The organism is Hungatella hominis (assembly GCF_014288005.1).
GTDB lineage: Bacteria > Bacillota > Clostridia > Lachnospirales > Lachnospiraceae > Hungatella > Hungatella effluvii.
Genome location: NZ_JACOPB010000005.1, coordinates 115,343 through 173,013, shown reverse-complemented (window position 1 = coordinate 173,013; position 57,671 = coordinate 115,343). Strand labels below are relative to the sequence as shown.

General features: G+C 50.2%; 52 protein-coding genes (2 of these 52 running past the window's edge). 14 read left to right on the top strand and 38 right to left on the bottom strand.

Annotation, left to right across the window (positions count from 1 at the left end; genetic code table 11):
- The 3 genes in view from nadD to rsfS are tightly spaced (at most 3 nt apart) and all read left to right on the top strand, a layout consistent with a single transcriptional unit that may run on beyond the window.
- Positions 1–388, top strand: partial view of a nicotinate-nucleotide adenylyltransferase gene (gene nadD / locus H8S75_RS13305; protein WP_187022041.1) — the 3' portion only. The gene continues 251 nt to the left of window position 1, outside the view; 388 of the gene's 639 nt are visible here — the last part of the coding sequence; its start codon lies off the left edge, out of view; its stop codon occupies positions 386–388.
- Positions 364–954 carry a bis(5'-nucleosyl)-tetraphosphatase (symmetrical) YqeK gene (gene yqeK / locus H8S75_RS13300; protein WP_187022040.1) on the top strand — a complete coding sequence of 197 codons (591 nt, stop codon included), beginning with the start codon at positions 364–366 and terminating at the stop codon, positions 952–954. The genes nadD and yqeK overlap by 25 nt, the downstream gene beginning before the upstream one ends.
- A 3-nt stretch (positions 955–957) precedes the next feature.
- Complete coding sequence (rsfS, locus tag H8S75_RS13295) at positions 958–1,311, top strand: ribosome silencing factor (protein WP_002604072.1); 354 nt, start codon at positions 958–960, stop codon at positions 1,309–1,311.
- Positions 1,312–1,468: 157 nt separating this feature from the next.
- Here rsfS and lexA read toward each other — a convergent pair whose 3' ends face one another.
- The gene (gene lexA, locus H8S75_RS13290) at positions 1,469–2,089 is read right to left on the bottom strand and encodes a transcriptional repressor LexA (RefSeq protein ID WP_110323267.1); all 621 of its coding nucleotides are present in this window, start codon (positions 2,087–2,089) and stop codon (positions 1,469–1,471) included.
- Between the two features lie 191 nt (positions 2,090–2,280).
- Between lexA and yneA the strand changes: the two genes are divergently transcribed.
- The 7 genes from yneA to H8S75_RS13255 all read left to right on the top strand — a co-directional run bounded on the left by yneA (position 2,281) and on the right by H8S75_RS13255 (position 10,891).
- On the top strand, positions 2,281–2,598 hold the full coding sequence (yneA, locus tag H8S75_RS13285; RefSeq protein WP_187022039.1) for a cell division suppressor protein YneA: 318 nt from the start codon (positions 2,281–2,283) through the stop codon (positions 2,596–2,598).
- 344 nt (positions 2,599–2,942) lie between these two features.
- Positions 2,943–3,263: a PadR family transcriptional regulator gene (locus tag H8S75_RS13280; protein ID WP_055652769.1), complete on the top strand. Its 321-nt coding sequence runs from the start codon at positions 2,943–2,945 to the stop codon at positions 3,261–3,263.
- The gene (locus tag H8S75_RS13275) at positions 3,256–4,122 is read left to right on the top strand and encodes a DUF1700 domain-containing protein (protein ID WP_187022038.1); all 867 of its coding nucleotides are present in this window, start codon (positions 3,256–3,258) and stop codon (positions 4,120–4,122) included. The genes H8S75_RS13280 and H8S75_RS13275 overlap by 8 nt, the downstream gene beginning before the upstream one ends.
- The gene (locus H8S75_RS13270; protein ID WP_187022037.1) at positions 4,112–4,642 is read left to right on the top strand and encodes a hypothetical protein; all 531 of its coding nucleotides are present in this window, start codon (positions 4,112–4,114) and stop codon (positions 4,640–4,642) included. The genes H8S75_RS13275 and H8S75_RS13270 overlap by 11 nt, the downstream gene beginning before the upstream one ends.
- 131 nt (positions 4,643–4,773) lie before the next feature.
- Positions 4,774–5,736 (top strand): tRNA dihydrouridine synthase, encoded by a 963-nt coding sequence (locus H8S75_RS13265; protein ID WP_187022036.1) that lies wholly within the window; start codon positions 4,774–4,776, stop codon positions 5,734–5,736.
- Positions 5,733–9,821, top strand: a complete 4,089-nt coding sequence (locus H8S75_RS13260) for a leucine-rich repeat domain-containing protein (protein ID WP_187022035.1) — start codon at positions 5,733–5,735, stop codon at positions 9,819–9,821. The genes H8S75_RS13265 and H8S75_RS13260 overlap by 4 nt, the downstream gene beginning before the upstream one ends.
- Complete coding sequence (locus H8S75_RS13255; RefSeq protein ID WP_187022034.1) at positions 9,818–10,891, top strand: aldo/keto reductase; 1,074 nt, start codon at positions 9,818–9,820, stop codon at positions 10,889–10,891. Before H8S75_RS13260 ends, H8S75_RS13255 begins: the two co-directional genes overlap by 4 nt.
- A gap of 156 nt (positions 10,892–11,047) precedes the next feature.
- Here H8S75_RS13255 and H8S75_RS13250 read toward each other — a convergent pair whose 3' ends face one another.
- From H8S75_RS13250 to H8S75_RS13235, 4 genes are all read right to left on the bottom strand, one after another.
- A complete protein-coding gene (locus tag H8S75_RS13250; protein ID WP_187022033.1) occupies positions 11,048–12,172 on the bottom strand; it encodes a hypothetical protein in 1,125 nt (374 codons plus the stop codon).
- 101 nt (positions 12,173–12,273) lie between these two features.
- Positions 12,274–13,557 carry a GTPase HflX gene (gene hflX / locus H8S75_RS13245; protein WP_187022032.1) on the bottom strand — a complete coding sequence of 428 codons (1,284 nt, stop codon included), beginning with the start codon at positions 13,555–13,557 and terminating at the stop codon, positions 12,274–12,276.
- A 608-nt stretch (positions 13,558–14,165) separates the two neighbouring features.
- The gene (locus tag H8S75_RS13240; RefSeq protein WP_187022031.1) at positions 14,166–15,218 is read right to left on the bottom strand and encodes a tyrosine-type recombinase/integrase; all 1,053 of its coding nucleotides are present in this window, start codon (positions 15,216–15,218) and stop codon (positions 14,166–14,168) included.
- Positions 15,219–15,239: 21 nt separating this feature from the next.
- On the bottom strand, positions 15,240–15,995 hold the full coding sequence (locus tag H8S75_RS13235) for a tRNA lysidine(34) synthetase (protein ID WP_187022030.1): 756 nt from the start codon (positions 15,993–15,995) through the stop codon (positions 15,240–15,242).
- A 287-nt stretch (positions 15,996–16,282) separates the two neighbouring features.
- Here H8S75_RS13235 and H8S75_RS13230 point away from each other — a divergent pair, with 287 nt between their 5' ends.
- Positions 16,283–16,675 (top strand): alpha/beta fold hydrolase, encoded by a 393-nt coding sequence (locus H8S75_RS13230; RefSeq protein WP_187022029.1) that lies wholly within the window; start codon positions 16,283–16,285, stop codon positions 16,673–16,675.
- On the opposite strand, the gene H8S75_RS13225 is transcribed toward H8S75_RS13230, so the two are convergent.
- Both H8S75_RS13225 and H8S75_RS13220 read right to left on the bottom strand, forming a co-directional pair.
- A complete protein-coding gene (locus H8S75_RS13225) occupies positions 16,670–16,825 on the bottom strand; it encodes a hypothetical protein (protein WP_187022028.1) in 156 nt (51 codons plus the stop codon). The genes H8S75_RS13230 and H8S75_RS13225 overlap by 6 nt on opposite strands.
- 38 nt (positions 16,826–16,863) lie before the next feature.
- Positions 16,864–17,505 carry a TetR/AcrR family transcriptional regulator gene (locus H8S75_RS13220; RefSeq protein WP_187022027.1) on the bottom strand — a complete coding sequence of 214 codons (642 nt, stop codon included), beginning with the start codon at positions 17,503–17,505 and terminating at the stop codon, positions 16,864–16,866.
- 123 nt (positions 17,506–17,628) lie between these two features.
- Between H8S75_RS13220 and H8S75_RS13215 the strand changes: the two genes are divergently transcribed.
- Positions 17,629–18,792, top strand: a complete 1,164-nt coding sequence (locus H8S75_RS13215) for an alpha/beta hydrolase family protein (protein WP_243270260.1) — start codon at positions 17,629–17,631, stop codon at positions 18,790–18,792.
- Positions 18,793–19,310: 518 nt separating this feature from the next.
- On the opposite strand, the gene H8S75_RS13210 is transcribed toward H8S75_RS13215, so the two are convergent.
- The 11 genes from H8S75_RS13210 to H8S75_RS13160 all read right to left on the bottom strand — a co-directional run bounded on the left by H8S75_RS13210 (position 19,311) and on the right by H8S75_RS13160 (position 28,698).
- Positions 19,311–19,502 carry a hypothetical protein gene (locus H8S75_RS13210; protein WP_187022026.1) on the bottom strand — a complete coding sequence of 64 codons (192 nt, stop codon included), beginning with the start codon at positions 19,500–19,502 and terminating at the stop codon, positions 19,311–19,313.
- A gap of 88 nt (positions 19,503–19,590) precedes the next feature.
- Complete coding sequence (locus H8S75_RS13205) at positions 19,591–20,214, bottom strand: DUF4317 family protein (protein WP_187022025.1); 624 nt, start codon at positions 20,212–20,214, stop codon at positions 19,591–19,593.
- A 62-nt stretch (positions 20,215–20,276) separates the two neighbouring features.
- On the bottom strand, positions 20,277–21,083 hold the full coding sequence (locus H8S75_RS13200; protein WP_349768919.1) for a class I SAM-dependent methyltransferase: 807 nt from the start codon (positions 21,081–21,083) through the stop codon (positions 20,277–20,279).
- A 16-nt stretch (positions 21,084–21,099) separates the two neighbouring features.
- A complete protein-coding gene (locus H8S75_RS13195) occupies positions 21,100–22,599 on the bottom strand; it encodes an RtcB family protein (RefSeq protein WP_187022024.1) in 1,500 nt (499 codons plus the stop codon).
- A 95-nt stretch (positions 22,600–22,694) separates the two neighbouring features.
- Positions 22,695–23,054 (bottom strand): molecular chaperone Hsp90, encoded by a 360-nt coding sequence (locus tag H8S75_RS13190; protein WP_187022209.1) that lies wholly within the window; start codon positions 23,052–23,054, stop codon positions 22,695–22,697.
- A 66-nt stretch (positions 23,055–23,120) separates the two neighbouring features.
- Positions 23,121–24,338, bottom strand: coding sequence for a hypothetical protein (locus H8S75_RS13185; RefSeq protein WP_187022023.1), 1,218 nt, complete (start codon positions 24,336–24,338; stop codon positions 23,121–23,123).
- Between the two features lie 26 nt (positions 24,339–24,364).
- The gene (locus H8S75_RS13180; protein ID WP_187022022.1) at positions 24,365–25,687 is read right to left on the bottom strand and encodes a nucleotidyl cyclase domain-containing protein; all 1,323 of its coding nucleotides are present in this window, start codon (positions 25,685–25,687) and stop codon (positions 24,365–24,367) included.
- A 4-nt stretch (positions 25,688–25,691) separates the two neighbouring features.
- Positions 25,692–27,254, bottom strand: coding sequence for a sensor domain-containing diguanylate cyclase (locus H8S75_RS13175; RefSeq protein ID WP_187022021.1), 1,563 nt, complete (start codon positions 27,252–27,254; stop codon positions 25,692–25,694).
- Positions 27,255–27,371: 117 nt separating this feature from the next.
- Entirely contained in the window at positions 27,372–27,854 is a 483-nt protein-coding gene (locus H8S75_RS13170) for a metal-dependent transcriptional regulator (RefSeq protein ID WP_432764185.1), read from the bottom strand.
- The gene (locus H8S75_RS13165; RefSeq protein ID WP_187022020.1) at positions 27,808–28,281 is read right to left on the bottom strand and encodes a MarR family winged helix-turn-helix transcriptional regulator; all 474 of its coding nucleotides are present in this window, start codon (positions 28,279–28,281) and stop codon (positions 27,808–27,810) included. The genes H8S75_RS13170 and H8S75_RS13165 overlap by 47 nt, the downstream gene beginning before the upstream one ends.
- 33 nt (positions 28,282–28,314) lie before the next feature.
- Positions 28,315–28,698, bottom strand: a complete 384-nt coding sequence (locus H8S75_RS13160) for a heavy-metal-associated domain-containing protein (protein WP_187022019.1) — start codon at positions 28,696–28,698, stop codon at positions 28,315–28,317.
- A 267-nt stretch (positions 28,699–28,965) separates the two neighbouring features.
- Between H8S75_RS13160 and H8S75_RS13155 the strand changes: the two genes are divergently transcribed.
- Positions 28,966–29,808 carry a YitT family protein gene (locus tag H8S75_RS13155; RefSeq protein ID WP_187022018.1) on the top strand — a complete coding sequence of 281 codons (843 nt, stop codon included), beginning with the start codon at positions 28,966–28,968 and terminating at the stop codon, positions 29,806–29,808.
- 31 nt (positions 29,809–29,839) lie between these two features.
- On the opposite strand, the gene H8S75_RS13150 is transcribed toward H8S75_RS13155, so the two are convergent.
- The 14 genes from H8S75_RS13150 to H8S75_RS13085 all read right to left on the bottom strand — a co-directional run bounded on the left by H8S75_RS13150 (position 29,840) and on the right by H8S75_RS13085 (position 51,123).
- Positions 29,840–31,177 (bottom strand): MATE family efflux transporter, encoded by a 1,338-nt coding sequence (locus H8S75_RS13150; protein WP_207729135.1) that lies wholly within the window; start codon positions 31,175–31,177, stop codon positions 29,840–29,842.
- A gap of 4 nt (positions 31,178–31,181) precedes the next feature.
- Entirely contained in the window at positions 31,182–34,760 is a 3,579-nt protein-coding gene (locus H8S75_RS13145; protein ID WP_187022017.1) for an ATP-binding protein, read from the bottom strand.
- Between the two features lie 5 nt (positions 34,761–34,765).
- A complete protein-coding gene (locus tag H8S75_RS13140) occupies positions 34,766–38,350 on the bottom strand; it encodes a response regulator (protein ID WP_187022016.1) in 3,585 nt (1,194 codons plus the stop codon).
- 109 nt (positions 38,351–38,459) lie between these two features.
- On the bottom strand, positions 38,460–39,281 hold the full coding sequence (locus H8S75_RS13135; RefSeq protein ID WP_187022015.1) for a TIGR02452 family protein: 822 nt from the start codon (positions 39,279–39,281) through the stop codon (positions 38,460–38,462).
- Entirely contained in the window at positions 39,281–40,198 is a 918-nt protein-coding gene (locus H8S75_RS13130; protein ID WP_187022014.1) for an NUDIX hydrolase, read from the bottom strand. Before H8S75_RS13130 ends, H8S75_RS13135 begins: the two co-directional genes overlap by 1 nt.
- On the bottom strand, positions 40,195–40,773 hold the full coding sequence (gene ybiA / locus H8S75_RS13125; protein ID WP_187022013.1) for a riboflavin biosynthesis intermediates N-glycosidase: 579 nt from the start codon (positions 40,771–40,773) through the stop codon (positions 40,195–40,197). Before ybiA ends, H8S75_RS13130 begins: the two co-directional genes overlap by 4 nt.
- 382 nt (positions 40,774–41,155) lie before the next feature.
- Positions 41,156–42,034 (bottom strand): hypothetical protein, encoded by an 879-nt coding sequence (locus tag H8S75_RS13120; protein WP_187022012.1) that lies wholly within the window; start codon positions 42,032–42,034, stop codon positions 41,156–41,158.
- Positions 42,035–42,296: 262 nt separating this feature from the next.
- The gene (locus tag H8S75_RS13115; RefSeq protein ID WP_349768917.1) at positions 42,297–43,808 is read right to left on the bottom strand and encodes an LCP family glycopolymer transferase; all 1,512 of its coding nucleotides are present in this window, start codon (positions 43,806–43,808) and stop codon (positions 42,297–42,299) included.
- 124 nt (positions 43,809–43,932) lie between these two features.
- Positions 43,933–45,762, bottom strand: coding sequence for an NlpC/P60 family protein (locus H8S75_RS13110; protein WP_187022010.1), 1,830 nt, complete (start codon positions 45,760–45,762; stop codon positions 43,933–43,935).
- A gap of 94 nt (positions 45,763–45,856) precedes the next feature.
- Positions 45,857–46,594, bottom strand: a complete 738-nt coding sequence (locus H8S75_RS13105; protein WP_187022009.1) for a glycerophosphodiester phosphodiesterase — start codon at positions 46,592–46,594, stop codon at positions 45,857–45,859.
- A 19-nt stretch (positions 46,595–46,613) separates the two neighbouring features.
- A complete protein-coding gene (locus tag H8S75_RS13100; protein ID WP_187022008.1) occupies positions 46,614–48,008 on the bottom strand; it encodes an ABC transporter substrate-binding protein in 1,395 nt (464 codons plus the stop codon).
- A gap of 97 nt (positions 48,009–48,105) precedes the next feature.
- Positions 48,106–48,981, bottom strand: a complete 876-nt coding sequence (locus tag H8S75_RS13095; RefSeq protein WP_390472334.1) for a carbohydrate ABC transporter permease — start codon at positions 48,979–48,981, stop codon at positions 48,106–48,108.
- A 32-nt stretch (positions 48,982–49,013) separates the two neighbouring features.
- Complete coding sequence (locus H8S75_RS13090) at positions 49,014–49,880, bottom strand: carbohydrate ABC transporter permease (protein ID WP_002604030.1); 867 nt, start codon at positions 49,878–49,880, stop codon at positions 49,014–49,016.
- A gap of 121 nt (positions 49,881–50,001) precedes the next feature.
- The gene (locus H8S75_RS13085; RefSeq protein WP_187022006.1) at positions 50,002–51,123 is read right to left on the bottom strand and encodes an ABC transporter ATP-binding protein; all 1,122 of its coding nucleotides are present in this window, start codon (positions 51,121–51,123) and stop codon (positions 50,002–50,004) included.
- A gap of 491 nt (positions 51,124–51,614) precedes the next feature.
- Here H8S75_RS13085 and glmS point away from each other — a divergent pair, with 491 nt between their 5' ends.
- The gene (gene glmS / locus H8S75_RS13080; protein WP_187022005.1) at positions 51,615–53,432 is read left to right on the top strand and encodes a glutamine--fructose-6-phosphate transaminase (isomerizing); all 1,818 of its coding nucleotides are present in this window, start codon (positions 51,615–51,617) and stop codon (positions 53,430–53,432) included.
- A gap of 118 nt (positions 53,433–53,550) precedes the next feature.
- On the opposite strand, the gene H8S75_RS13075 is transcribed toward glmS, so the two are convergent.
- From H8S75_RS13075 to H8S75_RS13050, 6 genes are all read right to left on the bottom strand, one after another.
- The gene (locus H8S75_RS13075) at positions 53,551–54,192 is read right to left on the bottom strand and encodes a cytidylate kinase-like family protein (protein ID WP_187022004.1); all 642 of its coding nucleotides are present in this window, start codon (positions 54,190–54,192) and stop codon (positions 53,551–53,553) included.
- Between the two features lie 114 nt (positions 54,193–54,306).
- Entirely contained in the window at positions 54,307–55,221 is a 915-nt protein-coding gene (locus H8S75_RS13070) for an RluA family pseudouridine synthase (protein WP_187022206.1), read from the bottom strand.
- Positions 55,218–55,736, bottom strand: coding sequence for a signal peptidase II (lspA, locus tag H8S75_RS13065; RefSeq protein ID WP_187022003.1), 519 nt, complete (start codon positions 55,734–55,736; stop codon positions 55,218–55,220). Before lspA ends, H8S75_RS13070 begins: the two co-directional genes overlap by 4 nt.
- Positions 55,737–55,746: 10 nt before the next feature.
- Positions 55,747–56,835, bottom strand: a complete 1,089-nt coding sequence (gene aroB / locus H8S75_RS13060; protein WP_187022002.1) for a 3-dehydroquinate synthase — start codon at positions 56,833–56,835, stop codon at positions 55,747–55,749.
- A 151-nt stretch (positions 56,836–56,986) separates the two neighbouring features.
- A complete protein-coding gene (locus tag H8S75_RS13055) occupies positions 56,987–57,508 on the bottom strand; it encodes a cell division protein SepF (RefSeq protein WP_002604023.1) in 522 nt (173 codons plus the stop codon).
- Positions 57,505–57,671 carry the end of a YggS family pyridoxal phosphate-dependent enzyme gene (locus tag H8S75_RS13050; protein WP_055652803.1) on the bottom strand. It continues 538 nt past the right edge of the window, so only the last 167 of its 705 coding nucleotides appear in the window; its start codon lies beyond the right edge, outside the window — the gene reads right to left on this strand; its stop codon occupies positions 57,505–57,507. The genes H8S75_RS13055 and H8S75_RS13050 overlap by 4 nt, the downstream gene beginning before the upstream one ends.

The window sequence follows — 57,671 nt, the reverse complement described above, 5'->3', positions numbered from 1 at the left end:
TACGTCGCAGACACTGGAAATTCTTCATGAGAAATATCCCGGCCATACGTTTTATTTCATCATCGGCGCAGACTCCCTCTATGAGATCGAGCACTGGCATGAACCAGCAAAGGTACTGGCGCAGGCCGTAATCCTGGCGGCAGTGCGGGAATATGAGTCGGCAGGCCGTTCCATGGAAACACAGATTACCTATTTGAAAGAGAAATATCAGGCTGACGTCCGCATGCTGCACTGCGGGGAGATCGATATCTCCTCTGCTGAGCTGCGCCGGATGACCGCTCTTGGTAAGTCCATTGAACCATTCGTCCCGGAGCCGGTAGCCAGGTATATTAAAGAGCATCATCTATATCAGGAGGTGGCAGAATGCAGGAAATTATTGTACATCTGAGAAACGAATTGAGCGGAAAACTGACGCCTTCCAGATACGAGCACACCATAAGCGTGTCATTTACCGCAGCGGCACTGGCCATGCGCTATGGCTGTGATTTGGACAAGGCGGAACTGGCCGGTCTTCTGCATGACTGCGCAAAACACTACAGCAATGAGACTATCATCAAAAAATGCGAGAAGCAGAAGATCACCCTGACCGAAGATGAGAAGAAGGCCCCGGCTGTCCTTCATGCGAAATACGGCGCCTGGCTGGCCGAGACGAAATATCAGATATCGGATCCGGAGGTGCTTTCGGCAATCCGGTGGCACACCACCGGACGGCCCGATATGACACTGTTGGAGGAGATTATCTTCACGGCGGATTATATCGAACCACGCCGGTATGAGGCCCCGGATTTACCTCTGGTGCGTCCGCTGGCATTTACGGATCTGAAGGAATGCATCTATCAGATTTTAAAGGATACCCTGGATTATCTGAATGGGAAAGGCTGTTATGTGGATTCCATGACGAATCTGGCATATGATTATTACAAACAGCTTCACGAGGAAAAGAGAGGAAATTAAACAATGAATCATTCTAGCGAAATGGTAAAAGCAGCTTACGCGGCTTTATCCGACAAAAAGGGCGAAGATATCCGCATCATCGATATCCGCAACGTTTCCGTTATGGCGGATTACTTTATTATAGCAAGCGGTTCCAATTCCAACCAGGTTCAGGCCATGGTAGACAACGTGGAAGAGGAACTTGGAAAAATGGGCTGTACCTGCCGTCAGGTGGAAGGTTATCAGTCTGCCAACTGGATCCTTATGGATTACGGCGACATCATCGTACACGTCTTTGACCGTGACAACAGACTCTTCTATGATCTGGAGCGCATCTGGCGCGATGGGAAGACACTGGATGTCAGTGAACTGAAATAACAGAACGAAACAGACTGGATTCAGAAGCAGGTCGAAACAAATAGAAACTGGTTAGCAAAAGCAGGAAGAGGTTGACATAAAATAATTATGTCAACCTCTTCCTGCTTCACTTTCTATTTTCCAAAATTCCGTGTTTCCGGCCGTCAGCAATGCAGTACTAGTTGATTCCCAAACGGAACAGTCCGATCACCTTTCCAAGTATCTCCAGGTGATCCACAATAATCGGATCCATCTCATCATTTTCAGGCTGAAGTCTATAGTAGCCGTCTTCTTTGTAAAAACGCTTTACTGTAGCCGAATCATCAACCAGCGCCACGACGATCTCTCCGTCGTAAGCAGTGGAGCACCGTTCCACAATCAGCTGATCTCCATCGAAGATACCGGCATTAATCATACTGTTTCCCTTTACATTCAGCATAAAGGTCTCCGCATTCGGGAGAAGCTCCACGGGGATAGGATAGTAATTCTCAATATTCTCTTCAGCCAGAAGCGGAACACCTGCGGCCACGGTACCAACGAGCGGCACGTTCACGACCTCGCGTCTCGTCAAATTAAAGCAGTCGTCGATAATCTCAATCGTTCTCGGCTTGGTGGGATCCCTTCTTATGTATCCCTTTTCCTCCAGTGTCTCTAAATGGGAGTGGACGGAAGAGGTTGACTTTAAATGTACCGCTTCACAGATCTCCCGGACAGCCGGCGGATACCCCTTTTTTAAGATTGTTTCTTTGATATATTCTAAAATTTCCTGCTGTTTCGCTGTTATCTTCTCCTGAGCCATATAACACAGCCTCCTCAATCCTTTTTCTTTCTTTTATAGTAACATATGTTCGATAAAAATGCAAACCTTTGTTCGAAAAAAGTGGCTTTCTTTCTTGACAAACATTTGTTCGAGTGGTATGATATACCCATGCAGAACAAACGTTCTTTTTGTTGCAAAAGAGTTAAAAGAGTTACAGGGGGTAAATACAGATGAAAAAATTAATGATTACGATGGCACTTGTTGTTTTGATTCTGTCGAACGTCTGCGGTCATTCTCTGATGAATGCACTGGCCGATGAAACAGAACTTCCGAAGTCTCAAAAGTATTATACCAGCATCGAGATTCAAAAAGGCGATACACTATGGGGAATCGCCGATGAATATGCCAAGAGCTGCCGCATGTCCACCACCGAATACGTCGCTGAGTTAAAAAGTATGAATGGGCTGAGGGAGGATGTGATCCATAGCGGCCAGCATCTGACCATCATGTACTGTGTGCCTGTTACTGAGGTTCTGGCAGAGAAATAGAGACAGAGTAGTAGAGACAAAGAATCAGGGGAAGAGAATCAGAGGCAGTGAACCAAGGACAGAGAATCAGAGACAGAGAATCAGGGACAGAAAATCAGAAGTAGAAGAGGGCAGATGACCGAGAGCCGTATCTTTCTGGCCCTATCCTCCATTCCTCTATCAATATAGGCAGCACCGGCTTTCATGATCTGCAATCGGGTCATGCGAGGCCGGTGTTTTTTTTGATACATTATTCCATATTTTATTTTAGATTCAGCATTTTGAGTACTTTCAGTATTTTATTTTAATTAGTACTTGACATTACATAGTAGTATGTATAATATAGTATTAAAGGAGGACTTAAAATGAATGCACAGTTTAAAAAAGGAGTCCTTGAACTGGTGGTGCTGGAGTCCGTGAGGAAGAAGGATATGTATGGGTACGAGCTGGTGGAAGAGGTATCCAAGGTCATTGATGTGAATGAGGGAACCATTTATCCGCTGCTGAAGCGTCTGACCAATGAGCACTATTTTGAGACGTATCTGCGGGAATCCACAGAGGGGCCGCCGCGGAAGTATTACCACTTGACTGCTGCCGGAGTTCTCTACCGGGAGACACTGGAGCAGGAATGGAACGAATTTCAACAGCGGGTATGTATATTTTTGAAGGAGCAGAAGGATGAATAAGAATGAATTTTTAGAAGAGTTAAACCGGCACCTCCTCATCCTTGAAGATGAGGAACAGCGGGATATTCTGGAGGAGTACTCCCAGCATATTGATATGAAGGTGGAAAGCGGATTAAGTGAGGACGAGGCCATCCGCGATTTTGGAAGTGTTAAGGAGCTGGCCGCCCAGATTCTGGAGGCCTACCACGTCAAAGCGGAATTTTCCGGTAATGCGGCAAAGGAAGTCCGGAAACTCCCTGTAAAGCCGATTGCGATTCACGGAGCCGACCTGCGTGATAAGTTCGCCCGCTTTTTCAAGAAGCTGTCTGCCGCAGCGCGGCACGGCGCCGTCTGCTGCTATGAAGCAGGAAAGGCCATAGGAAGAAAGGCTGCTTATCTGATCCTATTTCCCATACAAAAGATTCGCTCGCTGCTGCACAGAGAGGAGAAGACCGTGACCACTGATACGGAAAGAAAAAAGAGAGAACAAAGGAGAACAGCCGACAGCGGTTCCGCAAGGGCAGTCCCCGCCATGCGCACGCTGGGTCATTCCATCGTCTCCGCCATTGGAAGCTGCTTTCACGGAATCATTCGCCTCTGCCTGTGGGGCCTTAGGTGGTGCTGGAATCTGTTTATGATGTTTCTGGCCCTTTTTGGCGGTCTGTTCCTGCTGGGATCACTGTTCTGTTTCGGCATTCTGATCGTGTGGCTGTTTAAAGGATATCCCCTGACAGGGATTACCCTGGTTCTGTTCGGCACCGTGCTTTGCAGCGGTGCATTTACCTGTTTCTGCGTAAGCCTGCTTCGCATGAATAAAACGAATCATTATGAGGCGGAAGAAACCGCCGTTCAACTTACAGAGGAGGTACATGATGCGTAACTTACATAAAGCGCTGATCGCAGTTTTCTGCAGCGGAGTATTCATTACCGGAATCGGCACCGGAATTTCCTTCTCCGAATTTTCATCTTTCGCCTACTCCGGCAGGACCATGATTGGCGATGTGAAGATGACGACTGAGAATCTCGATTACTCCTTTCAGCTTCAGGAAGAGCAGAAGCTGAGAATATACGGTAATTACTATTTTCACAGACACTCGGCTGATTCCACAGAGATTTTACCGGATGAGGCCGTTCCGGAGAATACCATTCGTTTTCAGATCACCTATAACGCAAAAGCGGTTGCCCCTTATCTTCGATACTCGGATAAGGAATCGGATGACCCGTATGTAGGAATCGAGTTCGATTATCTTCTTGATGATATGGAGCTCTTTATGGCAGGTAAGGATCAGCTTCTGGAGGATATAAGGAACCGGCAGATCGGCTCTTACGACACGGTATCCGTGGAGCGCATACGCATATTCGTCAATCCGGCGTCCATCGATCTCGTCACCATGGATTAATTCTGCGGTGGATAATGAGAGGGGAAGAACAGAGTTCTCCCTTCCTTTATCCACCGTTTTAATTTTCATTGCCGTAACGGCTCTTTTACGGTAAAATAAAAGGAACTGACAACACCTATGGAGTAATTAGTATGAACACAAATCCTTTAAGGCTTAACCATCTGCTTCTCCCTTCCAATGTGCTGATGGCGCCCCTGGCCGGCTACACCTCCTGGCCCTTTCGAATGCTGTGTCAGGAGCTGGGAGCCGGCCTCTGTTTTACGGAAATGGTCAGCGCCAACGCGCTGAAATATAAAGACAAAGCCACAGAAAAGCTTTTGTACACCACCAGAGAAGAGCGGATTCGGGCCGTGCAGCTTCTTGGCTCCGATCCTGCGGTGATGGAACGGGCCGCCTGCAGCGAGGCTCTGTCCGGCTTCGACATCATCGATATCAATATAGGATGTCCGGTACCGAATATCTTTAAGAGCGGAGAGGGAAGCGCGCTTCTGGCCAATCCCAGACGGGCGGCCGCTGTCATCCGCGGCTGTAAAAAAAGCGGAAAACCGGTAACCGTAAAAACGCGTGTCGGCATCCGGCAGGACGAGCTGATTGCCGCGGAATTCACGAAGATGTGTGAGGAAGCCGGCGCTGACATGGTCTCTATCCACGGGAGGAGCCGCAGTATGATGTATGACGGCACTCCGTATTACGATCAGATCGAACAGGCAAAATCCGCCGTATCCATCCCTGTCATCGCCAACGGCGGAATCTTTTCCGACAGCGAAGCGCAGCACATGCTGGAGGCCACCGGCGCAGACGGAGTGATGATAGGCCGTTACGCTCTCCAGGACCCGTACATTTTCAGCCGTCTTACCGGCCGCAGTGTTACCGAAGACAAATACAGCCTTTTAATGGGCCAGCTGGAACTGACCTCCCGCCATTATGATGAGACCTACACACTGACTTATATAAAGAAGCTGGCTTCCTACTGCATGAAGAAGAGGAGCGGAACGAAAAAATACAAGCAGCTTCTCTATCACTGCGGCAATGTGGAAGAAATGAAACAGATATTAAAAGCAATATTCTATGAGGAGGAAGCGGACCGGAGATGAATGGAACAGATACAAATATCCCAAACAGCAGCGCAGGCTCAGAACTGGATAACAATGACGGCCTGGTCATAAAAAACGGAATTCTGGAACAATGTGAGACGCGGAACCGTTCCGTTGCCGTTCCCAGTGGCGTCCACACCATCGGAAAAGGGGCGTTTAAGGGCTGTACCTCCCTGGAGCAGATTCTTCTTCCGGATACAGTCACGGTCATCTCTGATGACGCCTTTAAGGGCTGCCGGAAGCTGACGGAGATCACGCTGCCGGACAGGCTGGACACCATCGGCAATTACGCCTTTCACCGCTGCCACAGCCTTACGGCCATCACGATCCCTGCCTCCGTCAAGGCGCTTGGCAACTGCGTCTTTCTTTACTGTGACAGCCTGGAGACTGTAAATATGCCCGGGGTTCGGTCTTTAGGCCTTCAGACATTTTTAAATGATGTCAGGCTCCGACGCATCCTGATCTCTCCGGAGCTTGATATTCAACATATCTGTGACTGTTTTACCGGATGCAGCGGTCTTCTGGATATCGCGTTTTCCGACGGGACCTCCTATCACATGGCCAATGCCGTCGCCGCCATGGCGCCCGGTTCCGACGCTCCCGAGGCTGTCCGCGCCATTGCCGCTGATATCTGCCGGATGATGGAGATACAGGATGGCGTCATCACCCGTTTTCTCACGAACTTAAAACACGTGGAACTGGCCGAAGGAATTACCGCGATCGGGAAAAGCTGCTTCTTTGATAAAAAAGGAATCATTTCCGTAAGGCTTCCCGCCAGTCTCACAGAAATCGGGAGCCGCGCCTTCCGAAACTGCATCAATCTGGAACGGGTGGAATTTGCCAGCGACCGGGTGGCCATTCACAAAGACGCGTTTAAGAACTGCTCCACGCTTCATACCATCCGCCTGGCGGACGGAAGTGAATACGAGCTTACCGGCTTAAGCGGCCAGGATGAAACGGGCGCTCCATCCATAGTCCGGGAAATCCACGCCCAGATACTGGGAAATTTCTCCATCAGCGGGACCACGCTTCTTCGGTATCGCGGAAGCGAGGAACGGGTCGTCGTTCCCGATGGAATTACCGTGATTGGCGAGCGGGCCTTTGCAGGCAATGAAGCCATTGACCGGGTTATCCTTCCGGATTCGGTGGAGATGATCGGGGAGGAGGCATTCGCAGACTGTCTCGTCCTGCAGACCATCCAGTTTCCGAAGGGAGTCAGACATATTGGAAAATCCGCCTTTGAAAACTGCGTAAAACTGATTCGGGCCATCCTTCCGGATTCTCTTATAAGCATCTGCCCATCCGTATTTAACCGGTGCCGTGTATTAAACGAAGTGCGTTTCTCCGACAGGCTCGAAGAGATCGGAGAACTGGCCTTCTACGGATGTGAGAAATTAAAAGACATTGTGCTGCCAGAGACAGTGACCGTTCTGGGCGACATGGCCTTTTACCGGTGCCTCTCCCTGCGGGATATCGTGCTTCCGTCTTCCCTGAAGGTGATCGGGCGCAACGTATTTACCCATTCCGGGATTCGAAATGCCCGGGTATTCTGTAATCCGGTTTCCTGCGGAACCGACGTATTTTCCCAGTGCGGGAAGATGAGACGGCTCACATTTGAAGACGGGGTACGGTATGTCGGAGATAAATTTGCATTCCAGTGTGAGAAGCTTGCCGTCGTCATACTGCCGGATTCGATTGAATCCATTGGAAAACACGCATTTGAAGGCAGCCGCTATCTAAAGGAGCTTCCAGCTGATAAAACGGTCTGTCACATATTGTTGGACGGCAGCGGATTCTCCGGTGACGTTGTTCTCGGAGATGAGGTTCGGGCCATTGCGGGAGGCGCTTTTTACGGGAACACGGAGCTCACCTCCATCACCCTGCCGATGACTCTGTCGCAGATTGGACCATATGCGTTTTGCGGCTGTACCAGGCTCACAGAGGTCCTTCTCCCTCCTGGCGTAAAAATCCTCGAGGAAGGCGTTTTCGCCCGCTGCACGGCCTTACAGACGGTTTCAGCAGCACAGTCTGACGGTCAGCTGACTTCGGTGTCGGCCCGCGCATTTTTAAACTGCCGGGAACTGACAGAGGTTCCTTCTCTGGAACGCTGTACTGTAGTGGGAACCAGTGCATTTTCCGGATGTGAAAAGTTAAGAGGGATTGAGGGGGGATTTCTTCAGATCGGAGACTCAGCATTTTCCGGTACGCCGTTTCTGGAAGAGCAGAAGCGGATGGGAAACGGTCCGCTTCCCGGAGCCGCCATCGTCTCCGGTATTCTGATTGACGGCTCAGGCTTAAGCGGTGACGTGACCATTCCGGAAGGCGTTGCCGGGATCGCGGACTACGCCTTTGCCGGAAATGACCGCCTCCGGTCGCTCCATTTTCCAGTAAGCTTAAAAAGAATTGGCAGCTCTTCCTTTGCAGGATGCCGGAATTTAAAGTCGGTTCATGTCTCAGCCCCCCTTGAGGAGATGGGCAGTTCCGCCTTCGAAAAATGTATCTCCCTGTCCGCTTTCTCCTGCCGGATTGCAGGAATCGGCGCCAGAGCATTTGCCTGGTGTCAAAGTCTTGAATCAGTCACGTTAGAGGAGACGGTTCTCCTGGGGGACGGTGCGTTCTGCGGCTGTTCGGCTTTAAATATATGCCGCATGGAAAATCTCCGCCGCATGGGGAGAGAAGCCTTCATCTGCTGCAAAAGTCTGGAGGCGGTTTACTTCCCTCTGGCCGAACGGATCGGTACACGGGCATTTGAGCGCTGTGACGCATTAAAAAGCATGCTGCTTCCCGCGTTGTCCGCCTTGTCCGATCATAGCTTTGAGGACTGTGGACATCTGGAGGAAATCATACTGCGTGACGGCCATAACATAGATTTTCCCGCCAGCTATGCATTTTCCGGTTGTACCGCCATGCGCAGGGTTATACTGGAGAAGACAGTGTATCAGCTTACGGGATATGAGACTCTGTTTGACCGGAAGCTGCCGGAGGCCGTCAGGCGTATCTACGGAAGTGCCTTGAGCTGTTTTAACATCGATGAGGAGCTTGCATTAACCGAATACCGGAACTGCGGCCGGTTTGTGGCCATACCTGAGGGCGTGAAAACCATCGGGGAAGACGTTTTTAAGGATCAGACACGGCTTGAGGCAGTCTCAATCCCAGATTCCGTGGAGTATATAGGCCCAAGGGCATTCGACAAGACCCCCTGGCTGGAACAGCAGCGCGCCGTCTGCGGAACATCTCCTGTTATCGTGAAAAATATAATCATTGACGCGGCCGCCTGCTCCGGCGACGTGGTAATCAGCCCTTTCGTCAAACGGATTTCGGGGTGGGCCTTCGCCAACTGTATTGATTTAACCGGAATCAGATTTTCTTCCTCCCGGACAGCGGTGGAGATACATGCGTTTCGAAACTGTATCCGGCTGAAACGCATTGTTACGGCCGATGGAAGAGAGTACTGCCTGGAGGGCCTTCCTTCACTGGACCAGGAGCTTCCGTCCATGGTAAGACAGATTTTTGAGGACTGCTGTAACTGCTTCAAGACAGACGGCTCGGGGCTGCTGCTGGAATGTACGGGAAATATAAGCCGTTTAATTCTGCCGGTGGGAATCACGAAGATCGGGCGCGGTGCATTAAAGGACAGCAACCTTCTCACCAGCATCACACTGCCAGACTCTGCCGCAGCAGTCGGAGAGTGCGCATTTGAACAGTGTAAATGGCTGGAAACGGTGAGCGGCACCTCCCGCCTCACCCGTATCGGCCGCATGGCTTTTTCCGGCTGCGTCCGTTTGAAACGGATCGAAGAGCTGCCCATGCTCCGGTCTTTGGGAGAGCGCGCATTTGAAAACTGCACCTCACTGGAGGAAATCATTTTGCCGGAAGGCATTGAGGAGATTCTTCCAGGAACCTTTTACCGGTGCCATGAGCTGAAACGGGTGGTGCTCCCGTCTACACTGAAGAGAATCGGGAAAGAGGCATTCGCCTTCTGCTATAACCTGACGGATATCACGCTGCCGGAGGGGATCGAACAGATTGGGGAAAGGGCGTTTGCCTGGTGCCGTAATCATGAAGCAGAAAGGGAGAGGCCATGAAATACAGAGATCTCGGAACAACCGGTCTGCGCGTATCGGAGATCGGATTTGGAACCATTCCCATATTAAGCGGCAATGTTCCGGTTCTTCCAGGCTATTACAGCCCTGATACAGAAGGGGCTGTCGCCGTCATGGAGCACGCCTGGAGACTCGGATGCAATTTGTACGATACGGCCATTGTCCCGGAATATGGAGATGCCGAACTGAAGCTGGGAGCATTTGCAAAAAAAATCGGCCGCGATAAGATCGTCATCTCTGATAAAGCCCGGTTCTATACCGGCAATGAGATGTATCAGGCTGTTCTTGAATCGACAAAGAACCTGGGAACTTCACCGGACATTTATTTTTCCCATCAGGTGGATCCGGATCACGAAGACCAGGTTTTTGGCCGGTACGGCGCCGTTGATGCTCTGGCTGAACTGAAGGCCGAGGGGAAAATTCGCTTTACAGGCATTGCCTCCCATTACTACGACATCCTCTTAAGAGGAGCAAAGGATGTCCGGATCGATGTGCTGCAGGGAAGCGGCAACATTCTGGAACGCGGTATGCTGGACCGCATCGAAAGAGAGCCGCTTTTCAGGCAAAAGGGATTTCTGGTTAATAAGGTATACGCCGCCGGGATTCTGCCTTCCTTTTTCCCTGTAAAGACACTGATTGAAGGGGTTCTTACTTATCCGGTTTCCTGCGCCCTGATCGGACTCGGGACAGTGGAAGAAGTAAACGCAGCCGCAGCCGGGGATACGGTCCCGGAACGCCCCGATTTTCAAAGAGTGCTCACCGTCCTGGGAAAACGTTACGAGCCGATTTCCTGCGACAGGTGCCAGCGGTGTACCTGCCCGCATGGAACGGAAATTCATACAGTCTTCCGGCAGTATCACTACTTTTTTCTGGGAAAGGATTACTGGGCCCTCAGAAAGCTTGATCTGGGAATAGAAGAGAGCGCGGCGGCCTGCAGAAGCTGTACCATTCTGTCCTGCATAAAGCAGTGTCCCCACAAGCTTCGTATTCCGGAGATTATGCAGCAAATCGAGAGGCTGACAAAGATACATATCAGAAACTCTGTGATTTAGTAAAAGAAAACAGATTGAGCCAATTAATAAAAGTACCTGATACCGCAGACCGGTTACACGGATTCTGCACATCAGGTACTTTTCAAGCTATATGAGGATTTAAGCGGGGATAACTGGGTCTGCCTGCCGAACAGAGAAGTTCCGTCCAACATCCCATTACTGCATAACACCATCTGCGCCGATCACATATCCGTCAATGGTCGTGTTTGTCACCATTTCTCCGGTATCGGTGCTGAGATAGTACCATTTACCGTCGTTATCCTGAAACCACCCCGTCTCCATGAATCCGTTTTCATCGAAATGGTACCACTTGCCATCTGATGGAGTTTTCGCCCAGCAGTTGGCGGCAAAGGTGCCGTCGATTCTCCTGTATTTATAGCGGCCATTTTCGTTGATCCACTTACCCTGAGCCTCTTCCGGAGAGAGCTGCATGGCTTCTTCCCGGTCATAGGCTGCCATGATGATCATGATGGTTCCGTTGCTCTTATAATATCCTACACGCGTAAACCACGTATTCTGTACGGCTGCGACAGCGTCCTCCGTCAAATAGACGTAGCTTCCTCCCTCGGAGGCGGTTGCACGGATATAAGCGATATGGCGGATATTGTGTCCGGTAGCGGAGGCCAGAGAATAGCCCCCGGATAGGGAAACGCTATCGCCGAAATCGTAGGCCTTTTTCGCAACGCCGGTCAATTCAGAGTCGTAGACCAAATCGGAAACGCCCTTTTGCTTCCGGTAGGCATTCAAGTAGGCGACCTGATCATCCTGCCCGGAAGGGTAAGGGTTCTCAAGCGTCTTATCCGCGATATCAGAGATGACACAGCCATTCTCATCGGTGGTATAGTTCTTGCCGTCGATTGTGATATTCCTGTCCTTCAGGACGTAATGTTGATAGCTGAATACATACATGCGGCCGTCTATGGTTTCCACGCCTTCGCCTTTGACCACACGTCCGCTGGGCCTTAAATAAAAGGTGTAGCCGCCGTCTTCGAACCAGCCGGTCTGCATGATGCCGTTTTCGTCGAAATGATACCATTCGGCTTCGACATACTTTCCATTTTTTTCATATACAGCAAGCCAGCAATTCTTCAAAGGTTCTCCTGTCCTGTTGATCGTACAGGTCCATTGGGAGCCGTTCTGGTTCCAAGTGATATCACTCGATCCGTAAATGCCTCCTCCAAGGCGCAGCGGAGATTGATCCTTCGTCTGCGCAAATGCGGTCGTAACGCAGAGCAGGGCCATCATTACCGTGACTAAAACCCATTTTAGTAGCTTTTTCATAATTTTTCCCGCCTTTCTGATTTATTAATTATTTAAAGTATATCATAATCGGCAGGTGCCATCAAGTTATATGGAAGTAGAAACGCAGCAGTTGTAGTATCTTATCTCGTCAGATACTGCTTATATTTCTCCCTGTCGCCTTCCCGGCAGCTGACTGTCAGGCAGACTCCATTTTCCTGAAATTCCCGGCTGTGAACCATGGCGCGGCTGTTTAAGTAGTGAACCACATTACCGTTCTCATAAGGGATCAGGAACTGAGCCTCCTGGTATTCAGAAAAGAGAATCTGCTCCATCATACGCAGCAGTTCCGGGATTCCGATGCCGTATTTCGCCGACATATAGATCCGGTTATCCGAAATTTTAGGGAGCGTTTCCTCCTCCATAACGGAATCGGCCTTGTTCATAATATAGATCCTCGGAATATCACCGGCCCCCAGTTCTTTCAGCGTTTCCTCTGTTACCTCTATCTGTTCTTTGTAATGCTCATCCGAAAAATCCACTACATGAAGCAGAAGATCCGCATAACGTATCTCATCCAGCGTGGAGCGGAACGCCTTGACCAGGCTGTGGGGAAGACGGCTGATAAAACCGACCGTATCGGAGAGCAGGAAATCCTGGCTGCCGCTCAGGGATATCTTTCGAACGGTGGTGTCCAGCGTGGCAAAAAGCATATCCTTCGCCATAACCATCTTTTCCTCTTTTCCGCTCGACAGCTCCACCAGTTTGTTTAACAGCGTGGATTTGCCTGCGTTGGTATATCCGACCAGCGCGGCCTGCGGATACGTTCCCTGGGTCCGTTTTCTTCTCTGGACTTCGCGTTCCTGCTCCATCCGTTCCAGTTCGCGCCTCAGTTCGCTGATCCGCCCCTCGATTTTTCGCCGGTCCAGCTCAATCTGCTTTTCACCGGATCCCTTGTTGCTCAAGGAACCGCTGGCTCCGCCCTGGCGCCCCAGAGAGTCCCTGAGTCCTATAAGTCTCGGCAGCATATACTGAAGTCTGGCCGATTCCACCTGCATTTTAGCCTCTTTGGTCCTGGCTCTCCTTGAAAATATCTCCAGAATCAGGTAGGTCCGGTCCCACACCGGCACGTCGATCTCCCTCTGCAAATTTTTAAGCTGGGAGGGAGATAAGGTATCGTTGAAAATGACATAGTCCACGCAGAGCGTCTCCACGGCTTCCCTGATCTCGCCAACCTTTCCCGAGCCAATATAGTAAGCGGCGTTAATACAGGAGAGATTCTGATCGACTCTGGCCACCGGATCCATATCGCAGGCCTTCACCAGATTGTGCAGCTCTTTCATAGATACTTCAAAATCATTGTTTTCGTTTAAATGTACCCCAGCCATCAGAGCGCGGGGTCTTATGGTTTCATTCTGTTGTTTCATATATTGTTCAGCCTCCTTGCTGCCGTTCCCATTTCTCACCGTCCTGGAAAGGAGAGGGGTTCGGCGCAGCTTCAGGCGGCAAATTTATTTCCGCGGGCAGCGAGCCGGATCGATTTGGCTCTGTGCAGTACGCGGCTGTAACCGCCTGATTATAAACGGGTTATCATCCTGTTATTCACACATTTGAATCGTAACCGAATAAAAAAGCATATCATTCCTGACATCATCGCGTACCTCCTAATCATGATATTGGTAATTTCAGGTACAAAAAAAGAGATTGTATCCATGCCGAATCGGCAGACTAAGACACAAAAAACTGTTCCGGTTATAAACATATATAAATAAACCATGCAAAACAAGCGTACCTGCGAATGGATACGGTACCGTGCCGCCATGGAATTTATACATGATCTCTTATAACGAACAGTTTTTACTATCTTAATCTAATAAACAATCTCTCAGACCTCTGATTTCTATAATTTTCTTTCTGTTGTTCCTGAAATTACCTAGCTTGATCATAATGGCTTCGCATCATTCTGTCAAGTGTTTTTTTATCATATACAGAAAAAGTGTGTTGTTACTGTGATTCTTTTATATCTGCTTTCTTCTCAGTCCTCACGAAGCCGTACTTTATTCCGTGCACTGCGCCGGCGTTCATCTTCAAGAGCCGCATAATGCTTTTTCGTCGTATTAACGTCGGCGTGTCCCAGCACATCTGCGACCAGATAGATGTCATTTGTCTCTTTATACAGATTGGTTCCATAGGTGCTGCGCAGCTTATGCGGCGTAATTTTCTTTAAAGGGGTCACGATCCGCGCGTATTTTTTCACCAGATTTTCCACACTGCGCACGGCGAGTCTCTTTCTCTGGAGAGAGAGGAACAGGGCCGATTCGTGGCCTTCCTCGGCAATGATCATTTTCCGTTCTTCCAGATAATCGTTAAGGGCGTCTTCAACCTCAGAGCCGAAATAAACGGTTACTTCCTTTCCGCCTTTTCTGTGAATGCGGATACCGCCATTTTTAAAGTCTATATCATCGATATCCAGGCCAACGCACTCCGACACACGAATACCAGTCCCCAGCATCAGCGTCAGCAGAGCCAGGTCGCGCAGCTTCGTCTTCTCGTGATAGCTTTTCTGTTTCTCCGTGAGCGCATCTCCCTTTTCTACCTCGTCCAGCAGAAGAGCGACTTCGTCCACGTCAAGACGAATAATCTCTTTTTCGTGAAGCTTGGGGAGCTGTACCAGAGCCGCCGGATTGTTTACAAGGCGTTCATTCCGGTAATAATAATTATAGAAGCTCTTCAGCGAAGAAATTTTTCGCATGATTCCGCGTTCTTTATTGGTGACTTCCTGATTTTTATCGTTAAAACGGTATTTCAAATACTCCATATATTCTTCCATGTCCGCAAGCTTTAAATTGTCGAGATGGTCCAGACTGATGTCTTTCATATCCATTTTCGCAATCACAGGGTTTTCCTTTAAAAGGAAATCGAAGAATACTTTTAAATCATACGCATAGGCAATTCTGGTCCTGGAAGAGGTGCGCGGCTCGATTCCACGAAAGAAATCGGCGCAGAAGGGCGGAAGTTCCCGGATCAGTTCCCTTAAATGTTTTACATTTTCAATATCTCTCTGCTGATGGTAGGAGAGTGTACTCATGATTGATGCCTCCTGATTCGTTCATGATTCTTTTATAACTTCCGTTGTGGGTTTGCTGAGAATTTCCGGCCAGCCTTCAATATTTCCATCGACAATCGCATGGAAAAGACGATCTTTTACACCCGGATTTTCCCGTTCCAGAGTTTTCGTTAATTTTTTAACATATTCCCGTTTTGTATGGCCGTCCACTGGACACGGATTTTTACATACCGGTAAATTGTATTTGTTCTTAAAGCCAATTACATCGGCTTCCTTAACGTAAATCATCGGGCGAATCACAGTTAATCCGGTACGGTCCAAATACGTACTGGGAGAAAATGCGTAAAACCGGCCTTCATAAATTAATGACAATAACATGGTTTCGATCAGATCCTCACGATGATGCGCATAAGCAATTTTATTGCAGCCCAGCTTTATGGCCGCTTCATTTAAAGCGCCTTTGCGTAACTTTGCACAGAGCGCGCAGGGATTGGATTCCTCGCGTGTGTCGAACAATATTTTTCCGATTTCCGTAGAAACTATCGTATAAGGAACTGAAAATCGCTCACAGAGTTCTTTAACAGGAGATAAGTCAAAATCTCCAAAGCCCAAATCTACTGTAATAGCGGATAATTCAAATTGCTTCGGATAAAATTGTTTTAATCCCTGTAAAGCATATAATAAAGTAAGACTGTCTTTACCTCCGGATATACCGACAGCGATATGGTCGCCGTCCTCAATCAGATGGTAGTAGTCGATAGCCTGGCGGGTGAGACTGTATAGCCGTTGAAGTTTCATGTAAAATGGCTCCTTTATGTAATTGATGTAAAATGGCGCTTTTTAGCACTAACTATTCGTTAAAGAAGTGTTTCGCGCATAGTTGGAAATCGCTCTCTTTATCGTACCATGGTTTGGATTGGTTTTCAACTATGCGTGAAAATAATTTTTCACTATCTATAACTCTTTTTAATCACTGCCGCCATCACCGCTTCTGCTGGCTATTACTAAATACACTCAAGGGGCTGGTATGTTAAACAGAAATATTCATTATATGGGTATAATAAATATTAGGGAAATTATGATACATGCAGCACTTGGTTCCTATAGCGCTTGTAAGTTCAAATCTTCGGCATGATACTGCTGATCACCTTCGCCATCTCCTCCGGGCTCTCTTTTATTCCATCGTTTATCCAGTGAATCAATCTTCTGGAGCCAGGGTATCCCTGGCCTTCATCCACACCATGCTGAATCCGGTTTTAAAAACTGAACCCGAAGATTTCAAATCCTGTCCCTTTCTTCTGGTTCATCCCGCCGAAGATCATTGGACTGATTTAAAGTATAGTCTTCTCTTCTATCAACGTCTGGCATGCGAAAAGCACACGATCATACTGGAAGGCGCTGGGCATTTTCCCATAGAAGAGCCGGGACTGATGCAGTTGGAGCAGGCATGCGTTGCGTTTTTAGAGAGCCATCTATAGCCATCGGTCCAGGGTCTGATATAACTGCGGGATATCAATCGGTATCGCCATATGTTCATTCCGGATTCCACAGTCTTCTTCGGTTAAAATAAGAGTGCTGGAACGGCAGGATGTCAGGACGATACCGATGATCATCGCGATGACTGCCAATGCAATCTGTTTGATCTCACTTCACCCTGGCCTGCTATTTAACAAACCACCTGAAACTCCGCTCCAGGTACCTGCAGATCAAAAGCATAACGGATAATCTCGTCTGCAAACAAACAGATATAGTTCTCCTTTTGCTGTTCGGTGCCGACGCAAAGAATGTCTTTCGCTAGCCGATCGGTAATCATGTAAATCATTCTGGCTCTGATATAAAAGTCCTCCTGTTTATCCGGATACCGTTGTGTCAAAAAAAGTTCTGTCATAGCAATCAAGCGTTCCTCTGTTTTCGATAGAATCGATTGTACCCGTGTATTCTCTTTGGCGATCACAACAGAATCCTCAAAAAACTTATCCGTACTATCAAACCGTTCAAGTAATTGTTTTAAATAAGCCATCAGAAATTCCCTGCAAAAGTCCCGGTTATCAAACCGAATCAGGTGGTCAAGCAAATCCTGCATCGCCTTGCAGGAACTGCTGCAGTAGTCCTCCAACAGAGCGCAGTAAATATCTCCTTTATTCTGATAATAATTATAAAAGTTACCAATCGAAATACCCGCGCAGCGGACAATCTCTTTTGTATTGGTATTGTAATACCCCTTTTCAGCAAAAAGGCCGTAGGCTGAATCCAAAAGTTTTTTCTTACTCTCTATCGTACGCTGCTGTACCTTTCGCCCTGTCTCCATTTTCTTTCCTCCTGTCAAAGATATAGAACACCATTAGTATACCATTATATAGAAAGAAAGTGAACTCCGATTCAGTATTTATTGACAGAAAGTGATGGAAGGCGTATAATACAAAAGTGAACTATGGTTCATTTTTTATATCAAATTCAGGAGATTAACATGAAATCACGAAAAATCCCAAAGAAAATAGAGAGGAGAAAAAAGACTGTGTGGATTATGATACTATGTGCTGTCGTTCTATTCTGGACTATTCTGCCGCCAAGTCTGGGGAAAATTCCGCTCTTTTATGATGATAATGGCACTGTTATTCCCGACAGCATTTCAGAAAAGATATTTATTGATGTGGACGGAACAGAAATTGGACTGCTCATAACCGGAAAGAACAAATCAAACCCGGTACTGCTTTTTCTCGGCGGCGGCCCCGGCATTCCGGAATACCTTTTGGAATACCAGAAGCCATCCAAACTAGCCGATGAGTTTGTGGTATGTTACTTAGAATATCGAGGGACGTCAATTTCTTATAATTCCAATATAGATGCTGCTTCCCTGACAACTGAACGGTATTTATCCGATACGGCCGCAGTCACAGAATATCTGAAAAATCGGTTCTCACAAGAAAAAATCTATCTTATGGGGCATTCCTTTGGCACTTTTATCGGGATTCAGGCGGCATTAAAACACCCCGAATCCTATCACGCCTATCTTGCTATGTCTCAGATTGCAGATCAGTCAGAATCCGAGATAATTGCGTACCAGTTTATGCTCAATCAATACCGTCAGATGAACAATCAAAAAATGATCCGTGAATTTGAAAAGTATCCCATTGCTTCCTCTGATCGCGCGTATAGTGATTACTGTCTGTCTCCCCTGCGGGACCGTAGCATGCACGATCTTGGTGTGGGAACAACCCATACGATGGACTCAGTTATCACAGGCATTTTTTTGCCCAGCCTGCGGTGCAAAGTTTATACACCGCTGGAAAGAATCAATATCTGGCGCGGGAAACAGTTTACCGCTTCTTCACCGGTCGGCACTGACCGTATGCAATTTAACACTTTTGCCGAGGTGCCGTGTCTTAAGATTCCAGTTTATTTCTTTAGCGGAATCTATGATTATACCTGCTGCTACTCTTTACAGAAAAAGTATTTTGATGCCGTAAATGCGCCGCTGAAAGGGTTCTACACATTTCACAATTCTGCACACAGTCCTCTGTGGGAAGAATCTGACCGCTTTATAGAGATTTTAATTCAAGATGTGCTGAATGGAACAAATGAGCAGTCAGACTAAGCATGACGGCCCCCTCACCGATAGGATTTACCATACTTTCATCATATGATTTCCCCCACGGATATCAAAATACATAAGACTCAACGGGCACCATATACCACACCTCTTCCTCGCCTCCAAAAGAATTTAACCGGACTATTTTGGTGCTCTCCTTTAAATTTTGCTCGAAATAGGCCAGATAGCCAGCAAAGACTGGATACCTATTTCTCAAATTCTGTGTTCTTTAAGCATTCGTATTCCTTTGCATCCCCATCAAGGGAAATCACCAAGTCTAATTGCTTTGCCCGGTAATTTCTGCCCTGTTCGCTAAAAAGTTCAGCAGATATTTCCTGAAATCATTGACAAAAAGACACTTTTTCATTTTCTCATACCATTCCATATTTTAAGCTCCCGCCTTTCTCTAACGCCACTTTTGCAGTCTTAAAAAGCAGGCACTTATCATACCTGCTTTTCCCTGCATCAATCGATCCCTTTTCTCATACTCCGAACTGCTTAGCCCTCTGAAAATATGGTCTTTTCTAATCTAATCTCACTTCCGAACGGTTCCTGGGAGAAACCGGTTCTCCGTAGAGATGACCCGGCACTTCCTCCAACCGCTTAATCTTATCTGCATCTATGGTAAGATTCGTCGCAGGGGCAAGAATGGTCACTTTTCCATTCTCATAGCTTGCTGCATCAGTGGCCTCATACTGTATGACAATCTGAATCAATCAATCTGCAAGGCTCCAAAATCGAGACATACGCCCCACATAGTTTCCCCAACTCCTTAACATCATTCTAAAATGGCAGTTTCAACCCTCATCCCAACCCCAATATCTCCAGCAGCTCCCTGTGAGGCCGGTCAGCATCCGCCTGGTAGATATTAATATGGTTCTGATCGCCGCTCCTGTCCGTAAATGCGGGGAACAGGAAACCGCATTCCGGTTTTCCCGGCTCATATTCCCCGGTCATCGGGCAGATGGCGCAGATCATATATTCAAACACTTCCTCCGACTCCCACTGCCGTTCCCCGTCAGACCCCTTTGCCGGGATATCGTAACGGTCATGAAAGACCAGAATCGCGTATGCCGCATTTTTATGGTATTTTTCCATGACCAGGTCGTAAAAGGTGTCCATCAGGGCATCGTTCTTTAATCCGCACTCATTCATGGCCATAAGCAGCTGCCACATACTTCCCGGCTTTCGCATGCTCTGGGGAAACTCATACTTCTTCAGATTAACATTTGTCGCAGAAAAAGGGATTTCCTTTGCCAGCTTCAGTTTTTTCGTCCTCTCCGGCGCGGATATTTTCAGAAAATTCGTATTGAAACTCCCCTCAAAATCTCCGTCCCTGTCCACATAACAGCCCGCGATCCTCGTGAAGGATGTTCTTGCAAGGGTCATACGCCTTGTCAGTTCCAGCATATCTTCTCTGTTTATCATGATCTGTCTATTACCTTTCCAATGTCTTTCTGCCGTTTTTTTCTGTTCGTTCTTCTGTCACTTTAACACTTCTTCTGAAATAAGAGATTGTTGACTCTCTCTGTAATCCAAATCTCGTCAGCCGTGATCTCTACCTCGTAACTTCTGACCACTTCGCTTTCAAATCTGTTCACAATCTCATTGAATCCCACGGCGGTCTCCCTCTTCTTCGGAAAACGGATCTTTGTTTCAAAGCCCCCGGTATACGCAAGCCCAGTCGCTTTTCCGATCTCTATCCACTCATTTTTCGTATAAAACCTGATATGACCGTCTTTCTTCATCTGCATATACGCATCCACAAACCGGTCCCCGTCGCAGTCATTGGGCGCAGGATCCGAGATTAAGAGCTGGCCTCCGGGCTTTAATACCCGGCTGATCTCCTGAAACGTGCCGTTGATCGCCGGAAAGTGATGCAGAGCATAGCGGCTCACCACCCAATCAAAGGACCGGTCCGCAAACGGGAATTCCAGACCATCATAGCTGATAAACTGCAGATTCTTCCTTCCTCTGCGTTCCGCTTCCTGCCGGTTTCTGTGCAGTGCCTGCAGAACAATATCCAGCCCGGTCACTTCCGCATGAGGAAACCGTTCTGCAATGGGAAATGCCAGATAGCCGGTCCCCGTTCCCAGATCCAAAATCTTCATCCCGTTTTCCACGTTCAGACAGTCCAACAGACGATTCAGCTGTTCCTCATCACGCGTCTGCTGATTATAAAAGCTGTCCTCATGGAAGCTTTCCTCAAAGCCCTGCTTCGTCCTGCGAATGCTTTCGCTCACATCCAGTCCCATATTCATCCCCATATCCTTACTCATATCCTTATCCCTGCCCACAGAGGTTCCTCCTGCCTTATGCCTTTACCGTAAACAACGGCTCCATTCTTGCCACCAGCCCGGCCATATCGTGGTCCTCATGGACCTTCACCACCTGGTCGATATCCTTATAAGCGTAGGGAGCCTCAGACCGTATGGATTCCTCCCATTTCTTCAGGATATCGCTCCGCCCCTTCAAATCGCTCCTGTTTGGATCGATGGGCGTTACAATGTGAAATTTCTTCATAAACTCCTGGAATTCCTCATCGCTGCCATGGATCGCTTCCCCTCTGGACAGCCTCCGGCCCGCCCCATGGCTTGCACTCCACAGCGCATCCGGATTCCCCATACCTCTGAGGAGATAGCTGGAGCTTCCCATGGAACCTGGAATCATCACCGGTTCCCCGTAATAGGCGAAGGGGGTTCCCTCCATCTCTTCCATGCCTCTGGCCGAACAGGCGCCCTTTCTGTGAATGTAATACTTCCGGCCTTCTGCCTCTCTCTCCCAGATAAAATTATGGGGCGAGTCGTACAGAAGCTTCATCTCAAAGGCGCGCACCGTATTTTCAACGGCGTTCTGAAGCATCAGCCCCAGAAACAGCCGGTTGGCAAATCCAAAATTGGCGGCATTGCGGGTCGTATCGCGGAAACGGCGCCATTCCCTGTCCATTCCGCCTCTTTCCGGCAATAGGTATATCCCATTGTCCGGATGGGGAATGCTTTTCGGGTACAGTCCCTTCGTTATTATCTGGTTGATCCTGCCGCTCTGATGGCCGATCGTCAGAGAACCGGTATGTATCATAATAAGGACCGCTCCCTTCCTGATTCCCCAGGCGTTGGCGGTCTGCCCGTCATAGATCTCTGCCACGCGCTGCATTTCCACGAAATGATTTCCGCCTCCTATGGAGCCGATCTGATCGTCATAGGACAGGGTATGGGGATCTCCGGTAAAATCTCCCAAGCCTTCCGTATCGCCGGCCTTCAGGCTTCCGCGAAATGCGGTGTACTCCAGTTCCTTTTCCTGTTCTTCCCGGTTGTAAAATCTCCATATTCCTTTTCCAACCGCCTCTCCTAAGGTCTCAAGCAGGCCAGTAAGGCCATCTTTCAGCATGGCTTCCCTCTGAATTCCATTCATAACAATACCGCGGCCGCCTTCAAAAAAGATGCGGCGGACCTCCGGCAGCAAGGAGGACAGGCTGCATTCCAGTTCTTCCTCCTTCAAATCCGTGGTATACAGCCGCATCCCGCAGTTAATGTCATTGCCCATAGCCTGGGGAATGACAAATCCCTCCGTCATCAGTACCGTGCCGATGGGAATGCCTGCGCCCTTGTGAAAATCCGGAGTCACAGCGGCCCTTCTCACTGAGCTGTCCGGATTCTCAAAAAAGCCTCCCTCCGCCTTCATACGCTCCACGGAACGTTCCATCTGCATCATACTTCTCAGCTCATCCACGGCTTTTTTATCCGGTTTTGTTCCTTCCGGAAGGAAGAGAGACACACCGCAGGACTGGCTGTCAAATTCTAATTTAAGCTCCATACAATCCGCTTTCTAAACCTGTATTGTTCATGTGGTAAAAGGCACCGGTCATTACTGACCGATGCCCTGTTAAGTATTCCGTTTCTTCGTTTCTCCTAGCCCAGAAGAATATCCTTCTTATCCAGAATTGCCTCTACTGCCGCACAGGCCGGACAATCACAGTACTTTGCTCCGGCTGCTTTGATCTCTCTTGCATGAGCCGCGACATCCTTCGCCTTATCCACTCCGAAGACCTGAGCACCGTGCTCGGATTCTGCAAAACCGATCAGGCTGTCAATCGGCATAATATCCGCTTCCAGTTCCTCCACATACTTTCTGTTTTCTTCCGCTTCCCGGTCAGTTCCAACCGCATCGAGCCAGGCCTGGGCCGCTGCCCTTGTCTCTTCACTGCATGTCGATGCACCTATTAAATCGTTTGTTTTCTCAACAACATAATCCAATACGTTTTTATTCATCATTGACGCCCCTCTTTCTTACAGAATTTTTCTATATTTTACCACAGTCATTCCATCTTTGCAATGTCACTGCTGCATTTCGCTGATTTTCTGAATGGCCTGCTCTCTGGAAAGATACTGCTCCCACACATACCCATCCCTGGCCTTCGAGGTATCATAGACTGCGTTTAATGCCTGGCTGTATTCTTCACGGGACATCAGCGTGCCGTTCCATTCATACTGGTAGACCACATCCCCGTTTTCGTCGAATTCAAGCTTTGAATTGTCCTTTGCCCCATAGTAACCGCTGGCGACCAGGGATAACTGACCGTCTGCCATGGTGTATACCAGGTCATAGTAGCTGTCCATATTTCCCTCAGAATTGCAGAGAAGGTTTCCCTTCTCAATATAGCTGAAATACAGCCGGTTCAGCTGGTTTTCAACGACAGAGCCGCCGGCGTAAGCGGCAATCATACAGCCCACCGCCTCACTGTTACCGATCTTTACAAATTCTGGTATGTCGTCGTCATTGAGATAGATCAGCTGATATCCAACCCACTCTTCTCCGTCCTGGGCCTGAAGATAATCGATGTACGTCTGCTTCCATCCGGCTGACGCTTCATTCTTCCTTCCCGCTCCCAGAAATCCAAGTACGGATTGAACCGTCTTCTCCGCAAGTGCAGAATCGGCTGCCTCCGACAGCCCCTTTTCCAGGGTAAATGCTCCGCTTTCACTTCCGCTGTAGATTCTCACCTCGGAACGGCCGGCCTCTGTCCCGGACAACGGTAAATAGCTGCATATGATTATAATATCGTTGAAACCGTCGCTGTTATAGTCGGGGAAGGACACCGCCTCCACCTTTTGAAACCGTTCCTTTTCACGGTTATTATCCTTATATACGCCATCCAGAACTGTGACAGTCCGATCGCCGTCCTTCAGCTCGAACCATGCATCTGCGGTGGAATTCTCCCCTGCCTCCGGTTCATAGGAGACAAATGTCACCTTTCCCAAAGGATTTAAGTTCGCCTCAAACGTCTGGTCCCTGATGATCCTGTATTCATGCTCCTCGGCGCCGGAAGAATCCGCTCCCTGGGTACCTTCTGCCTGCTGCTCTTTGCCCCCGTTCTCGATCGTAATCTCAGGTTCTTTTCCGCTTCCGCCGCCGTTTTCGCCCTCTGACGATTCCGCTGTGATTTCCGGTTCCTTTAAGTCCTGTGCCTTTTCCTTCTGTCCACAGGCAGTCAGCACGCCGCAAAGAGCGATACAGGCCGCTGCTGCCCTCCATCTGTCAGTCCTTTTTCTCATGTGTTTTCCTCTCAGGTATGTTCTCTTCACACCATCTGTTCTTTCTCTTTAAATTCCCTCTCAAAACGTTCCGCCGCATGCCTTAGAAGCTCAGCCGCATGGGAGCCGTCAGCCGGATAAGACACCGTGCAGAATTCCGGATTCACGAATTCCTTTTTACCATTCATGCTCCGCTTCCAGAACAGCTGCAGAACAAACTCCTCGATCATCTCCTCAGCGGCCCCACTCTCCCTGTCTTCAAACAGAGCGATCGCAATAACCTCCTCGCCCAGCCTTGCGGCCAGCGTTTCGGCAGGAAAATTCTCCCCAATGCTCCCGCGGATCCGGCCAAGGTAGGCAAGCACTTCCTCCCTGCTGGCCGCTCCGGACAGCCTGCGGAAATTGGACAGCCGGACATAGAGCACACAGAGACTGGTCTGCGGCCTTCTCCCAATCCGGCGGTCAACGAAATCGCAGAAGCCTTCGACGGTGTACAGACCGCTGTCCGGCTCTGTATAGCCAGCTTTGTAGAGCTCCCGTTTCTGCTCCGTGATCCGCCACGCAAGCATAACCAGCGCTATGACGAGAAGCGCAGCCGCACCGCAGCAGACATTGGCGGCCGCACGTTGTTTTACAGAAAACCAGCCTTCCTTGGGTATGATACTGAGCGTCCATACAGCCGGAAGACTGAACGTAAATTTCACTGCATCGGAAAAATCAATCGACGAGTCAGATACGGCGATTACGTTCTTATTCTCCCCCATGGAATTGACTCTCCACAGCTCGTAATCATAACCTGCATCCTCCAGAAAGCCGAGTCCCATCTGTGAGATCACGTAGTCCCGGTCGAGGGCCGCCGCGATTTCTCCCTTATACTCATTTTCCTCAATCACGGGATAAAGAAAAAGGAATACGTCCTTTTGATTGACTCCCAGCTGCTCCGGTCCCTCTATCACGCCGTCTTTTATCACTTTTGCCAGAGTATAGCTGTAGGAAAACTCCCGAAGTTCTTTTCCCACAACTTGCCCGTATTCCTCCTTCGGATATACCGCCGTCAACGTATCCCCTTCAAAGTAAGCGATCGCCTCAATGGCGGAATATTCCGCCAGCAGCCTTAAAGACACCTGCTCAAACAGCTTTAAATCCTTGTCAAGGTATGGATCGGTATAAGACAGCTGCTTCGCATAATTGAGCCTTTCAAAGTTTACGGACAGATTTTCATAGAAGAAGCTGAGCGTTGTCTGCGCCTCCTTCTGCCGTTTCTGAACGGAGGCAGACTGAATCTCACTCCGTACCAGCACGGCAGTACCAATCACAAGCACAATCAGGATACCAAATGGAATCCACTTTCTTTTGTCTTTGAAAAACATAGTATTATTCTCCATTCAGGAAAAGGGAGTACGTTCCTTTTCCATGGCGTTTCACATCGTACAGGGCCTTATCCGCCTTTGAAATCAGGGTCTTTAATGTATCCTTCCGATTCCAGACACACGCTCCCATGCTGCAGTGGACAGGAATCTCCGTCCCGTTTACAGTAATGGTAAAATGCAGCCGTTCGACAAGCTCGCTCAAAACATCATTCAGTTCTTCCACGCTGTCGATATCCTTAAGGATCAGAATAAATTCATCACCGCCGTACCTGCCTACAACGCCCTCATATTTCTTTTCATATCCGCGCAGGATGAAGCCGATCTTCTTCAGCGCGGAATCTCCGGCCTCATGGCCATACGTGTCATTCAGCAGCTTCAAATCGTCCAGATCTACAAAGCAGAGAGACAGCTTTCCGGAAGCGTTTCCATCCCGCAGCAGCTTTTCCAGCTGATTCAGGAAAAATGTCCTGGTCGCGAGGCCTGTAAGTTCATCCCGCAGCCCCTTGCTGGACATCTTGAGAATATCCTCATAGTCAACGCTCTCCGGAGCGATTGCATTGCTGTACAGCTTTTTCTCCATTTTATGTATCGAGGTCAGAAGCTTTTCCGTGATCGCCATCTGACCGAAAATATGCTTTTTAACGAACAGATACAGAATCAGCGTAATGAGTAGCTGAAACAGCGCAGCCAGCAGAAGGAATGGCAGTTCCGCAGAAAACAGCGACAGGAAATCGACAGTTACAAGTATATCCCAATTTGTATTCTCAACCGGCCCAAACACGGTATATTGCGAATTTCCCGATTTCGTGCTTCTGAAAGAACCGGAATCCCTTGCCAGCAGCAGCGTCTCCAGCTTGTCCGTCGTGAGTCCAATCAGTTTATACTCACGTAAAATTTCCGTATAGGACGCGCCAAACGCCAGGCCGCTGGTGGATGACATAATCTGGCCCTTGGAACCGATCAGGACAGCCTCTGTCCCATTGGCCGCTGCGGACTGCTTTAACAGATTAACTGTATCGTCAAAATAGATGGAGCAGAACAGACTGCCGGTCATAATGTCATCCTGAATCAGAGGCACCGCCACCGTATAATTCAAAGTCTTGCCATCCGCCCCTGCGACGAAGCCATCCGTCACCTGAATCTCCCTGGTCGAATAAAGCGTCTGCATATATTCACGGCTGGCCAGGCTGGCGGCTTCCTCTCCCAGAGTATAGACCTCGATGTCCTCATCCACATAGCAGATGAACATATACCCAAAATATCGATTGATCTCATCAAGCTTCTCCGTCTTAGACTCCCACGGAACGTCCGGATCATAAAATTCCGGCAGCGCCGCCAGTGAAGTCAGCAGCTTTATGGACTCCCCTACCTTCTGCGATATCTGTGCAGAAGCGCTTTGATACGCGGCCTCCGCGGATTGCCTCATCCTTCGGACCGTAAGATATGCGCCGCTGAACATAACCGCCAGGACACATACAATACAGAATATGAGAAAGCGTCTGCGAATCGGCGCGAAGGGAAAGAGCTCAGCCTCCTGACTGTTCTTTCGTATGACATCTCTCTTCATGCAGCTATCTCCTAATAATCGTAAGTAAATTGACACATGACCAGTATAGCACAGAAACCATGGTATGACACTATTTTAATTTCATTGTGCATATTTTCTATGTCTCATTGTGCATATTTAGCTGCCTGCGGGCAGGCCTGCCTTTTTCAGAGCTTGAAAACTCTCATTGCTGACTGCGTGCTCCAGCCTGGCGGCATCTGCATGCGCCTGCTCCGGGGAAACGCCGACGGCAATCAGCTTTTCCTCGAAGAAACAGTGTCTCTCAAACACCTCTTCGGCCTCCGCTCTGCCGCTCTCCGTAAGATCGATGATCCCGTTCCCATCCTTTGTAATGTAGCCCTGCGCCTGCAGCTGCTTCACCGCCGCGCAGACACTGGGTTTTGACAGCTCCATATAATTTGCAATATCAATGGACCGGACCTCCCCGTTCGCCTTCTTCAGGATATAAATAATCTTCAAATAATTTTCACGTGACATCGTCAGTGCCATAGGAATATCTGCCTCCTGTTCAATATTGGTATGAAAAGTAAAATGGTAACTGCAAAATAAACTGTCAGCCGCGAAAGAACCGATCGCGCCGTCTCCGTTCGCCGCATTCACCGCAGCGTTCCTCCAGATCGTCAATCATGCGGTCTAAATACTCCTTAAATGTACTCTGCTCTTCCTCGGAAAGGCAGCCAAAGATATCGTCGGGACCGGGCTGGCTGTTCTCGCTCTCCTCTGCGCCGGCCCCCTTCTCCGTCAAGTGAACGATTATAACCCGTCTGTCATTCGGTGACGGCGTCCGCGTGATAAAGCCCTTCTTCTCCAGCTTGGACAGCAGTTCCCCAATGGACTGAGGTCTCATTCCCAGAATCTCCGACAGCTCCTTCTGGGGAATCTCCGGTTTCATCTTCAATACCTTGAGCACCCTTCCCTGCCCGCTGTAGGGAACGCCGCGATCTCTTAAATTCCGGTGAAAATACCGGTTGAGCAGCCACTGCATCCGCATTAACCGCTCCATCAGTTCGTGCGCATTCTGTTTCATCGTCTTTCTCCTCTCATCCCTGTCTTCGTTTGATCAAAGCTCCGCTGCTCCATATTCCGTTTCCCTGCTGACTGCATAGCCCGCGTCCTTGAGGACAATCCGAAGCGCCGCCTCGTCCACCTCCTGTTTCATATAAATGCTGACCTTTTCATTAAGCAGATTCACCTTTGCCCATATTCCCTCCATGCTGTTTAACGCATTCTCCACACAGACCGCGTTGTTGCCGGACGACATTCCGGATACTTTTAAACTCGTATGGTATGGATAATGGAACCGATTACGGTCCCGAACCTTCACTTTAGGAATGTACGGCTGACCGGACCCGCCGCAGCAGCCACCTGCCAGACGCAAGGCAGAAAGTCTCAGCGCACAGACCGCCATTGCAAATAAAAGCAGACCGATTATTATTGTTGACATGGTACTCCCTCCTTTCAACAGTCAAATGCTAAGGTACCTTCTTTTTGTATTATAAAGGTACCTTTGTAAAATGTCAAGGAGAAAATGAAGGTACCTTTTCAATTGCTGCAGCAATTGAAAACAGGAGGCAGCCGGCCCCCTGTTTTTATAATTTTACTGCATTTTGCTCTCGCAAGAAAGGTTTCCTTATGCTACAATACGAGACAGAACTCCTCACGGCCGATGGCGCGCCGCGGAGAAATTCACTAATTTTATTGGAGGTTCCATATGAAAAAATGGGAAGTAATCCGGGAATTCTTAATTATAACCTTTGCCACCATCATCGTGGCGGCTGCCGTGTTTTTCTTTCTGATCCCCAGCCACACGTCGGTAGGAAGCATCTCCGGTCTGGCCATCGTTCTGGGCAACTTTATTCCGCTGAACATATCGGCCATCACCCTTGTCTTAAATATCTTCCTTCTGATCCTGGGATTTCTGTTTATCGGCAGGGAATTCGGCGCAAAGACCGTCTATACCTCGCTTCTGCTCCCTGTAATGCTGGGTGTGTTTGAACTGCTTTTCCCGAACAATCAATCGATTACAAACGATGCGTTTCTGGACATGCTCTGTTACATCTTCGTGGTCAGCATCGGACTCGCCATGCTGTTTAACCGAAATGCGTCATCCGGCGGCCTGGATATCGTTGCAAAATTTCTGAATAAATACTTTCACATGGACTTGGGAAAGGCCATGTCCCTTGCCGGCATGTGCGTCGCACTGTCCTCCGCCCTGGTCTACGATAAGAAAATCGTGGTGCTGAGCGTGCTGGGAACGTATTTAAACGGGATCGCGCTGGATCATTTCATCTTCGGCTTCAACTTAAAGAAACGGGTGTGCATCATCTCGAAGCGCGAGGAAGAAATCAGGGACTTCATCCTGCACCATCTCCACAGCGGCGCCACCATCTATGAAGCAGTCGGAGCCTACGACAACCAGCCGAAAAAAGAGATCATCACCATTGTCGATAAAAATGAATACGCCATGCTGATGTCCTATATTATGAAAACGGATAAAAATGCATTTGTCACGGTTTACACCGTCAATGAGATCATATACCGCCCGAAGCGCTGAGGCGGAGCGGAACTGGTTTCTCAGCCATACTCTATCCCACCGACACTCCGCCTTCCCGCATTCTTCTAAAGATGCGTGTCAGCATCCACACGGCCGCGATTGCCAGCACGAATTCCGCCGTGAACTGGGCGTACGCCAGACCGTAAAGCGGGAATAAGTAATTGAGCGCATAGAGTGCCGGAATCTCCAGGATAATCTTACGTAGTACGGCGAAGGTAAGCGCCGCTTTTCCCATTCCAACCGCCTGAAATACGCCCACTGCCAGGAAATCCATACAGAGAAACGGAAGTGCCAGGCAAAAGCCGCGTAGAAATCTTGTTCCATAGGCGATAATGGCCTCATTGTTCATAAATGCCCTGGTCAGGCTGCCCGCCCCAATATAATAGAACAGAGAGACGCAGAACAGGAAGGGAAGCAGCGTCTTAACCGTAAAGAGGATTGCCTCCTTCATCCGCTTCCTGTTACCGCTGGCATAGCAGTAGCTGACCAGCGGCATGATGCCCTGGGAAAAGCCGAGGGCAATCTGCACGGGCACCATATTGATTTTCTGAGCGATTCCCATGGCCGCCACTGCATCGGCCCCAAAGGAAGAGGTGAAATTATTCAAAATCGTCATCCCCGTCACATTAAACAGGTTCTGGATAGCCGCCGGGATTCCCACACCGCACACGCCGAGAATAATCGCCTTCTTTAGTCGGAAATTCTTCGGAAGGATGCAGATAAAGGTATTCGATCTGCGCACGTAAAGCAGGACAAAAAAATAGATGCAGGCCACACAGTTGGATAAAAAGGTGGCAAGACCCGCTCCGGCCGCCCCCATGTTCAGTCCCCACGGGAGAATAAATATGGGATCGAGGATTATATTTAACAGACATCCGCTCATGGTTCCGATACTGGCATGGAGCGATGCGCCCTCCGATCTCACCAGATATGCCATAACCACGTTCAGGATCGCAGGCGCCGCGCCGAAAGACACGGTCCATTTTAAATACTCCGCCGTAGCCTGCGCCGTGTTCGTATCCGCGCCTAAAAGCGTCAGCAGCGGCTGGTGAAACACGGTACAGGCGAAGGACAGCAGGAAGCCGAAAAACAGCGCGCAGTAGAAGCCAAAGGCTGAGCTCTGGCGGACCGTTTCGTAATCCTTCCGTCCCAGAGCGCGGCTCATCATGCTGGAACTGCCGACGCCAAACAGATTGTTGACCGCATTAAATGCCAGCAGCACCGGGGCCGCCAGCGTAACCGCTGCGTTCTGCACCGGATTGTTCATCATTCCGACGAAATACGTGTCCGCCAGGTTGTAAATGACCATAACCAGGGAACTTAAAACGGTCGGAACTGCCAGTTTCATAACCGCCTTCGGCACTGGCATCTGCTCAAATAAAACGGTCTTTTGATTCTCTATCACTATCCTCTGCCTCCCAAACTGTCTTTTTCTTAAGTGTCCTCAAAAGGGTCTCCCGAAGCACTGCCATATCAACAGGCTTTGCCACGTGAGCGTTCATTCCCGCCGCCGCTGCCGCTTGTATGTCCTCGGCAAATGCATTGGCCGTCATCGCAATAATCGGAATGGCTGCCGCGTCCTCCCGCTCCATGCTGCGGATCGCTCTGGTCGCGTCATATCCGTTCATCCCCGGCATCTGGACATCCATCAGAACTGCGCTGTATGTATAGGGTTCCGACTCCATAAACGCGCGTACCGCCTGTTTTCCGTCGGTCGTTACCACAGTCCTGGCGCCGCTCATGGCGAGAAGCTCGCAGAGAATTTCCGCGTTAATCGCATTATCCTCGGCCACCAGAAAGAGGCAGCCGGCAAACGTATCACCGTCAGCAGGCGAAAATGCATTCCACCCGGCCGCCTCTGGCTCCGTCTTCCTTTCAGCCTCCGCCGCCGCGGCCTCATCCTCCGCGTCCAGGCAGTCGAATTCCAATTCTATTTTAAAACAGCTTCCTCTGCCCACCTGGCTTTCTGCCTGGATCCTGCCTCCCATCAGGTCAATCAGCCCCTTCGTAATGCTGAGCCCCAGGCCCGTTCCCTCGATGCGTTCCGTACTCTCATTGCGCATAAACGGTTCAAACATGCAGGCAAGAAACGTTTCCGACATGCCAACCCCCGTATCGCTGATTGTAAAGAGATAGCGGGCGCGGCCGGCCTCATTTGCCAAAGGCTCAACTGGAGAAATCTCTGTCAGCCGGAACTCCACGCTTCCGCCTACCGGCGTATACTTCACCGCATTTCCCAGAATATTGATCAGAATCTGATTTAACCGCAGGGAATCGCCGTAAAAATACTTATGTCTGACTTCTTCCATATGGACTGCAAACTGAAGCCCCGCCACCCTGGCCTGAGGCGCCATCATCGCAGACATCTGCGCCAGCAGCTCGTTTAAGGATATCTTCATGCGGTTCAGCGTAATCTGGGAACGTTCGATCTTATTCATATCCAGAATATCATTGATCAGGCTTAACAGATGCCTGGAGGAAATAGATATCTTCTGCAGGCAGTCCGCCACCCTTTCCCGGTCCCCTAAATGGGCGATCGCCAGAGCAGTCATGCCCATCACCGCATTCATGGGCGTGCGGATATCGTGGCTCATGGTGGAAAGGAAGTCGCTCTTTGCCCGGTTTGCCTCTTCCGCGAGGGCCAGAGCGTCTTCCAGCGCCTTCTTGGACTTCCTCTCGGCGGTCAGCGTATCCGTCACATCCGCCCTCACCAGTCCTACCGTCGAGTGATTGACATCGCTCCACATGACGGTGATCTGTTTATACCTCTCCCCCTCATCCGTATGGTACGAAAGAAGGAAATCGTATCCGTCCGGCTTCTCCCGAAGACCTTCCAGAATCGTATGGATGCGGAATCGGGCGCGGACCTCCGCCTCATTTTCTTCGGTGATGCATTGATCGATAAATCCCAGAATTGCCTCCTCATAGCATTCGGAATAGACGGGAGGAAGATTTTCCAGAACCGTCGCCCTAGTATACATAGTAAGGCTCCTGCTGGCCAGATTGATAAATCCGGCCAGTTCAAAGGTATAGGCGATCAGACGCAGCATTCCCTGCTGCTCCCTGACAGAATCCGTAATATCCGTTCTCGTAAGACAGATCCTTCCAAGACGGAGGTCGACCGGGGACAGAGTTATACTTTTTGTGCGGATATCCCCGTCTTGGTCCACAAGGGAGAAGGTGAAGGAATAAGGCCCTGACTGCAGTTTTTTTATCACATACTCCGGATTCATGTTGTGCTTATACCGCTCCCGGTCTCTCGGTGCCATAACGCCAGAGTTCTGCACCCAGGAGGTCCACTCCAAATAGCTTCCCTGGGGCGGCGGAACACATAAAATGCTGTCACTTTGCGTAAGTACCCGGTAATAGTCTGCCGTCAGGTTAATATCCACGACAAAGTCATAGCTGGCGGTGGTAAGCCGATGCAGAATCCGGTCGTTAATCGTCTGATCGGTGATATCGGTGATCGCAAGGATGCCGGTGACATCGCTGCTGTCCGGCGTATCCACCAGAGTCATCATAATCTGCACGTACCGGCCCGTCGCCTCTCCCGGAATCTGGACGAAGCACTCCATACACTGCTCAAAATCTTTTCGCCTAAACGCGGCAAGAGACGGCTCATTCAGATATATCCCATAGAATTTGCGTCTCTCTTCCTCATCAACTATCAGAGTGCCTATTCCGGTAAAGAACTCCTCCCGCACGCTTCCAAACAGTTTTAGCGGGTTCACTCCCGTATAATCGATGATTTCCAGAATTCTGTTCTGCGTAATGTTGCAGTGCCCCACGATCAGGGCGTTGGAATCCTGCGTATGGTAATGCTGAAGAATCACATCCTTGTACTGCTTCCGGATCAGCTCCTTCTCCTCCAGTTCCCCCGTCATATCCCGCAGAACCGAATAAATCCGCTTCTCCTCGCTGTCACGGTTCATGGTCAGGCTGTTCTTTATCCAGACATAACCGCCGCTGCCCTTTTTCAGGCGGTACACGATCTCACCGTTCCGGTCATTTCCCCCGACGTACGCCTCCATCTGCGCGTTCACCCGGACTCTGTCATCCGGATGGACACCGGCCAGGGCATCCGTCTCATACAGCTGCCACGCGTCCTCCAGCGTCATATCCGTCATGTCTGCAAAGCCCTCGGAGATAAATTCCGGCTTCAGCGTCCCGTCCTTCTCATAATGAACCACCACGATACCGCCCGGAAGATGCTTTAAAACCGTCTGGAAATACTGCTCCAGACGTTCCCGTTCTCTCCTGTTGGTTACTTCCTCAGTGACATCCCGGACGTATTTTACAATGGCCGTCCTTCCATTCCAGTCAATTTCGCGGAAATGGGTGCTGTAAAACCGCCCCGTCTCTCCCGTCTCCATGATATGAGACGTTCCATCCGGCTCATGGCTGGTAAGCGTACAGAACTCGCAGGGTGATGTTCTGCCGTACAGGGCGGCATAACACGTCCGCCCGACTCTGCCCCGCTCTTCCCCGCGAAACCGGCCTGATTCATTGGCATAGAGAAGCTCGTACGTCTCCCTGTCAATCACATAGATTCCGTCCGCCGTCTCATCCGCAATCTGCTGCAGCAGACGGTTCTCTGCGGACATGACTGTATACACAATACAAAATTTATCCTTGCCTGCTGCCCGCCGTCCATTCAGGCGAATCCACACAGAATCTCCGTTCTTCTGCCTGATCCTGCATGAAAGGTCCAATAATTTGCCGCTGTCATAAGCCGCACTTACCGCCTCCATCACCCGGTCCCTGTCCCAGTCGCAGATGAGGCCAAGCACATCCGGGAAAAAAGAGGGCACAAACTGTTTTCCGGCGACATGGTAGACCGAAAGACCGCCCTGAACCGCATCGAAAACATCCTGCATCATTTCCTCGACGCAGGATGTCCGTTCAGGCTCCGGAGGAGCCGGCTGATTCATGGAGAGAGAGTCTTCACGCATCTGTGTCACTCCTCCTTTCCAAAGATAAAATCATACAGTGTCTGATACAGCCGTTCCGGCTCTATGGGCTTGGCCAGGTGAGCATTCATCCCCGCCGCCCGGCTCTTTTCGATATCGTCGTCAAAGGCATTGGCAGTCATGGCAATAATCGGAATATCCCTGGCATCCAGATTGCTCAAATGACGGATATTGACCGTGGCCGACAATCCGTCCATGATCGGCATCCGGATATCCATGAGTATGGCGTCATAATAGCCAGGCTCCGTTTTGCTGAATATCTCCAGCGCACGCAGTCCGTTTTCCGCCGTATCCACCTCGAAGCCCTGATCCGTGAGCAGAAGAGCCGCCACCTCGGTGTTGATCGCATTGTCTTCCACCAGAAGCACGCGTTTCCCGGAAAAATCGAAATTAAAGCCTGCGGTTACCTGTTCCTGCTCATCCTTCTCTCCCAGCGCCCTTGAAAATGCGGACACCAGGGAAGACTTGAACATGGGCTTGCTCATCAGTAGATTGACCCCGGCCAGCTTTGCCTCATGCTCGATGGAACTCCAGTCGTAGGCGGTCATGATAATGATCGTAACATCAGGCCCCACAATCTGCCTGATCTGTCTCGCCGTCTCAATTCCGTCCATCTCCGGCATCTTCCAGTCGATCAGGACCATATCGTAATAGGCGCCCCGGCCCCAGCATTCTCGGATTCTGTCCACGGCCTTGCGCCCGCTGTCCACCCATTCAGCCTTGATTCCCATCTCATGAAGCGTCACGACGGCACTCTCACAGACAGCCACATCGTCATCCACGACCAGCGTCTTTAAGTGGGAGAAATTAAAATTCTGCTTCTTCTGGTTATGGCGCAGCTTCTCCTCCTCCGTAATCCCCAGTTTCACATCCACGGTAAACTCCGTGCCAATACCCTTGATGGAGCGCACCGTGATCTTGCCATCCATCATATCCACAATACTCTTGGAAATCGCCATCCCCAGGCCCGTGCCTCCGTATAAGGCGGTAGTGCCAATGGACTCCTGGGTAAACGGCTCAAAGATATGGGGCAGGAACTCCTCGCTCATACCGATGCCAGTATCGTTGATGATAAAGCGCAGGACGGCATCGTTCTTCATTCTGCTCCGCTGAGACGCGGAGAGGGTAACTTTCCCGCTTTCGCCGGTAAATTTGATCGCATTATTCAAAATATTGATCAGAACCTGCTGCAGCTTCATGGCGTCGCCAATGTAGTAATCGTCCAGAACCGGGTCCACAATGCACTCGTAGTCAACCTCCTTCGAGGCTGCCTGCGGAAAACAGATGGAATTGATTCCGCAGAGAAATTCTTCCATGGGAATTTTCTCGTTCTTCAGCAGCATCTTTCCGCTTTCGATCCGGCTCATGTCCAGAATATCATTGATCAGCGACAGCAGAAAGCGGGAGGAAATGCCGATTTTGGAGATACAGTCGGCTACCTGCTCGTCGTCCCCGATGGATTTGGCTGCAATGGTGCTCATGCCGATAATGGCGTTCATAGGCGTCCTGATCTCATGGCTCATCCTGGAAAGGAAATCGCTCTTGGCTGCATTAGCCTGCTCCGCGGCGGCCAGCGCAGCCGCCAGTTCCTCCTTCTGACGCTGTTCGCCCCGCACAATATCCGTCACATCGGTGCGCACGATGCAGATCCGCCCCAATTCTCTGCTGATATAGAACACTTTAAACCGCTTGACCCGCACATTGCCGTACTCATCCCGCATCTCCGCCACAAAGGAGTATGTGTTCTGATCCTTTAGCATCTCCTTCATATATTCGCTGTCCAACTGGCTTAAGTACTCCTTTTTCGCCGCGCTGTCCATAAACTGTTCCGCAATCTTGGTGATCTCTTTCTGGAATTCTCCCTGCCACGGAATCAGATTCTTCTCCGAACTGTTGAAAGAAACCTGCTGGTACGTATTCCGCCGGATATCGACATCCGTAATGCTGTCATAATCCAGCTCCGCAATTCTCTTGAGCAGGCGCTCCGTCAGCTTCTGCTCCGTAATATCCAGGACGTAAAAGAAAACGATAATATCGCCGGTCTCCGGGTTTAAGCAGGACTTGAAGTTCATGCTCCCCCAGAAGGTGCCGCCGTTATATCTGCACAGGAACTCATAATGATAATCCGACTTTCCGGCCGCATACTCTTCCAGCAGCTTCTCCCGCCTCAGCGCCCAGCGGAGTTCCTCTCCATATGCAGCGTCCACGGCACAGGAGGCCAGACTCTCAATCGTCTCATCGTAGGAAGTTCCCGTATGGGTCAGGATGATATCCGAGGTGGACAGGTAGCTCTCCACCCGGTTTTGCGTGACGTTCATACGTCCCTGGATGCTGCCGTCCGAGGATGACATCTCCGCGAAATAGGTCAGTTCCTTCTCGTACAGCTCCCTCATACGGTCCTGCAGAAGCTTTTCCTCCGTTATATCCACGAAAACGCAGTAAAAATACTGTTCACTTCCCTCTTCCTTCAGCAGCTGGGCCTTGATGGATATCCACTTCACCGTTCCGTCCTTACAGATCAGCCGGTTCTCGTTGTGGATCGTGTTGCCGTGGGTCAGCTGCCGGTTCAGCCGGTCCGCCATAATCTCCAGGTCATCAGGGTAAATGACGGGAGCCATGGTATTTCCCATAGCCGCGAATTCCTCTCTGGAATAGCCCAGGAATTCAAACAGACCGTCATTGGCGTCAATCACAGAAAACTCCGCGTCAAAACGGCACCGGAACACGGCGCCTGGAATGTTGTTATAAAGATTCAGGACCTCTTCCCTGGCCTGTTTCTGGGCGGTGACATCGACGCAGACCGACATGATCGCAGGTCTGCCGTCTTCCGCCGTCACCTCGCGGCCCTGGTCGTGAACCCAGATATAGGAGCCGTCGTGCTTCTTCATCCGGTACTCGGTCACATACTCCCCGGACACCGCTATCTGATCGGCCACCTCGCGGTCCACCCGCTCCCGGTCCTCCGGATGCATGCAGTTGGTAATCATTCCGCCGATATCCCGAATAAAGGCCTCATCATTCTCATAGCCCAGATAATCCAGCATCCGCCGGTTGATAAAATAAAAAGGAAATCCTTCCTCTATGTATCCGCCCATCATGCCGCCCGGCAGAGAATCGTCCAGCAGCTTCTGACGCTGTTTTGCGATGTTCTCCATGACAAGCGTCTGCGGATAGTGTTCCTCGTCCCCCTGCTTGTCGCTGGGTTCTGCAAAATGAAGGCTCTTAACCAGCCACACACCGTGCTCCCTCATCAGAATGAAGAAACCGCGCAGCAGCCAGGAATACAAAGTGTTTTTAAGCGTCAGGCCAATGGAGAAATTCCAGAGATCCTCTCCAAGCCGCTGCTCGTGAACGATCGTGACTCCCACCGCGAACGGTTCCGGTATTTCCCGGATGTCCTGAGCAATATACTCAGTCATCTCTTTCTTACCATGGGCCGCTTCCCCCTCACCGGTACCGATAAACATGATGTCATCTGCGAAAAAAGCAATGGTCTCCTCCATACTTCGTCGTTCAAACCAGGCGCAGCAAAAAGCTTTCACACATTCCCTGGCTGTTATCTGTTCGTTCATCTTCCTTAACCCCTCCTGCAGGTGCCGTACCTGTCTGCTAAAGGCTCATAATTTTGGCCATTTGTACCAATTTTAGCATAGAACCCCATAATATGCAATTCATTGAGGCCTACCATTTTTCCTGAAATGCATTAAGACACGCCTTATTTTTACTTCTGTCCAGAACCGCAAATACGATCTGTTCGAAAACGCCTTTAAACTCTCCGCTCAGCAGCTCCTCCCACCATGAGGCGATTTTTACCGGATCGTTTCTGAAAACGCCGCATCCGTACGCTCCCAGAACCAGATTCTTCGCCCCTCTCTCTGCAAAAACAGCGAGAGCCAGCTTCATCCGGCGGCGCATTACGCGTTCCGCCGTGACGCAGTCTTCGCCCTTTAACAGGACCTGGCCCATATTGACGGCCGGCAGTGTCAGGACCGACGAAGTAAACGGTTTCTCCAGGAGCCGGAAGCCTCCGTCCCGGAAAAACACCACCTCCGGAGAATAGATAGCGTGGTCCGTATACATCATGGATGGGCACGCCCGGTTGTTTCTGTAATAATCCTCGTGGACGGTCAGCGTCCTGTAAAGCCCGCTGGAGGCAGCCAGGCTTTCCTCCTGGGCCATAGCTCCGTTTATGAAACCGCCGCCGGGATTCTTGGCGCTGGCAAAATTCAGGATGGCAATACTCTTCTTTCCCTCCAGAGATAACTTCCAGGCTGCCTCCACGGTGGAGATGTCTCCCACGGTGCAGCCACACTGCTCATCTCCTGTGAGGCTGCCTTCTTCATACGCCTCCAAAAGCTGTACCCCCTCCTCCGGGGTGATCAGGACGCTGTCCTTTACTGACTTTTCATGTGCTTCTTCAATGGAAATCCTCTGGTCTCCATACAGATAATACCCCTGTTCCAGGATCCGGAGCGTTTCCCGCGCCGTCGCTTTTCTGTCCATTATTCTTCCTCCAATTTTCTGCGGAACAGTCTGGAGGGACGGTGGCCCTCATTCTCCGTGAAGGAATCGGTTTCCTCCACCAGATGGGCGATCTTACGCCTAAACGCCGCCTTTAACAGCGTTTTCCCCAGGATGACCTCATACACCTGCTGCAGCTGGGTCAGTGTAAACTCCTCCGGCATCATATGGAGAGCGAGATCCGTATACTCCACCTTTCCCTTCAGCCGCTCCAGCGCATAGGCAATAATCTTCGCATGGTCGAAGGCCAGCCCGTCATTTTCCAGAATTCTGTATTCCGTAACTGTTTCGTGTTCTGTTTTTACAATCTTTTTTTCTATTATGGAACGCAGCACCACGTCCTCATGGCTTAATTGCAGTTCATACCGTTTTGTGCGTATCGTCTTCATACCGTCGTAGGTCATGTTCTTTCTGTACTCGATGTGTTCATCCATTAAATGGAAGGAAATCCGGAACCAGACCGCCTGATCCGCGTCGTCCCCAGCCCTTACCCGGACCTTGGAAGAGTCGATGAGCGCCATGTAGGAACAGCTCATAACCCATGTACGCGGGTCTCTCTCCGGATCGCTGAAGGTATAGAGCTGCTCCAGATAGACGTGGTCAACTCCTGTCTCCTCCTTCAGCTCCCGCTTAGCCGCCGCCTCTGTCGTTTCATCCGGCCGCACAAAGCCGCCGGGAAGCGCCCAGCAGCCCAGATAAGGGTGGACGCCTCTCTGAATCAGCAGCACTTCCAGCTCCTTTTCCGGAAGCTTCCTGTAATTCTCCTCCTCCGTCTCCAGGACGGTAAAGATAACCATGTCGGCCGCAACAGACGGCCGTACGTAATCGCCCGGTTCGTAACTGCTCAGATACTCCGCCTCTGTCAGCCCGTTCCGGTCACGCAGTTCCTTCTTCTTCATCCGTTTTCCCCCTCTTCCCTTTCCAGGAGAAGGTCGCGGACCTCCGTCAGGGCAAAGCCCAGGAAATTCGTCCCCCGCCACTTCACAGGACATTCCGCATCGGGATTACTTTTCCCCATACCGATGCCCCAGATCCGGTCTCTCGGACTCGCTTCCACCAGGATTCGCGATTTCGTGGTCTTCAAATAATCCCACAACTCCGGATTCTGGGAAAACTTCGCCAGATTCCCCCGCTTCACGATCTCATAGCAGGCGCCGTCCCACTTATCCTTATCGAAATTTCGGACGGCACGCCCGTACGCTTTCATCTCCTTCGGATGCTTTGCCTTAAGAATCATGGAGAGCATCTCCCCGTCACCAAACATCCTGGCCTTTTCCGCCATCATAAACTGCTCCGCACACGTATATTCCGTACCGTCAACTGCAAACCGGCACATCCACCACTGGCTGAAGCACGACTCGTTAATGCGTCCGTCCGCAGGCGGCGTGTGTCCCCAGAAAAATAGATATTTTAAATGATCGCCTCTGTTATAGGCCTTTCTTAAAGTTTCCAGATCGTAGATTCCGTTTCTCATGGCGTCCCCTTTCCCTGTCTTTCTTATTTTCTCTTAGTTATTATCATTTAGATATTATTATTTTGTTACTATCACACTTTACACTAATCTTAACGCAGCCCCATCCATTTGTCAAGCACATTGTAAATGGCAGAAATATGAATTTTTCGGTCCATATTTCTGCCATACAGTTATATTTTTGCTATATAATTAGCGGTTTTGGTTACATTTTTAATAATTAATGTATTTTTAACATGACTTTTGTAACTTTTTGTGTTATACTACATTCAGCTCTTCTTTTACATGCCATTCATGGACACTCCCCAAATTCCAGAATGGCATATATTTTTGTCTAAAATCAGCCTGCTGCACAGTCTTCATTTTCTATTTCCCACTTACAATACTATGAAAAGCTGTAAAAATAGTGGTTTCCTTTGCTGTCGGTAAAGTAAATTCCTTCTGCCGGATCGCTGCCGTCCTCTCCCAATGCTTCCGCTCTCCGCGCGGAGGCCGTTGATAAATCCACTCCGGACATCTCCAGCTCCTTCTTAATCTGATCCCGTTCAGATAAGAAATCATAGAGGTATGGAGTTTCAACCGCGCGAATTTTTGACAGGCCGTCGCCGCTGTACGATATCACGATGTAACCACATCTGTCGTTGTCGGCTGAAAATGTACAGCAGTACAGCTCCCCCTGATCCTCATCTGAAACCTGGTCACGGTCTAAAACCGTATATTTCGTAAAGGTATCGTAATTCCACCTGGCGTTTTCCATGCCGCTTATCTCATTGAGCCATCCGTTTAACAGCAATTTTTTAAAGATGGATTTTTGCAGCATCTGATAAGCCCGTGAAGACTGCCCCTCATAATAAGAGTTGCTCAGCGCTGCCAGATTGGCTTCCAGGGTATCCTGCTCCGTGCTCTTTATAAAGCTTAAGCTGCCCTTTGCCTTCTTTCCGGTTACTTTGATCTTATATATCCCCTTCTTCTTGATCTCGATCTGAAATGCGCCTGTCGGTACGTCCTCGTTTTCATATACCGTTTCCCCGTCTTCACTCTGAACGGTTACCGACAGCTTTCCCGAATCACTCACGATATCGGCGTCGATCACGTCCCCCTGATCCATCTCAAAGTACTGGGAATCCGTGGTATTAAATATGCTGTACTTCATAATAAGCTGGCTTCCATTCCCCATTCTGCTGCCGCTGAACGCCAGGCCGTTGCAGGCCATCAGCTGCAATGCCGCGAACATTATGCTCAGAATACAGATGATTTTCTTCATAATACCCTCCAATCCATTTTCATTCTCTTCTTTTTTATCGTACACCCGGAATCTAAAGATAAAGGAAGAGAAAGACTTAAGTTTTCTTAAAGTTTTCGTTTTTCATTTCCATAAAAAACAGTCGACAGGTCAACATAATATTTTTATGTCAACCTGTCGGCTGTAATTCTATTTCATACCGCTATTTTCCAGTAACCGTTCAGACGGCGGGAAATTTGGTGCAGGAAGCAGCATCAAACTCGTTTGTAAGCAGCTTTATGCATCAGACCCCAGGTCCCACTTCTCCCGGGCCTCCCATAGAACCTCCTGCCGGACCTTTATCACCAGGCGCCGAGGGGGCTGGCGTCTCCGGGGCAGCTGGCTCAGAGGCCTTCGTCTCTGCCTTAGTTTCTTCCTTCGTCTCTTTCGTTCCCTTCGTCTCCTCCGGTTCTTTCGCCGCACCGTCAAGGCCGGCGCCCGGACCGATGAGGCTTCCGTCACCATTGGTCTCAGCCGCGGTGGTCTCCTCCTCCGTTGTCTCGGCTTCGGTCTCCTCCGTGGTTTCCATGGTCTCTTCCACGCTCGCCTCTGTCACGCTTTCCGTCTCAGGCGGAGCCGTCTCTTTGGGCGCAGAAGCTGCCCCCGAATTCTTTTTCGTAGAGCCGCCGCCTGTGGGAGCGTTCTTTCCCGGTTCGCTGATTCCGCTCTCCTCCGATATTCTCGCACTGATGGATTTCACCGTGGAAGACGGGGAGTAATTTTCAACATTGTACAGGAACTGATGAAGCTGAATGACGTTGCTCTCCAGTGTCGTCGCAATTACGCAGTCCATTTTCCCGATTCTCATGGTTGTCCTGGAAAATGGGAAACCGGCTGTCTCGCCTATATGGTACTTTGTAATCCCCTTGGCAATCGTGAATAAATCATCGATCCCAATGCTCGTTGATATCTGAGGGAATACCGTGGATACCAGTGTCTTTAACGTACCAAAATCGGCCTGTTTTGCCTTTTCCAGCGCGAGGGTCACAACCTTTCTCTGGCGTTCCGTTCTGTTAAAATCGGTATCCATCAGACGCAGTCTGGCATAGGCCACCGCCTGCACTCCGTCCAGATGATTCATTCCCGCGCTCTTCAGCTGGTAGGAACCGATCCCAGTGGAATTAACTGTCTCAGTGATAAAACCGTTTATATAAGAAAATTCCGCATCTGTAATCTCAATCTCCACGCCGCCCAGGATATTGATGGCCTCCGCCACCGCCTTCCAGTTAAATGTGGCGTAATCATCGATCTTTAAATCCAGGTTTTCGTTCAGCGCCTCTACTGCCTGCTTATGGCCGCCCTTAAAGTAGGCCTCATTGATCTTATGATACGTTCCTTCGCTGTTAATTTTTAAATATGTATCACGGAATACGGACACCAGCTTGATCTCCCCCGTGGCCTTGTCAATGTTGCAGATCATCTCAACGTCGGACAGCGCGCCTTTTTCCAGTTTTCCATCACGGGAATCCACACCGAATACTGCAATTGTCCAATATCCCTTCTGATTCGTTCCCTTTCCAAAAATCAAAAATGCGCTCACTGCCAATATGGCCAAAACGGCCAGTTCGATCATCAGCAGCCTTTTCTTCTTTTTCTTCTTGCGGATCCGTTCCTCCCGCAGTTTTTGGTGTACATCCGGGCGTCCCGAATATCCCCCTCCCCGGTTTCTACCGTCGCCGTTCTCATAATACGCACGGCCGCTTAAGTTGTCCACCTTTCTTTTTGCACTGCTGCTGCGCCTCTTCTGCGCACGCATACGGTCTAATTCATCCTCATAATCCATAACAGGTTATTCAGTCCTTTCCTGTGATTTACTTTGGCAAACCTTACTTATTCTACCAGAAACAATCTTACTGTTTCTTGCTTTTCTCTTACATTTCTCAGTCAATCAGCTTTCTATAATAAGGCCAGCTGGCCTGCATGGTGCTGACTGTCACATTATTTACGCTTCCGCTGGACTCGTGCACCACCTTCATCCGATCCTCCGATTCCCAGGACAGGAACATGACGACATGCCCCTCGTCGCCCAGCCTGACAATAATGTCTCCCGGTTTTAAGTCTTCTCTTGCCACAGCGGTGCCGCAGCCGGCCAGTCCGTCGGTGCTCTCCGCCTGAAGCCTCTTTCCCAGCGCCGACCAGTATACCCAGCTGATCCATCCCGAGCAGTCCAGTCCCTTCATCGTGCGGCCCTTCTCATCGGCATCCACCAGGGAGCCAAAATGATTCCCATCGTAATCCGGCGCCGACGGCTTTCCGCCCCAGTAGTACGGGACTTTTCCCACAGAAGACAGGGCGTAGCGGATCAGGCGCCTTCGTTCCAGAGAGGTATCCGCAGGAAGAAGGCTTAAGTAGTATTCCGTCTCAGACTGCGAAAGCGGATTCGAAATATAGGTGGACGAAACCGTCAGTCCATAGGCAGCCTTCCAGTCCTGGGCAGCCAGTTCCCGTACCGCGTTTTTATGTTCCTCGGTCCAGCCGGGAAAAGCAGCTTCCTGTTCGGCGGCTGCCACTCCCTCCGCTATAGAGAACAGCGATTTTTCCGATGAAGAGGCGCCTGTAACAGCCGCAGTAATATGAAGGTCCACATGCCCCGGACACTTCGCCAGCGGCATTTTCTCTTCCTTGTCCGTTTCCTCTTCCTTATCCGTTTCCTCTGCCGTTTCTGCCTCAGCGGCTTTAGATGCTTCCATCAGTGCGATTCCAGGGCCGATCTCCGCTTTGGTCTCCTGTTCCACGGCTTCAGCCGCTCCTTCCGCCATTCCACTCCCTGTCCCGTTGTCTTCTCCAATAGCCGTTGCCTCTGAAGCAGACGGCACTCCCGGCCCAATCTCCGCTGTTTCCGGCGTCGCCTGTGAATGATCTGAAGCGGAGGCACCCGCAGTCCCGTCCGCTCCGCTCTGCGCCTCCTCAGAGCCTGTCAAACCGTCTCCTGATGCATTCTCCGGGTTCTCTCCCGAACCGGCGGTTCCTGCTGCCTCAGAGGCTTCCGTATCACCGGACGCCTCCTCCAGACAGCCGTCACAGTAATACACCTCTCCGATGGAATAATGAATCGAGTGAGACTTGTCCCAGAGATTCAGCACGTAATTCAGAAAGGCATCACTGTCCTCAGGGTCCGTGTAATAAAAGTATGTATTTGCCATGGCCATGATTTCCTTGATATTTGAATCAGCCATAATTCTGTTTCCATTTTCATCAGTAAAGACCATGTCGATGCGCGACCACTCGGAGAGCAGCCAGCTGTCAGGATTGTCCTCTGTCTGCGATTCATCAAGCGGATTGCAGAGTCCCCGCACACGGTCTGCGGGAAGTCCCAGCTTTGCAGCAGCTTCTGCCGGCTTCCGGTTGGATAAATCATAGATGGAGGCCAGCCATTCCGAGTCTTTTACAGATAATTCACGGAGGATCTGCCCCGCCAGACTGTTCTGCGCATCCGTGCGGTCTGCGCCCTCCGGATAGAGATAAGCCAGATTCAGCGCAGCAAGAGAAGGCGAAAATACTTCTTCCGCCTCCGTCTCCGGCACAGTTTCCACCGGCTTTGTTTCCTCCGGCACGACAGGCGGTCTGGAGACCACAGGCCGCGCCGGTTTATTTTCTGGTATATCATAGGATGAAAGATAAGACTGGGCCCCCGCATGAATCGCGGTTCCCACAAGAGCCATAAAAATGGCGGATATAGTCTGGTTTCTGACGGTTCTGTTTCGTTTCATCGGTTTTCATCTTCCTGTTATCGTTTCTAAAGTAAGAATATACCATATTGCCCCGTCAAAAAACAGAGAAAAAGAATTAATTGTTTATTAAGATTCAGTGTCGGCTCATCTCGCGCACCACGCGCAGCGCCACATCCGGGTAGTTGGTGATCATGGCGGCGATCTTCTGCTCCGCAAGGACCCTCATGGCCCCTTCCTCGTTCACAGTCCACACGTGGAGCGGCAGTTTCTTCTCCTTTGCCTCCTTGAGAAGCTTCCCGGAACGCAGGTGGTAGAGTGCCGGATGGAGCGCATCCACTCCCAGCTTCTTCCCGTAGGAAGCCACATGGATCCAGCCATCCGAATACAGAAGTCCTGTTTTGGCAGCCGGGTCCAGCCGTTTCACCTTTAAAAGGCTGGGATGGTGGAAGGACGAATAGATCACCCGGTCCTCCATTCCCATCTCCTTTACCAGCTTGACGGCAGCCTCTTCGATCCCCTTATAACGGACGATTCCCGTCTTCAGTTCGATATTTACGGTCAGCTTCGAAGGTTTGATAAGGGAAAGCACCTCTCCCAGCTCCGGAATCCTCGCATCCGCAAACTCCGGGTGCAGCCTGCTGCATCGGAACTTCTTTAACTCCTTCATCGTAAAATCTGCCACACAGCCGCTGCCGTCGCAGACCCGGTCGATGGTCTCGTCATGTATTACGGCCAGAGAGCCGTCCTTCGTCATCTGGATATCCAGCTCCACTCCATCCGCGCCCTGGCTGACCGCCAGTTCAAATGCCTCCAGCGTATTTTCCGGCGCATAGGCCGACGCCCCTCTGTGTGCCCAAACCTTCGTTTTCATCGTCCCGTACTCCTTTTCCTTACTCGTTCAAGAGATTGTAATCCTCAATGGATTTATTGATGTTTTCAGCCATCTTCGCCACCGTATCTTCCGGAGAAGTGCCGTTGTTTAACATATTTTCGATTTCTGTCTCCACGATCTGTCTCGCCTCTGGGAAAATGCTTAAGAGCGCCCCTGCTGACTGCGGTGTGGAATCATGGAGCTGGTCGATCGCCGTCTCAAACTGGGGATACTTCGCAATATTCTCCTGGAATACCGTCTCCTCATGTGCGGCCACGGTTACCGGGAAGTAACCGGTCTGGGAATTCCAGTAAGCCTGGCTGGCCGGAGAAACAAGGAATTTCACGAACTGCCAGACCGCGTTCTGTCTCGCCGGATCTTCGTTGTTCAGCGCCCAAAGGGAACCGCCGCCGATTGACACGCCGCCCTGGTCCTCGTCGCTCACCTTCGGGAAATAAGCGGTGCCCACTTCAAATTTGCCGTTTACGTCATTTAAGATCTGTTTTAACGAAGCGGTAGATCCAAGCGTCATAGCCGACTTTCCTGCGCTGAAATCAGCCAGTCCGGCATCTCCGCCGCGTCCCACATTAGGCGCATACCCCTGGTCTGCCAGAGCCTTCCATGCGGTAAGCGTCTTAACGCCCGCGCCGTTTTTGTCAAAATCGACTGCCGTTGCCGCCGCGGTTCTTCCGTTGCCGTTGTCCGCATAGTCCGCGCCCTGTTTGGAAGTAAACTGTTCAAAGAACCAGCCGTAAATTCCCAGGGAAATCACCTCTCCGGCACCTCCCTTTTCGAGAAGCCCGTCTCCCACAGCCGCAATCTTCGGCAGGCTGTCCGGAATCTCCGTGATTCCCGCCTTCTCAAACATGTCCTTGTTATAATAGAGAATCGGAGTAGAGGAATTAAACGGCATGGAGTAAAGGACGTCATCCACCGTATAGTAGGCCGCGATATTCGGTTCTACCTGGCTTAAGTCCCATCCTTCCCCGTCGATCAAATCCTGCATGGGGACCACCCAGCCGGAATCGATCATGAACCGGGTGCCAATGTCATAGATCTGAACGAGGTCGGCCCCCATACTGCCGATCTGGGCGCTCTTAAGCTTGTTGATCGCATCGTCATAGCTGCCCTGGTACTGGGCTTCCACGGTGATTTTGTCTGTGTTCTCCTTATTAAACTGCTCCACCAGAGTATTGATCGCCTCACCGTTCACGCCGCCCATGGAATGCCAGAAGGTGATGGTCACACCACCCGCCTTATTTTCTGCCGCGCTGCCCTTCACCGCCTCTGTTCCCGCAGCCGTATCCTGTGCCGTCGTATCACTTTCTTTCGTTCCTGTCTGGCTGCTGCAGCCTGTCACGCTTCCTGCGGCCACCATAAGGGCCATGCAGGCAGCAATTGCATTTTTCTTCATTCTTATTCCTCCAGAATTTTCTTTCTTATTTTATCTGCATCGGGATTGCCGTGCGCCTCACTTGGCGCCGGTCTGTCAGTACCGAAGTCCGGCGGCACTAGCCTTTGACGGCACCCGAAAACATTCCATGGATCAATTGTTTCTGTCCGATCAAAAATACCGAAATGGACGGTATAATGATCATCACCACGCCGGCAATCATCATGGATATGGACTGGGAATCCACACTGTCCAGCATTCCGATTCCGATCTGTACGGTCCGCATGGAATCAGAGCCGGTAACCAGCAGCGGCCACATATACATGTTCCAGGCGTTGATAAAGGTATAGACCGCCATAGCTCCGATCGCCGCTTTCGTAAGCGGAATCAGAATCCGGAAAATGAATTTTATATTCGAGCATCCGTCGATCTTCGCCGATTCATACAGTGAAATGGGAAACGTCATATAAAACTGACGAAACAGGAAGATCCCCATGGCCGATGTCAGGTACGGGATAATCAGCACCTGATAGCTGTCCAGCCATTTGAGACGGCTGACGGTTAAGTAATTGGATATGATGGTGGCCTCGCCCGGTATCATCATCGTCGCCATGACGATCATGAACAGGACATTTTTGCCTTTAAAGTCTAAAAAAGAGAAGGAAAATGCCGCCAGAGAGCAGGATATGATCTGCCCGAAGGTAATTGCGCCAGCCACGATAAACGAGTTGAGAATAAACCGTCCCAGCGGAATTTTTCTCATGGCCTCCTTAAAATTATCCATGGTGGGACTCGACGGAAACAGATTGAGTTCCGTGGTGAAAAGCTCACTGGAGGGCATAAAAGCGATGCTCACTGCGTAGAAAAGCGGCAGCAGGATCACAAAAGCCGCCACGATGTTGACAGCTACCAGCGCGGTCCGTTCCACTCTTCTTTTGATCAGTGCCTTCTGATTGGCCTCCTGGTAGAGTCTGGCGATCTCCGCCTCGCTCATTTTGTTTCTCTCTACAGTTATGGTAGAATCCATCAGTAGTTTACCCCCTTCTTCTCCAGCCGGAACATGCACAGCGTGAGAATCATAATGATGCCGAACAACAGAACCGACTGCGCCGCCGCACCGCCGAACCGGTAGTTAAAGAACGCATCCCGGTAGATCGAATATACGATTAAGTTGGTGGATTCTCCCGGGCCGCCCTGTGTCAGGACCTTGACCTGGCCAAAGGACTGAAAGGCCTGAATGATATTGACCACCAGCGTATAAAACAGAATGGGGCTGAGTCCCGGCAGTGTCAGATGAAAGAATTTGGCCCACGCACCGGCGCCATCCACGGACGCCCTTTCGTAGATCGATTCATCGATATTGCTGAGTCCCGCACTAAAATACAGGAAATTGATCCCGCTGTTCAGCCATGCGGTCACAAGAGCCACACAGAGAAGCGCATATTTCGGATCACTGATCCAGTTGATATTAAGTCCCGTCAGCTTGTTTACAATGCCGATGGACGGGTGAAGCATAATTTTGAAGATCATGGCTGCCGAACTGGAGGCGATCGCCATAGGAAGCGCATAGGCTGTGCTGAAGACCCGGATTCCCGGAAATGTCTTATTGCACAGCAGGGCCGTAAAGAGTCCCAGCAGCATGCTTACAGAGACCACAATCGCCACGAACACACCCGTTACCACGAGGCTGTTTAAAAATGAGGAGGACGTTAATAAGTCCTTATAGTTTCCGGCTCCCACAAAGAGCCTGGCCTGCCCCATTTTGTTCGTTTTATAGAGGCTTAAATAGATGGTCTTGAAAAAGGGATAGAACAGGAAAACCGCGAAAACCGCCAGAGCCGGGACGAGATAGGCGTATGGGCCGGCCTTTTTTACCATTGCTTTCACTTTCATTGGAATACTCACTCCTTACAGATAGAATAAAGAGTCCGTTTTGCCGGACTCGCGCGCCGGAGCGCGGTCGCTTTAGCGGCCATATTTCCTCAGCGCGTAGTGCGCATACCCCGGAGGGCTTTCATTTCATAGGAGAAACTCCCCTATGAAATGAAATATTTTCTTCTGTCTCCATGTCAAACAGCTTGATGCGGTCCATGTCGACAAAGACCGTCACCGTGCTTCCCGGTTCCGCTTTGAAATCCGGTTTTGTACGGACGCAGAGCTCATTTCGTCCGCAGTTTCCATAGAGAAGCTGTTCGGCACCCAGCATTTCCTTGATTTCCACTTCCAGCGGAAGCGCATTTTCCCCGGGTCCCGTCTCATGAAAGTCTTCCGGCCTGATTCCCAGATACACCCGTCTTCCCAGGTATCCGCCTTCGATCAGCCGGGAGGCGCACATACGGTTTACATACAGTCTGCTGCTGCCAAATTCCAGGCAGACTCTCTCATCGCGCCGTTCCACCCACGCCGGCAGAAAATTCATCGCCGGAGAACCGATAAAACCAGCCACAAATTTATTCACAGGATTTAAATATAGATCCCCGGGGGCGGCAGCCTGCTGAATCTTGCCACTCCTCATAACGACAATCCTCGTCCCCAGCGTCATGGCCTCCACCTGATCGTGAGTCACATAGATCACGGTAGCGCCCAGTTCCCGGTGCAGCTTCGAGAGTTCCACCCTCATCTGCGACCGCAGCTTTGCGTCTAAGTTGGAGAGAGGTTCATCCATGAGGTACGCCTTCGGCTCCCTTACAATCACGCTGCCGATCGCCACTCTCTGCTTCTGGCCTCCTGACAGCGCGTGTGGTTTTCTGTCCAGCAGATGGGCGATATCCAGGATTTTTGCGGCCTGCCTCACCCGTCTGTCGATCTCCTCCTTCGGTGTCTTCCGCACCTTCAGCCCAAAGGCCATGTTCTGATACACCGTCATATGAGGGTACAGCGCGTAGTTCTGAAACACCATGGATAAATCTCTGTTTTTTGGTTCCAGCATGTTGACCAGCTGACCGTCAATCCAGAGCTGACCGGAGGAAATGTCCTCCAGCCCGGCGATCATGCGGAGCGTCGTCGACTTCCCGCACCCCGACGGTCCCACCAGAATCAGGAACTCTTTATCCCTGATATCGAGGTTCACATCCTTCACCGCCTCAAAACCGTTCTTATAGGTTTTGCACACATTTACTAACGATAAACTCGCCATAATATTTCCTTCCTTTTCTTTCCGGTATGCTCTAATTTTATAAGGGCAAAGTAAAATGAAAAAGAAAGTTTTGGTAAAATGGTTGTAAACCTTCTATTGACGCACAAAGTTGTTCGGGATATAATAGACTAAATTTATGAGGAGGCATAAATTCCAATAGCAAAGCTAAGCGCCATGCACCTGTAAGTACGAGCGTGAACGGTGAAGACCGGTACTGAAGGTTAACGAGGAGAAGAGTTTATCGAAGAATTCGGCGGATGCTCTTCCATGCCATCCGGGCGTGTATCCTGAACGAAATATGCGGGTAACCGCAAAACAAACGCGCAGGAACCGGACTGATACGACAGAACAGCATAACAGACTAAAATGACAGACTGACAAACTAAATTAAAACCGAAGCTGAAAAAGCTGCCGTTCTCAAAGACGAGAAACAGACAGTCTCTTTTTTGTGCGGCCTTTTTTTCAGAAAAACTGAGAGGAGATCAACAACTATGTGTGGAATTATTGGTTATACAGGACCCCTGGACTCTAAAAAGATACTTTTAAACGGACTTACCCAGCTGGAATACCGCGGGTATGACAGCGCCGGAGCCGCGCTTTGCATGGAGAACTCCCACATCTGCCTGGTTCGCCGGACCGGCAAGGTGGCAAACTTAAAGGAGACGATGGAACGGATCACAGACGTCTCCCACTGCGGCTTAGGCCATACGAGATGGGCGACCCACGGCGGTGTGACAACACAGAACACCCATCCCCATCAGGCCGGAAAAGTCACTCTGGTCCACAACGGGATCATCGAGAATTACCATCAGCTGACCGAACAGTTTCACCTGGAAGCTAAGCTTCATTCTGAGACGGACAGCGAGGTGGCCGCCTGGGTGCTCGACAGCCTCTACCAGGGAGACCCGCTGGAGGCCATCACCAGGCTTGTGGCCCTGATTAAGGGCTCTTACAGCTTCTGTATCATGTTCGAAGACTACCCGGGAGAGATTTATGCCATCCGGAACGTAAGCCCTCTCGTAGCGGCTTACACGCGTTCAGGCTCCTTCGTGGCCTCGGACTTAACCGCGCTCATCCCTTATACGAGACAGTATTTTGTCGTCCCTGAAGACCATATCGTGCGTCTGACCTCCTATAAGGTCCACCTTTACAACCTGCAGCGCCATGAAGAGATGCCGGAACTGATGGAAGTGAACTGGAACATGGATGCCGCCATGAAAAACGGCTTCCCCCATTTCATGCTGAAAGAAATCCACGAACAGCCGGAGGCGCTGCGAAACACCATACTACCCCGTCTGAGCAAGGGGCTGCCCGATTTTACCGACGATCAGATCCCGGATGACATATTCACTTCCTGCTCCCAGATTCACATCGTGGCCTGCGGCACCGCCATGCACGCCGGGATGGCAGCCAGGAGCATGATGGAGCCCCTTCTTCGAATCCCGGTCACGGTGTCGGTAGCGTCGGAATTCCGTTACGAGGAGCCGCTGATCGGCGAAGACACCCTCGTCATCATCATCTCTCAGTCCGGAGAGACCATTGATACGCTGGCCGCCATGCGTCTGGCGAAGAATTACGGCGCGGCCGCCTTATCCGTCGTCAATGTAAAGGGATCCACCATCGCCAGGGAGAGTGATTACACGCTCTATACCCATGCAGGCCCTGAAATCGCCGTAGCCAGCACGAAAGCCTATTCCGTTCAGTTGGCCGCCCTCTATATGATTGGCTGCCGTATGGCCCTCGTACGGGGCAAATACAGTGTCCCCCAGGCCACCGAGTTCATGAAGAAGCTGCTTAATGCCATTCCCGCCATGGAGTCCATGATCGCTCAGAAAGACTCCATCAAGGCTCTGGTCACACATTTAATCAACAAATCCGATGCATTTTTCATCGGCCGGGGACTGGATTACGCCTTTTCCCTGGAAGGCGCGCTGAAGCTGAAGGAAATCTCCTATATTCACGCGGAAGCCTATGCGGCCGGCGAGCTGAAACACGGCACCATCGCCCTGATCACAGAGGAAGTCCCTGTCATCGCCATCGCCACACAGGAAAAAGTATTTGCCAAAACCATCTCCAACATCCGCGAGGTCAAGGCCCGCGGCGCCTTCGTGATTCTCATCACCAGGGAGGACGCCGTCTTAGATGGAGGAGTCGCCGATATTCATATCCGCATTCCGAAGATTGGGGACCGTTTTACCGTCTTCCCTATCGCAGTCGTGCTCCAGCTGATCGCCTACTACGCCTCCACCGGCAAGGATCTCGATGTGGACCAGCCGAGAAATCTGGCAAAATCCGTTACCGTAGAATAAGAGCGAAGAACGGCCGCAGGATCACTTATTGATCCTGCGGCCGTTCTCCGTTCTTCCCGCGAGCTGCGGGGGTTTTTATTCCCTGATGCCCTCGTTTCCGGGACCCACATCGGTTGGTTTAAGTATTCTTATTCAGCCACTCCTGCTTGGTTTCCGCGAATGCACGAATCATCTTCACTACACCGTCAACGCCTACCGCGCTGCGGTTGATGCAGAGATCGTAGCTTCTCGTATCGCCCCACTTCTTGCTGGAGTAGTAATTATAGTAGCTTGCACGCTTTTTATCGGTCTTCACCATGATATCTTTTGCCTTTGCATCATCCACATTATAAAGCTTCTTCAGGGAAGCGATGCGGTCCTCGTCGCTGGCCGTGATAAATACGGACACTACCTTCGGATAATCGGACAGCGCATAATCGGCGCATCTTCCGACGATCACACAGGACTCCTGATCTGCCAGCTGTTTGATGGTATCAAACTGTGCAAGAAATATTTTATGATTAATCGGCATATCCATATAGCCGGACGTCGTATATCCCATGGAATAGGTATCCATTACCAGGGAATACAGAAAGCTGTTGGTCGGCTTTTCGTCATGAGTTTCAAATAATTCCTCGCATAAACCGCTGTTCTTGGCTGCCAGTGCCAGCAATTCCTTATCATAGCACTTTACGCCCATCTCCTCGGCTAACTTCTGTCCGATGATCTTACCGGAACTACCGCATTGTCTTCCTATTGTAATTACTAAATTTCCGCTCATATAGACCGCTCCTTCCAGTTATCTTATACGCCTATTATACATCAAAATTTCAGAAAAATCTATATATTTATTGATTCTTAACAGTTTCTTTAAAAATACCACCCAGAAAGAGTTCTAGGTGGTACGTAATTTTCTTAATAATTCTTCAAAATACTCCGGCAGCGGGGCCATAAATTCCATATATTCCCCGGTTCTCGGATGCACGATTCCCAGCACGCCTGCGTGCAGTGTCTGTCCCGTAAGCTTATAGGGACACTTGGACGGACCGTATACCGCGTCACCCAGAAGCGGGTGGCCGATACTCGCCATGTGAACGCGAATCTGATGGGTACGTCCCGTCTCCAGCCGGCACTCCACATACGTAAACTGGCGGAAACGTTCCAATACCCGGTAATGGGTCACGGCTTCGCGGCCATTCTTCTCATTGATGCACATCTTTTTTCGGTCCACCGGATGGCGGCCGATGGGCCCGCTTATGGTCCCCTCGTCGTCCCTCATCACTCCATGGGCAATGGCGTAGTATTTCCTCGTAATGGAGTGCACCTTCAGCTGCTCCGCAATGGAGTTGTGCGCCATATCGTTCTTGCAGACGATGAGAACACCGGTCGTGTCCATGTCGATGCGGTGAACGATTCCCGGTCTCATCACGCCGTTGATACCGGATAAATCCGCCCGGCAGTGGGCCATCAGCCCGTTTACCAGCGTACCGCTGTAATGCCCTGCGGCGGGATGCACCACCATCCCCTTCGGTTTATTAATTAAAATAATATCGGAGTCCTCATACAGGATATCCAGTTCCATCTCCTCCGGAACGATTTCGGGCTCTACCGCCTCGGGAATCTCCAGCTCGATCAAGTCTCCGGCCGCCGTCTTGTAGCTGCTCTTAACCGGCTTTCCGCCCACAAAAACTGCCTCTGTCTTCAGCAGCTTCTGAAGATAGGACCTGGAGATATCGGGGCATTGCTCCGATAAGTATTTATCAATCCGTATGGCTTTCTCGTCCTCTCCTACCGTAAACTGCTGTTTCAATCCGCTTCCCTTTCCTTCCGGCCTGACAGGCAATTCAAATCCTCTTCTTTATACAGAAACAGGAACAGCAGGATAAAGATAAACATGGACACCGTCACATAGCAGTCCGCCACGTTGAAGATGGGGAAATCAATCAGCTTGAAATACAAAAAGTCCACCACATAGCCCCTCGTTAACCGGTCGATCATATTGCCAACTGCGCCGGCAGAGAGAAACATGGCGATCAAATGCAGCGGCAGATACTTCTTCGTAGCCGGCATACGGCTTATGGAGTACACAGCCGCGGCCACCACAATCACAGCGATAATCAGGAAAAACCACTGTTTTCCCTGGAGCATCCCGAAGGCCGCGCCGCGGTTTTCCGAATACAGGAATTCGAATACCCCATCCCATATGACGTAGGCCGGCCGGTCCATCAGATGACCCGCCGCCAGCAGCTTCGTCCACTGGTCCAGACCGATTGCCGCCAGAAATCCTATGATAAGTCCTGTAACAAGTTTTGCTTTCTGTTTCATGTATGTCTCCTTATGCCAAAATGCGTGAAAGTCCCGCATTCATTTCATCATCCGTTACGGTCTTGTCAATATAAGCTTTTCCTACCTCTTCCAGCAGAATAAAGCGGATCGTCCCGGAATCCATCTTTTTATCACTCTTCGTCGTTTCAATGATCTCATCTGCAGAAAGTCCGCTGACCGTGAGGGGCATGCCGAAACGCGCCATCATCTCTTTTAACCGCAGCAGTTTCTCCTCCGCCATCGTACCTCTGACAGCAGAGATTCCCATGGCCGCGATACAGCCCAGTCCCACACAGTGGCCGTGCATCAGCTTAAAATCAGCCAGCTTCTCGATTGCATGGCCCAGCGTATGGCCGTAATTAAGCAGCGCCCGTTCTCCCTGCTCCGTCGGATCCATTTCCACGACATCGCGTTTAATCCGGTTGCTGACCAGGACCATCTCCTCACAGACGGACAGATCCCTCCGGCCGATCTCCTCCCCATGCTCTCCCAGCCACTCATAGTATGCCGCATCCTTAATCAGGCCATGCTTGATGATCTCTCCCATACCGGAAGAAAACTGCTCATCCGTAAGGGTCTTCAGCGTGGAAATATTCGTATAGACCAGCTTCGGCATATGAAAAGCGCCGACCATGTTCTTGTAGGCGTCAAAATCAACCCCGGTCTTCCCTCCGATGCTGGAATCCACCTGCGAAAGAAGGGTGGTGGGAACCTGAATAAAGGAGATTCCCCTCAAATACGTCGCGGCCGCAAAGCCGCATAAATCTCCTACCACGCCGCCGCCCAGGGCCAGCAGATAATCGTGGCGGTCAAACTTTTTTAGGATCAGGGTCTCATAGAGATCCTTTACTGTATTTAAGTTCTTATTCTCCTCCCCTGCCGGGAATATAAAATGCTCTGTCTTCCGGCAGCAGGCCGAGGCAATCCGTTCCACCTCCTCAAGGTAGAGCGGGGCCACGTTGGAATCCGTGACGACGCAGATCTTCCGGTCCTCCAGATTCATCCTGCGCAGCTCTTCCTCCAGCTGACCGAAGGATTGTTCCATTACAATATCGTATACTTTTCTTCCATCCATATGTACCGGAATTCTTTTCTCCATATTACGGTTCCTCCAAAGTAAAATAGAAAGCAAACAATCTTCCTTCCTGACGGTCCCCGTCACGAAAAATCCCGCGGCGCCGGCAGGCCGGTGGTTGGAAGATTGTCTGCTTGTACTATACCTAAAATCTGATTGTCTTTTATCGTCATGGCTACAGACGAAGATTCATTCCGCCCATATCCAGCGTACCATTATTCAGCAAGTCTTGAAAATCACCGGAAAGCTCTACGGATTCCGGAGTTGCTATAAATATGTAATTCGAGATCTTCTGCAGATTGCCGTTCATAGAGTATGTCGCACCCGATGTAAAATCGATAATTCGCTGTGCCACTTCCGTATGGATTCCTTCCATATTCAGCACAACTGCTTTTCCAGCCAGCATATAATCACAAATCTCTTTGGCATCCTCGATGGACGTCGGCTTCACCATGGAAACTTCCATCATGGAGCGCTGTTTCATCGGTACTACCTTTGGAGAACGTGATAGAAAGCGCGGCTTCTGATCGTACTCTTCATCGTCATCGTAATAATCATCTTCATCTTTTTTGGCAAAGAGTCCTTTTCTGGCAGGTCTGTCATCTTCATCTTCGTAATCGTCATCTAAGTAGTAGTCATCCTCTTCATCGTCACCGTTTAAATGCACACTCTCCAGCAATTTGCTAATTATGCTCATCCTTCATTCTCTCCAATCTTATATCTTGTACCAAAAATGCCGGTACCGACTCTTACCAGAGTTGCTCCTTCCTCTATCGCTACTTCATAGTCTCCGGTCATACCCATTGAGAGCATACTCATAGTAACATTATCAATGTTTTTCCCGCGCATGTCAACATAAA

Bases quoted from the DNA above. Each gene is read 5' to 3' on its own strand.
- yqeK (WP_187022040.1), top strand. From the start codon at position 364: ATGCAGGAAATTATTGTACATCTGAGAAACGAATTGAGCGGAAAACTG.
- rsfS (WP_002604072.1), top strand. From the start codon at position 958: ATGAATCATTCTAGCGAAATGGTAAAAGCAGCTTACGCGGCTTTATCC.
- lexA (WP_110323267.1), bottom strand. From the start codon at position 2,089: ATGGCTCAGGAGAAGATAACAGCGAAACAGCAGGAAATTTTAGAATAT.
- yneA (WP_187022039.1), top strand. From the start codon at position 2,281: ATGAAAAAATTAATGATTACGATGGCACTTGTTGTTTTGATTCTGTCG.
- H8S75_RS13280 (WP_055652769.1), top strand. From the start codon at position 2,943: ATGAATGCACAGTTTAAAAAAGGAGTCCTTGAACTGGTGGTGCTGGAG.
- H8S75_RS13275 (WP_187022038.1), top strand. From the start codon at position 3,256: ATGAATAAGAATGAATTTTTAGAAGAGTTAAACCGGCACCTCCTCATC.
- H8S75_RS13270 (WP_187022037.1), top strand. From the start codon at position 4,112: ATGATGCGTAACTTACATAAAGCGCTGATCGCAGTTTTCTGCAGCGGA.
- H8S75_RS13265 (WP_187022036.1), top strand. From the start codon at position 4,774: ATGAACACAAATCCTTTAAGGCTTAACCATCTGCTTCTCCCTTCCAAT.
- H8S75_RS13260 (WP_187022035.1), top strand. From the start codon at position 5,733: ATGAATGGAACAGATACAAATATCCCAAACAGCAGCGCAGGCTCAGAA.
- H8S75_RS13255 (WP_187022034.1), top strand. From the start codon at position 9,818: ATGAAATACAGAGATCTCGGAACAACCGGTCTGCGCGTATCGGAGATC.
- H8S75_RS13250 (WP_187022033.1), bottom strand. From the start codon at position 12,172: ATGAAAAAGCTACTAAAATGGGTTTTAGTCACGGTAATGATGGCCCTG.
- hflX (WP_187022032.1), bottom strand. From the start codon at position 13,557: ATGAAACAACAGAATGAAACCATAAGACCCCGCGCTCTGATGGCTGGG.
- H8S75_RS13240 (WP_187022031.1), bottom strand. From the start codon at position 15,218: ATGAGTACACTCTCCTACCATCAGCAGAGAGATATTGAAAATGTAAAA.
- H8S75_RS13235 (WP_187022030.1), bottom strand. From the start codon at position 15,995: ATGAAACTTCAACGGCTATACAGTCTCACCCGCCAGGCTATCGACTAC.
- H8S75_RS13230 (WP_187022029.1), top strand. From the start codon at position 16,283: ATGCAGCACTTGGTTCCTATAGCGCTTGTAAGTTCAAATCTTCGGCAT.
- H8S75_RS13220 (WP_187022027.1), bottom strand. From the start codon at position 17,505: ATGGAGACAGGGCGAAAGGTACAGCAGCGTACGATAGAGAGTAAGAAA.
- H8S75_RS13215 (WP_243270260.1), top strand. From the start codon at position 17,629: ATGGTTCATTTTTTATATCAAATTCAGGAGATTAACATGAAATCACGA.
- H8S75_RS13205 (WP_187022025.1), bottom strand. From the start codon at position 20,214: ATGATAAACAGAGAAGATATGCTGGAACTGACAAGGCGTATGACCCTT.
- H8S75_RS13195 (WP_187022024.1), bottom strand. From the start codon at position 22,599: ATGGAGCTTAAATTAGAATTTGACAGCCAGTCCTGCGGTGTGTCTCTC.
- H8S75_RS13190 (WP_187022209.1), bottom strand. From the start codon at position 23,054: ATGAATAAAAACGTATTGGATTATGTTGTTGAGAAAACAAACGATTTA.
- H8S75_RS13185 (WP_187022023.1), bottom strand. From the start codon at position 24,338: ATGAGAAAAAGGACTGACAGATGGAGGGCAGCAGCGGCCTGTATCGCT.
- H8S75_RS13180 (WP_187022022.1), bottom strand. From the start codon at position 25,687: ATGTTTTTCAAAGACAAAAGAAAGTGGATTCCATTTGGTATCCTGATT.
- H8S75_RS13175 (WP_187022021.1), bottom strand. From the start codon at position 27,254: ATGAAGAGAGATGTCATACGAAAGAACAGTCAGGAGGCTGAGCTCTTT.
- H8S75_RS13165 (WP_187022020.1), bottom strand. From the start codon at position 28,281: ATGAAACAGAATGCGCACGAACTGATGGAGCGGTTAATGCGGATGCAG.
- H8S75_RS13160 (WP_187022019.1), bottom strand. From the start codon at position 28,698: ATGTCAACAATAATAATCGGTCTGCTTTTATTTGCAATGGCGGTCTGT.
- H8S75_RS13155 (WP_187022018.1), top strand. From the start codon at position 28,966: ATGAAAAAATGGGAAGTAATCCGGGAATTCTTAATTATAACCTTTGCC.
- H8S75_RS13150 (WP_207729135.1), bottom strand. From the start codon at position 31,177: ATGCCAGTGCCGAAGGCGGTTATGAAACTGGCAGTTCCGACCGTTTTA.
- H8S75_RS13145 (WP_187022017.1), bottom strand. From the start codon at position 34,760: ATGCGTGAAGACTCTCTCTCCATGAATCAGCCGGCTCCTCCGGAGCCT.
- H8S75_RS13140 (WP_187022016.1), bottom strand. From the start codon at position 38,350: ATGAACGAACAGATAACAGCCAGGGAATGTGTGAAAGCTTTTTGCTGC.
- H8S75_RS13135 (WP_187022015.1), bottom strand. From the start codon at position 39,281: ATGGACAGAAAAGCGACGGCGCGGGAAACGCTCCGGATCCTGGAACAG.
- H8S75_RS13130 (WP_187022014.1), bottom strand. From the start codon at position 40,198: ATGAAGAAGAAGGAACTGCGTGACCGGAACGGGCTGACAGAGGCGGAG.
- ybiA (WP_187022013.1), bottom strand. From the start codon at position 40,773: ATGAGAAACGGAATCTACGATCTGGAAACTTTAAGAAAGGCCTATAAC.
- H8S75_RS13120 (WP_187022012.1), bottom strand. From the start codon at position 42,034: ATGAAGAAAATCATCTGTATTCTGAGCATAATGTTCGCGGCATTGCAG.
- H8S75_RS13115 (WP_349768917.1), bottom strand. From the start codon at position 43,808: ATGCGTGCGCAGAAGAGGCGCAGCAGCAGTGCAAAAAGAAAGGTGGAC.
- H8S75_RS13110 (WP_187022010.1), bottom strand. From the start codon at position 45,762: ATGAAACGAAACAGAACCGTCAGAAACCAGACTATATCCGCCATTTTT.
- H8S75_RS13105 (WP_187022009.1), bottom strand. From the start codon at position 46,594: ATGAAAACGAAGGTTTGGGCACACAGAGGGGCGTCGGCCTATGCGCCG.
- H8S75_RS13100 (WP_187022008.1), bottom strand. From the start codon at position 48,008: ATGAAGAAAAATGCAATTGCTGCCTGCATGGCCCTTATGGTGGCCGCA.
- H8S75_RS13095 (WP_390472334.1), bottom strand. From the start codon at position 48,981: ATGAGCGAGGCGGAGATCGCCAGACTCTACCAGGAGGCCAATCAGAAG.
- H8S75_RS13090 (WP_002604030.1), bottom strand. From the start codon at position 49,880: ATGAAAGTGAAAGCAATGGTAAAAAAGGCCGGCCCATACGCCTATCTC.
- H8S75_RS13085 (WP_187022006.1), bottom strand. From the start codon at position 51,123: ATGGCGAGTTTATCGTTAGTAAATGTGTGCAAAACCTATAAGAACGGT.
- glmS (WP_187022005.1), top strand. From the start codon at position 51,615: ATGTGTGGAATTATTGGTTATACAGGACCCCTGGACTCTAAAAAGATA.
- H8S75_RS13075 (WP_187022004.1), bottom strand. From the start codon at position 54,192: ATGAGCGGAAATTTAGTAATTACAATAGGAAGACAATGCGGTAGTTCC.
- lspA (WP_187022003.1), bottom strand. From the start codon at position 55,736: ATGAAACAGAAAGCAAAACTTGTTACAGGACTTATCATAGGATTTCTG.
- aroB (WP_187022002.1), bottom strand. From the start codon at position 56,835: ATGGAGAAAAGAATTCCGGTACATATGGATGGAAGAAAAGTATACGAT.
- H8S75_RS13055 (WP_002604023.1), bottom strand. From the start codon at position 57,508: ATGAGCATAATTAGCAAATTGCTGGAGAGTGTGCATTTAAACGGTGAC.